Genomic DNA, 48,874 nt, shown 5'->3' with positions numbered 1-48,874 from the left:
CCTGGCTGCCAGTCCGTGGCGCCTCGTTTCGCTTCGATGAACACCTTATAGCTCAGGCTTTCCCTAAGTTGCAGCGCTCAAAACTCAGCGCTCCCATGTGGGAAATGCATAGGCGGTCGCCAGCCGACGGTTCAGCTGCGATGGCCATGAACCATCATGAGAGCTGTGCGTTACATGTCAGATCGTGAGGTAAAGAACATGGCGCGAACTTTTAGAAGCCAAAGCCACCGGGCGAACCTACTCCATCTTGCACTCGCGGTGCTCGCAATGCTGTTCATCGCAGCGATAGTGGCACTGCTTTAGGCTCGTGCAGGACGCCATTTGCCGCCACGGATCGGCGCCACACATTGGCCCGGCATGTGTCGCTGAGGCCGATTACGACAATACCAGTTTAAAACCTATGAAAAATTTTGCATAAGGGGTCATCCGGAAAGGTGATCCCCATGAACGATCAGACAACGCTCGAGTTTCTTGCCAGCCAAATGTCGGGCGACAGCGGCGAGCCGCTCTATCGCCGCCTTGAAGAGGCGATCAAACAGGCCATCAGCGCCTCGACACTCCGCCGCGGTTCGGTCATCCCCAGCGAGCGGGACTTGAGCGAGGGCCTTTCGATTTCGCGCGTGACGGTGCGCAAGGCGATCGAAGGGCTCGTCGCTGATGGCCTGCTTGACCGCCGCCAGGGGGCAAAGACCGTTGTTTCATCACGTGTCGAGAAATCCCTGGCCACGATGACGAGCTTCTCCGAAGATATGCGCTCGCGCGGGCTGGAACCCGGTTGCACCTGGATCTCACGTGAAATCAGCCGCCCGTCACCCGCTGAAATGATGGCGCTTGGCATTCCGGCGGGAGAAAAAATCGTACGCCTTAGACGATTGAGGACGGCCAACGACACGCCGATCGCGATCGAAACGGCATCGCTTCCCGCCCGCTTTGTGCCGGATCCGGACGCCATCGGCGCGTCCTTGTACGAATATCTCGCAGCCCACGGCGCTTTGCCTGTCCGGGCACTGCAGCGCATGCAGGCAAAGCCTGCAAGCGATGAAGAGCGACGCCTGCTCGCAACGCCCGAAGACACGAGCCTGCTCGTCATGGAGCGGCGCTGTTTCCTGGCCGATGGGCAAATTGTCGAATTCACCCAGACCAAGTACCGGGGTGACGTCTACGACTTCGTAATCGAGCTGATGAGGTAATACCAGTATAATTCCTGTTGCAATCTGGTCTTACACTGTTACCGTGAGGCCTCCATTGGGAGAGCCTGCGTGACCTTCGACATCCATAGCCTCAAGCACGGTCTGATCGTTTCTTGCCAACCGGTGAAAGGCGGCGTCATGGACAATGCCGCCATGGTTGTCGGTTTCGCCTTGGCCGCGCTCGACGGCGGCGCAACCGCCCTTCGCATCGAATCTGCAGACTATGTTCGCGCCGTGCGCCAGGCGACCGATCGACCAATTATCGGCCTCGTCAAACGCGACCTGGAGACGTCGCCGATCCGCATCACCCCCTTTGTCGAGGACGTCGATGCTCTGGCGGCAGCCGGCGCCGATATCATCGCCTATGATGCCACTGCTCGCGAACGGCCGGTTGCGACCAGGACGCTGATCGAGCGCATTCACGCCGGCGGCAAGATCGCCATGGCGGATTGCTCTGTTTTCGCCGACGCCGAGCGCGCGCTTGCCGAAGGTGCCGAGATCGTCGGCTCAACCCTTGCTGGCTACACCGGACCGGTCGAGCCGAGCGAGCCGGACTTCGCGCTCATCGCCGCCATGCGTGGCCTCACCCCTCACGTGGTTGCCGAAGGCTGTGTGCGCACGCCCGAACAGGCTGCTCAGGCGCTGCAGGCGGGGGCCTTCACTGTCGTCGTCGGTTCCGCGATCACGCGTCCCGAACATGTGACGGCGTGGTTCCGGCAGGCGCTCGATCAAACGCTTGCCGGAAGCGAGGCTTGATCATGACTGAGCCCCGGACCGTTCTTTCGATCGATGTCGGCGGCACGAAGATGCTGGCTGCCCTTATCCGGGGAACAGAGATCGTCGACACGCACCGGATGCCGACGCCCCGCGAAGGCGACCCGACCCAGTGGCTCGCCGCACTCTTCGGTGCGATCGCGTCCTGGCGCGGTGCGTACGGCTCGGTCGGCGCCGCGGTCACTGGCATTGTCGATAACGGCCAATGGTCAGCGCTCAACCGCAACACACTCGCCATACCTGACCGGTTTCCGCTGACAGCGACGATCGAACGACTTGCTGACGTACCGGTACTGGCCGCAAACGACGCCCATGCGGCCGCCTGGGGTGAATACGCCTTTGGCGCAGGCAACCGCGAAGACATGGTCTTCCTGACGATCTCCACCGGCATCGGCGGCGGCATCGTCCTGAACGGGCGTCTGCTCGAGGGCCTCGCCGGACACTTCGGCCAATCGCGTAGTGCCGAATGGGCTGATGATGTGCTCGAAGATCGCGTGTCCGGCCACTGGATCGCCAGGGAGGCATCCCCCCACCAATCCGGCGCCACCGCGCGCGACGTCTTTGCCGCGGCCCGAAATGCCGATGACTGGGCCAGGCGCATCATTGAAACATCCGCGGGGCGAACCGCGCTGCTCTGCCGCAACATCCAGCTCACGTTGGACCCGAAACGCATCGTCATCGGCGGCAGCATCGGCCTGGCCGAAGGCTATCTCGCCGCCGTCGAACGCGCACTGGAACCGGTGCCGCCACGCCTTCGACCATCGCTACACGCCGCCGCCCTTGGGGAGAATGCAGGGGTGATCGGCGTTGCTGATCTTGCAGAGTGTCAACAAAACTTGAGGGAGAACCAAAAATGACATTTGCGACAACGAAAAGACGTGCGCTGCTCGCCGCAGCGGGTATTGCGAGCCTGCTGGCGGCCACGCCGGCCCTTGCGGAAGTAACGGTGCTCGGCTGGCCGGGCGGCCCGGAAGAAACGGCACTGCGGGCTGCCGCCGACGCCTACAACGCCAAGTCAGACGTTGCCGAGAACGACAAGGTCGAACTTCTGTTCTTCAACCGAGACGGCTTCTGGGACAAGCTGCAGGCCGATCTCGCCGCTGGCTCGAAGGCCTTCGACCTCAACCTGCTCGCTACCTATTCGATCGGCCGTTACGCGCCGTTCATGGAGCCGGTCGAACTTTCGGGCGAAGCCAAGGCGGTCTATGGCGATTCCGTACTGTCGACCATGCAGTACCAGGGCAAGCAATATGGCGTGCCAACCGATCTCTCGCTTCACTTCATGTATTTCCGCAAGGACCTGATCGAGGCCCTGCTGAAAGATGACGCCGGCAAGGCGAAATATGCCGAGATCTCGGAGAAGTATCTCGGCAAGAAGCTGGAGCCCAAGATCCCGGACGAGTGGACCTGGGACGATTACGCCGCCACCGCGCTCTACTTCACTCAGGCGGTCAACCCGGACAGCCCGACCCGCTACGGCACGGTGCTGCAGCTCAAGAACCTTCTCTTCAACATCATGGTCTGGCAGTCGGTACCACGCGCCTATGGTGCGAACTGGATGGACGGCAGCGGCAAGATCACCGTGAACTCCGATGCCTATCGAAAGGGCCTCGAGATCTACAAGCTGCTCTACGACAATGGCGCATCACCGAAGGACTCACTGTCTTACGAATTTGCCGAGGCGAATGCCGCCTTTGCGTCTGGCCAAGTGGCCGCAATGCTGCAATGGAATGCGGCAGCCGGCGACCTGACGAGCAAGGAGAAATCCCCTGCTGTGGCAGAGGTGACCGAAACGGTCGCACCACCTGCAGGTCCTCAAGGGCGCTTCACCCATATCCACGGCCTCGGATTCGGCCTCAACAAGAATGCCGAAAACAAGGAGGGTGCGGCCAAGTTCGTGAAGTGGCTGTCTTCCAAGGAAGCCGCGCTGATCTACGCCAAAAACAACGGCGCACCAGCCCTGACGCCGGAAGTGGTCGTCGAGGTCGCCGATTCCCGGCCTGATCTCGTCAAGCTCGGCGAATTCGCCGGCAAGTACGGTTACGTCATGAACGGTGCTACGTCAGCCAAGGCGCTCTCGGTCTACGAACTGCAGGCCAAGGAGTTCACCGGCTACTGGTCCGGCCAGCAATCGATCGAGGATGCGCTCGCTAGCACCGAAAAGGGCATGGCAGACCTGCTGAAGTAAGTGAAAGGGTTGCGGCGTCCACCAGGAGGCCGCAGCCCTCAACGACAAGCGGGTACCGGGGAATCTTTCTCCACCCCACTTGCCAGTGCTCCACACGGGATCCAGGTGCGCCGCGTCCGCGGTGCCAAAGAGCCATCCAGCTCAAGGATTTGGGCTGGCTAGATCTCCTGTAACAGGCACTGGGAAGTGGACCGAGGAAACACCTTGCGTCCCCTTGCCCGACCGACAACAGACACAGATCGGTGCCATGACGATAGCCAGACCGCAATCCAATGCCCCTGAGTTCCGGCTGCTCGCCACGCCGCTCGTCCTCTTCCTGCTCGTTTTCCTGGGCTTCCCGGCCCTCGTCAACCTGATCTATTCGGTCTCCGAGGTCTCCTTCGAGACGCTACGCCAGCCGACGTTTACCGGGCTCAAGAACTTTGTCTCGGTCTGGAGCGATGCGGCTTTCTGGCAGGCGAGCTGGTTCTCGCTGCGCTTCGGCCTCTTGACCGCTATTCTCGAATGCCTGCTCGGGCTGTCGCTGGCGATCTTCCTGTCGCCGCTCATCGAAAAACGGAGCTGGCTGATGGCGATCCTGATGCTGCCGCTCATGGTCGCGCCGGCACTGGTCGGCCTGATGTACCGCCTTGTCCTGCACGAATTCGTCGGGCCGGTACCTTATTATCTCTGGACCTATTTCGGCGCCAGCATCTCGTTCCTTGGGCCCGGCTCCGCCTTCTGGACCCTGGTCGTCGTTGAGACGTTGCAGTGGACACCATTCACGCTGCTGCTTTTCTACATGGCCTATCAGGCGATCCCTTCCGAGATTGCCGAAGCATCCGCAATGGACGGGGCGCGAAGCCTGCAGCGCCTGTGGTTCATCGAACTGCCGATGATGGGCCCTACGATCGCGGCCGCGTTGCTTATCCGCTTCATCGACGGCTTCCGGGTCTTTGACAACGTCTATGTGTTGACCGGGAGCGGTCCCGGCGGATCGACGGCATCGCTGTCGATCTACATCTATGAGGCCTTCTTCAAGCAGGGCGCCATCGGCAAGGCGGTTGCCGCCTCAGTCGTCCTGTTCGTCGCCTCCTTCGCTGTGCTTTATGGCCTCAATGCTCTCGCCAGCCGGCGGAAAGGAGCCAAGCGATGATGTCAGCACTCCGTTGGTTCGTTTTCGCTGTTGCCGCCATCGGCTTGAACTTTCCGGTGCTGGTGACGCTTTCCACCTCGTTCAAGAGTGCGCGCGAGCTTTCCGGCAACCCCGGTCTCTGGGTCCAGGCCCCGACATTTGAGAACTACCGCGCCGTGTTCGAGGTCTCCGATCGGCTGAACATCTTCCTCTATCTGTTCAACAGCCTTGCTGTGGCGCTGATGGGAACGGTACTTGCCGTGGCGCTGGCGCTCCCCGCAGCCTACGCGATTGCCCGCGGCAAGATTGGCGAACGCACACTCCTGCCCTTTATTGTCAACCTGCGCGCCGTGCCGCTGATCATCTTCGCGATCCCGCTCTACATGATGTTCCAGTGGCTTGCGCTGCTTGATACGCGCCTGGGGCTGGGGCTGATCCTGACGATCGTCAACCTGCCGCTTGCGCTCGTCATCCTCGTCAACGCCATCCGTGACCTGCCCGCGGAACTCGACGAGGCTGCCCTCATGGATGGTGCAAACCGCACGCAGATCCTCATCAAGGTCGTGATGCCGCTCTGCCGGCCGGCGATCGTCACCAGCCTGATCTTCGGCTTCATCACCGCGTGGAACGAATTCCTCTTCGGCCTGATGCTGACGACCTCCAAGGCAGTTCCGGTCACGGTCGGCGCATCCTTCTTTTTTGCCGCAAGCGGCGGCGGTGTGCAGTGGGGCGTAGCATCGGCAGTGATGGTCGTCGGCGCTTTGCCGCCAATGCTGCTCGGCCTCGTGATGTACCGCCAGATCAGTGGATCGATGACCGCCGGCGCGGTCAAGGGTTGATATTCCAGGAGACACGCATGGGAACGATTTCGCTCAGGAAAGCCGGAAAGCGCTACGGCGCAGTTGAGATCATCCGGGAGCTCGACCTTGAGATCGCCGACGGTGAATTCGTCGTCATCGTCGGGCCCTCCGGCTGCGGCAAGTCAACGCTGTTGCGCATGATCGCGGGTCTCGAGGCAACGACCGACGGCCAGATTTTGATCAATGGGCGGGATGCGACGTCCGCTTCGCCGGTCGATCGTCAGCTCGCCATGGTCTTCCAGTCCTATGCGCTCTATCCGCACATGACGGTGCGGCAGAACATGGGCTTCGGCCTGAGGCTCGCCAAGGTGCCGTCGGAGACCGCAAGGGCCAAGATCGAGGCAGCGGCGGAAACGCTGAAGCTCACGCCCCTTCTGGACCGCTATCCGAAGGAGCTCTCGGGCGGCCAGCGCCAGCGAGTCGCAATCGGGCGGGCAATTGTGCGCGAGCCGGTCGGCTTTCTCTTTGACGAGCCGCTTTCAAACCTCGATGCGGCGCTGCGCGTCGATATGCGACTTGAGATCGCCAAGCTGCATCGCACGCTTGGCGCCACCATGATCTATGTGACCCATGACCAGGTGGAGGCGATGACGCTGGCCGACCGGATCGTCGTGATGAAGGACGGGCGGATCATGCAGCAGGGTAGCCCGAGAGACCTCTACGAAAAGCCGGCGAACCTTTTCGTCGCGCAGTTCATCGGCAGCCCAAAGATGAACCTCCTGCCATGCCGGCGCGATCAGGGCGGCCGCCTCGACCTGAGCGGCGAAGGCGATCTAGCGCTTCCCATGCCAGGGACGGTCGAACCCGAGAAACTGGGCGCAAGGCCCGAGCACTTGGCGCTGGTTGCTCCGGAAACTGGGCATTGCCGCGGCATCATCGAGGCGAGCGAGTATCTCGGCGGCAATATGAGCGTCTTCGTTCGCGCCGGCCGGCTCGGCCTGATCAATGTCAGCGCACCGGCCGACACACCTTTCCGCGTTGGCGAAGCCGTCGGGATCCGGATCGACGAGAGCCGGTCCTCGCTGTTCGATGGTACCGGCGCAGCAATTGGTGCCTGACACTGGAGGATCCCTCGAAGGCCTTTGAGCTAGGCAGGCGCTCAAGCGATCGGCAGCGTTCAGATGGCAAAAACGGCTCATTGGCCGATTTCACATCAAACGCTGCGGACCCTGGCAGGCGGCAGAAAAGCCTTCGATTGACCCAACAGCAAGCATGCACATTGGGGAACAGTTGAAATTTGTCGGTCGGACAGCCGACAGTGCGATTTCACATAGATACCCAGCAATCATGAGCGATAATGGTACCGAATGCCGACGAGCAAGGCACGGTCCCACGCCCATTGGCACACCACGTTTCAGGGTCGTCCTGGCCGGGATGGCCCAGCGAAGTGCTCCTCGCTGTAGCGCTGAATGAAAGCCGATGAAATGTCGCGAAAGTATCTAGCACTCCAGGCCGACGGCGCCGTTGGAAAGATGGAGTTGAACCAAGAGATCGCGGCCGCGCTCGAAAGGTTGCCGGATGATCCTTCGCTCTACTTCGATCTTGGAGAAGCACATCTGCTTATTCCGCTCGAGCAGCTTGTTAACGCGCGAATGCGCGAACGAGGCATCATCAGCGCGAACCGCTATATGCTTGCGTCGGCGCGCGGCAAACAGGAGAAGCGAAAACCCCTCACTGTACACGCCCTTGGCAACGGGCTGTGGCTCGTGGTGGACGGGAATTCAACGCTGCTCAATGCTCGTCATTCCAATTGGCGGGCTGTACCTTGCACCACGGTTGACAAACCGACGTGGGATCCGAGCTCAGCCTGACGATCACAAGTGCAGACGTAGATCCGGGTCGCGGGGTTTGCGCCTACGGAGCCAGCGCAGGTGCCTGGTGCGCCACCCCATCCTGAATAGCGCGCTCTTCCGCTGGCAGCGCCAGCAGATGAATGAACATTGGACACTCCAATCCTGTCAGCATGCCGGGCAAAGTGGCCGTGTGGCCGAGGCGAGCGGGGTTTGCATGGCACCCCCGCTTCATTCAAAAACGCCCTCGGCGATCACCCCCTACGACTGTGAGAGAGCCCCGTAACCCGGCCGTTTATAGAGCGTGCTTTCGTTCGCCACGATTTCCGGGTCGTAGACACTCGCATCCCAATCCGCCGGATCCACTTCTAAGATGGAAACGGAAAGCGAAGCGTCGCTTGAGCCTAGGATGGTTTTCGCAGCTTCGACCACTTTCGCGGCGAATTCCTGTTTCTGCTCCTCGGAGCGGCCAGGGAACATCTTTACGACTATGTGCGGCATTTCCATTCCATTCGTTGATACCAAGTGCCATGACGGGAAGACGACAGGGCCCAAGGGCAAGCCGCAAATCCTGCTGACCTCGACGAGCCCACAAGGTGATTGCGGACGATCAATGCCAACTCATTGCCATTGCTTGCGTCTGCACTGACCCTATCATCCCGATACCAGGTGCTTTCGCGAACATCAAAGCTTGATGACGGTCTTCTTTGCAAGCAACCCCTGCGGAGCAAAGAGCAGAACCCCGATGACGAGCAGGATAGTGAAGGCGTCGCGGTAGCTGAGCAGGCTTTCCGGCAGATAGGCTTGCAATAACACTTCGATGAAGCCGAGCAGAAAGCCGCCGGCGACAGCGCCGGAGAGGCTGCCGAGCCCACCGATAATTGCGGCGATAAAGGCTTTGAGCACTGGCAGGAAGCCCATCAACGGATCGACACTGCCGCGCTGGGCCACCCAGAGGATGCCGGCGACGCCGGCAAGCAGGCCGGAGATCGCAAAGGCGGTAGCGACCACCGCATTGGCGCGGATACCCATCAGCCGAACGATAGCGAAATCTTCGGATGCAGCACGCATGGCACGACCGAGCACGGTCGTGCGAAGGAAGAGGTTCAGGCCGACCAGCATGATGATCGTGACGAGGATCGAGGTTCCCTGAATGAGGCCCAGATGCAGGCCGCCGATCTCGATCGTGCCGGAAAAGCTCTCGGGCATCGGCACCGGCTTCGGACGGGCGGAAATGAAATTCTGGAAGATCACGCGCAGGATCGCGCTGACGGCAAAGCTCGTTAGAAGCAGCGTCGTGCCACTGGCGCCGCGCACCGGCCGAAAGGCGATGCGCTCCATCAGCATGGCGAGCACGATGGCGATCAAAAGAGCCGCACAGACAGCGAGCGGAAACGGCAGGCCCAGCAACAGGGCAAAGCAGAGGCCGTAGCCGGCAGCCGTCATCAGTTCGCCATGGGCGAAATTGATGAGCCCCATGATCGAGAAGACGACCGCAAGGCCAAGCGCCAGAAGCGCATAAGTGCCGCCGAGGCTGAGCGCATTGACGAGTTGCTGCAGGAACATGTCCATGAATTGACCCTCCACGCGCTCGGCTCAGGCGCCGAGATAGGCGCCCTGGATTTCGGTTGAATTGCGCAGTTCGGCGGCCGTGCCCGAAAGCACGACCCGGCCATTGGCCATGACGTAGCCCGCGTCAGCAATCTCGAGCGACAGAGAGACGTTCTGCTCGACCAGGAGGATCGTCAGGCCCTTTTGTCTCAGCCCGGCGATCAGGTCGAAGATCAGATCCACCACCTGCGGCGCCAGGCCGAGCGAGGGCTCGTCGAGCAGCAACAAGTCAGGCGACGACATCATCGAGCGGGCGATCGCGAGCATCTGCTGTTCGCCCCCTGAGAGCGAGCCGGCCTTCTGGGTGAGGCGTTCTTTCAGGATCGGGAATCGCGAGAGCATGTCTTCGCGCACCTCTGATATCGCGCCACGCGCCTTGTGCATGGCGCCGCCGAGCAGCAGGTGTTCGTCGACGGTGAGGCTCGGGAAGATGCGCCGTCCCTCGGGCGTCAAGGTCATTCCGAGCCGGACAATCTGTTCCGGCGCGAGGCCGGAAACATCCCGGCCGTTGAAAGACACACGTCCGGCCTTCTTTCCCGCCAGACCGACAAGCGCGTTCAGCGTCGAGCTCTTGCCAGCGCCGTTGGCGCCGAGCAACGTCACGATCTGCCCTTTGCCGACGGCGAGATCAACACCCTTCAGGGCTTCGACCGCACCATAGGCGACCTTAAGGCCGCTCACTTCCAGAAGCGGCTTCAGAACGGGAATTTCACTCATCATCATCATCGGGCAAAGTCCTTGCCGTGGATTGCAAAGCGCCGCCGGCGCAGACAGGCACGATCCCCGGGGAAATCCGGGGACCACCACAGGTGATCGATCAGGGGGCCGGAACGTCGGCGGCCGCCGGAACGCCCTGACTGATCAGCTGGCGATTGCCGCTTTCGATCTGCACCAGCGATACCGAGCGCATCGGCATCCCTTGCGTGCCGGCATAGCTGATCGGGCCGGTCACACCCTGGACGTTTTCGAGCGAGGCGATCGCGTTGCGTATGGCAACCGGATCGATACTGTTTGCCTCCGTCACCGCCGCGTCGATCACCTTGCCAAGGTCGTAGCCGTTGGCGATGTAGACCGTATCCGGCACCTGACCGTATTTTTCCTTGTACTTCACATTGAAGTCAGCAAGCGGGCTGCCTTCGCTGGCAAAGCCTGCGGTTGTAAAGACAACCCCGTCGACGGTGGCACCAAGGCCGAAGGTCGTGGGCGAATCGATGCCGTCGCTGCCGAGGATCGGCGTGGCCACCCCTGCACCGCGCAGCTGACGGATGAAGGCTGGGAAATCCGGCTCGTAGGCCGCCGTCATGATGACGTCGGGCGCCGGGTTCATCGCCTTGATCTTGGTGACCTCGGCGCCGAAGTCCTGCTGGCCCATGCTGTAGGTGCCCTCACCGAGCAGTTCGCCGCCCTTGGCTTTGAACGCAACGGCGAAATACTCCGGCAGCTTCAGAGTATAGGCGCTATCCGGCGACTTCAGGATGTAGGCCTTCTTGTAACCCTTCTCGAACGCGTAGGTCGCAAGAACAGAGGCCTGGACGTTGTCGGCCGGATAATTGCCAAACATGTAGTCGCCCACCGCAAGCGGCATGGTCGGCGTCGTGGCGCAGAAGGAGAAGGCGGGGATCTGGGCTGCCTGCGTCACCTGGCCGGCAGCAATCGACGGATCGGCATCGCAAGGCGTGATCACGATCTTGACGCCTTCGTCAACCAGCTCCTGCGCCACCAGCGCCGTCTGCGCCGCATCCGAGCGCGTATCCTTGGCGACGAGCTTGATCGGGAATTTGCCGGCAGCACCACCGGCCGCATTGATCTCCTCGACCGCCATTTCCAGACCCTTCAGCGACGGCTGGTCATAGGGTGCAAGACCGCCGGTCTGTGCGGTCGCAAGACCGATAACCAGATCGTCTGCAAATGCGGGTAGCGGCGACATCGCGATACCGCCAAGCATGGTTGTGAGGCACAGGGCCGTGACGTTCTTCTTCATCCGAAAAGCTCCCTCTTTTGATTTATGCTGGTTTATGCAGGCCCGGCGCGCCGGACGGCAGAACGGGGGTCCCGACGGGCGCGTTGCGCGCCTGCGCCGCTGAGCGGCGGCGGCCGATGTAGGCCTCGATGACATCAGGGTTAGCCTGGATTTCCGCCGGTGTGCCGATGGCGATCTGCTGGCCCTTGTTGAGCACGACGACAACATCGCAGAGCCGCATGATCAGCTTCAGGTCATGCTCGACGACGAGCAGGCCGAGGCGGTATTTCGTGCGGATGCGGTCGAGCACATGCATCAATTCCTCGGTCTCGGCCGGGTTCATGCCGGCAGCCGGCTCGTCGAGCAGCAGGTAACGCGGTTTCAGCGCCAGCGCGCGGGCGATTTCTAGCCGCCTCTGCGCACCGTAGGAAAGCGTGCCGGCCAGCCGGTCGGCAAATTCCGCGAGGCCCACTTCCGAAAGCACCGTCAAGGCACGGGCAGCGGGATCCTCACCGCCCGCCTTCAAGGCGCTCGCCGCAACCGTGACGTTCTCGATGACCGTTAGGTTCTTGAAGAGACGGATGTTCTGGAAGGTGCGGGCAAGGCCCGCGACGGGAACCGCGTGAACGGCAAGCGACGCCACATCCTGGCCATCGATCAGCACGCGGCCCGTCGACGGCGGCACGACGCCGGACACACTGTTGATCAGCGTCGACTTGCCCGCACCGTTCGGGCCGATAAGGCCAGTGACGATACCGGGCTTGATCTCGAAATTGGCGTTCTCGAGCGCCACGAGGCCGGCAAATTTCTTGCCGAGGTTTTCGACCCGGAGAGAGCCGTGACCGGCTGAAGCGGCCTCGGACGCAGGCACGCTTTTCACCGGCACAACGTCCTTCTCTGTGGAGCGCTTGAACCAGCCGAAGCGCTCGTCAAGTTCGCGCACACCGAAGAGGCCATCCTGCAGGCGGTACATCACGACGAGGATTGCCACGCCGATCCCGATGTCGGTGAGGCCGAAGACGGTCGGCAGCTTGAGGAAGCCGAGATCGACGCCACCCTCGAGCTTGCGCAGGAGTTCGACAATCAGCATGATTACGGCCGCGCCGCCGACGGCACCCGAGACGGTGGTGATACCGCCGAGGATCAGCATCGCCAAAAGCATGAAGGTGAGGTTGAAGTAGAAGTCTTTCGGCGAAAACGCGCCGAGGAAATGGGCCAGCAAGGCGCCAGCAGCGCCTGCAAGCACCGCACCGAGAACCCAGGCGAAGAAGCGCTGCAGTTTGACATTGACGCCGACGGCGCTCGAGGCGATCTCGTCTTCGCGCGACGCCCGAAGCTTCAAGCCAGCACTCGAATCCCGATAGAGACGCGCAACCACCACGGCAGCGATAGCAAAGGGCACCGCCACCCAGAGATTGACCGCGCGGGGAATACCAAAAAAGGTCTGGCTGCCGCGGGTGAAATCGGTCGAGGCGACGAGCACAACATGCACGATGACGAGGAAACCAAGGGTCGCGATCGAAGCCGATGAGCCGCCAAGGCGCGCCACGGGAATGCCGATCAGCACCGCGACGAGCGCAACCACGACAAGCGCAATCGCAAGTGCCGGAAGGAAGGGCATGCCCATCCCGGCCAGCCATTCCGGCAGATGTGGCAACGCTGTCTTTTGGATGATCGGATTTAGCGTCAACAGACCCGACGCATAGGCACCGATCGCCATGAAGCCGACATGGCCGAAGGAAACGATACCGGAATTGCCGGCATAGATGCCGATGCCGAGCACGGCGATGACGTTGATCATGTAAAGCGTCACCAGGCGCTCGCCGCTGCCCGGAAAGAACAACGAGGCGATGGCGGCAGCGGCCAAAAGCGGCAGCGACGCTACAAGGATACCAACGACGGTTTCTCGCCTGACGCGCACCATCCGCATTCCCCCAGATTTTGGCCCGGCCGCGTATTTTTTGGCTCGGGCCCGTTCCCGACATGAACGTTATCGCAGATCGACCAAATGTCAATCTTGTTTCAAAAAACATTATCTGCTAGCAATTATGTAACAAAAATTAGAAATCGGAATTCACGCCATCGTTTTTGGGAGGCAGAAATCGTGGCAATCCGGGACCGACTGACAGACGGCGCAATTACCTTCACGCGCTCGGAACTGAAGATCGTCAGGCAGCTTCTGTCGAATTATCCGGCAGCAGGGCTGAACACGGTCGCGCATCTCGCGGCCGCTGCCGGCGTCAGCAATCCGACCGTCGTGCGCTTTGCCAACACACTGGGCTTTGAGGGTTATCCGGAGTTCCAGAAGGCGCTGCTCAGTGAAGTCCAAGAGCGCATGAGCTCGCCGCTCTCCATGCTCGACGCGCGCCGCCCGTCGCTGGAACAAGAGAACTTCTACCAGTACTTCCTTCGCGCCAGCATCCATGCGCTGGAGTCTTCGATGCAAATGCTGCCTTCGGAAGACTTCGAGGCAGCCGTGGATGCGGCGGCCGACATGAGCGCTCGCATCCATTGCCTCGGCGGCCGCTTCAGCGGCTTTCTCGCGGGCCTCCTCTGGTCGCACATGAAGCAGCTCAGGGGCGACACGCGCTGGATCAACGGCAGTCAGGCCGACCAGGTCGATCAGCTTGTCGACCTCGGCAAGCGCGACGTGCTTTTCGTCTATGACTATCGCCGCTACCAGAACGACACGATCCGCTTTGCTCGTCAGGCGGCCGAGCAAGGATCGCGCATCGTGCTCTTTACTGACCGCTGGCTCTCGCCGATCGCCGATTTCGCGACAGTGACGCTGACGGCACCCGTCGACACGGTCTCGCCCTACGACACGATGGTGCCGGCGATTGCCCAGACGGAGGCGGTGATTGCGGCACTTACCGCCCGCCTTGCCACGCAGTCACGTAGTCGCATCGAGCGCATGGAGGACCTGCGCCGCGGATACGCCATCACGGAGGACGCCTTCAATCCAGCCGTTGAAGACGACCGCTGACCCTTTCCGCCGTCCCGGCGAACCAAAATAAACCGAGGAGAATTCGAATGAGTGCAGTCACTGTCAAGGTTGGCGACGATCGCTTGAGGCGCGACAGCGCCTATGAGGCTGGCCGCACCTCGCTGCTGTTCGTCGACATGCAGCGCATCTGGTGCGAGCCGAACCTCGACCCGACCCACCCGCAGGACGCCGAGAGCTATTATCACAGGCGCCTGCGCCAGACCGTCATCCCAAACCAGGTACGCATTCTGGAGGCGGCGCGAAAGGCCGGTTGCGATGTGCTGCACACGATCATCGAAAGCCTGACGCTCGACGGCCGCGACCGCTCGCTCGACCACAAGCTCTCCGACATGCACGTGCCGAAAGGTTCTCCGGAGGGGCAGGTCATTCCGGAACTTTCGCCCATCGACAACGAGATCGTGCTGCCGAAGACGTCGTCGGGCGTCTTCAACTCGACCAACATCGACTACGTCCTGCGCAACCTCAACACCCGCTACCTGATCATCGCCGGCGTCATCACCGACCAGTGCGTCGACATGGCGGTGCGCGACGCCGCCGACCGCGGTTACCTTGTCACCGTCGTCAACGACGCCTGCGCCACCTATAGCGAGCAGCGCCATGACGCGGCCCTTCGTGCCTACTCCGGCTATTGCTGGACGACCGACACTGAGACGGTGGTCAGCCGCCTCGGCACTTTGCGCCAAGCCTGAGTCGCCGCCTAAAAAATGAACGAATAGAGGGGAACCCCATGACGGAAACCAACAACGGCAAGGCGGCCGCCGCACTGACGGAACTTGCCACCTTCGTCACGACCGACATCGCCGGCATCACGCGCGGCCGCAGTTTTGCGGCTTCCGAGATCGACAGCTACCTGCGCAAGGGTGTCGGCTGGGTGCCGGCCAACCTGGCGCTCACGCCCTTCGACCTGATTGCCGAGAACAATCCCTGGGGCTCGGCCGGCGACCTCCGGCTGATGGCCGACCCCGACAGCAAGGCGCGCGTCACCTGCCTGCCAGACGAGACGCCGCTGCATTTCTATCACGCCGACATCACCGACCTCCAAGGCAATGCCTGGGACTGCTGCGTACGCAGCTTCCTGAAACAGACGCTGAAGGAATACGAACAAGTCGGCCTCAAAGTCATTTCAGCCGTCGAGCAGGAGTTCCAGTTGCTCGGCGTCGACTGGCCGGATGCGCCGTCCTTCGGCCTGCGCGCCCAGCGCCGTGCCGAACCCTTCGGGTCTCTGCTGATGACCGCTTTGCAGGAAGCCGGCGCCGAGCCGGAAATGTTCCTGCCGGAATACGGAAAGGACCAGTTCGAAATCACCTGCCGTCCCGCCGACGCGCTGACCGCCGCCGATCGCGGCGCTACCATCCGTGCAATCACCAAGGAAGTCGCCGCCCTCTTCGGCTGGAACGCGAGTTTTGCCCCGAAGACGGTCTCGAATGGCGTCGGCAACGGCGTGCACCTGCATGTGAGCTTCACCGATCTCGACGGCAATCCGGTGACCTTTGACGCCTCGCGCCCCGGCAGGCTCTCCAAGATCGCCGGCGCCTTTGCCGCCGGCGTCATCAAGCATCTGCCGGCGCTGACCGCCTTCACAGCTCCGTCGGTGCTTTCCTACATGCGGCTCGTGCCGCACCATTGGAGCGCCGCTTACACCTGCCTTGGCGAAAAGAACCGCGAAGCGACGCTCAGGATCTGCCCGACACTGGACCTTCCCGGCAGCAATCCGGCCAGGCAGTTCAACATGGAATACCGCGCCGCCGACGCATGCGCCAGCCCGCATCTGTCGCTGGCCGTCTTGTTGAAGGCCGGCCTCGAAGGCATCAAGGCCGGGCTCGAACAGCCGCCCTTGATCAATTCCGACCCCTCCGATTTCTCGGCGGCAGAGCAGGAGAAGCTCGGTATTCGTCGCCTGCCCGCGAGCCTGCCGGAAGCTCTGGATACGCTCGCCGCCGATCCGGTCGTCACGGGCTGGTTCTCTCGAGATTTCCTTGACTGCTACATGGCGATGAAGCGCAAGGAGATCGAGATCGTCGATGGGCTCTCGCCGGACGAACTTTGTGCCCGCTATGCGGCGGTCTACTGATTGACGGATGGGCAGCCCATGACCTCGACAACGGCCATCAAGAGCCTAGAACCCGGCGCGCGACACGACCCGAGCGGGCCGCTGCTTTCGATCGACGAACTGCCGCCCTATGCGGTCTTCAACCCGGACGGCGCCTCCCCGATCCTGCTCCTATGCGAGCACGCTTCCAACCGGATGCCACGCGCGCTCGGCGATATGGGGCTTCCGCTGCACGAGCGCCAGCGCCACATCGCCTGGGATATCGGCGCCATGGCACTGGCTCAGCACCTAAGCCTCAGCCTCGATGCACCACTGTTCTTCACCAACTATTCAAGGTTGGTGATCGACTGCAACCGGCCGCTTCCCGCCCCCTCGATGATCCCCGAGATCAGCGAGACGACGGAGATCCCCGCCAACCGAAACCTGAGCGACGAAGAGCGGCAGCAGCGGATCGATACGCTGTTCACGCCCTTCGCTGAAGCGGTCAGCCGCCGTCTCGACCGGCTCGAAGGCGAAGGCAAGCGGCCATTTGTCGTCGGCATCCACAGCTTCACGCCGGTCTATTTCGGCAAGCCGCGCCCCTGGCAGGCCGGCATCCTCTATCGCGACGCCGTCGATTTTGCCGGTTCGCTGATCCGAGAACTGGCCAGCGAAAGCCAGCTGACGATCGGCGACAACGAGCCCTACAACATCCATCCCGATGAGGATTACACCGTGCCGGTTCATGCCGACGCGCGTGGGCTTCCGGGCGTTCTGGTCGAGGTGCGCCACGATCTGATCGATACGGATGCGGGCGTCACTGCCTGGGGCGAGCGTCTCACCCGGTGTCTTAAAGCTAGCGTAGGGGAAGCCCCGTGACCGCACTCTACGAGAGAGACCAAGCGGCAATCGCCAACCTGCAGAAGCTGCGCTTCTTCCCGCTTGCAGTGACCGGTGGCCGCGGCGCGAGGCTGACGGAGGAAAACGGCCGCGAACTGATCGACCTCTCCGGGGCATGGGGGGCGGCGAGCCTTGGCTATGGCCACCCGGCGCTGGTTGAGGCAATCTCCGGTGCTGCGGCAAATCCCGCCGGCGCCAGTGTTCTTTCTGCCGCCAATGGACCGGCGGCGGCCCTTGCCGAAAAACTCCTCACGGCCTTTCCCGGATCGGGCGACAACAAGGTCTGGTTCGGTCATTCCGGATCCGATGCCAACGAGGCGGTCTTCCGCGCTGTCACCAAGGCGACGGGACGGTCGGGCGTCATCGCCTTCGTCGGCGCCTACCACGGCTGTACCGTGGGCTCGATGGCTTTTTCCGGCCACAGCGTCCAGGCAGGCGCGACCAAGGCAGACGGACTGCTCCTGCTACCGTACCCCGATCCCTACCGGCCCTACCACGACGACCCGACAGGTGGTGCGATACTCGCAGAATTACGGGAGCGACTTGAGGCGGCGCCGGAGCGTTTCGCGGTCGCCTTCATCGAGCCGATCCAGTCCGACGGCGGCCTGATCGTTCCGCCAACCGGTTTTTTTAAAGCCTTTTCCGCGATCTGCCGGGAATTCAATGTGCTCGTCGTCTGCGACGAAGTGAAGGTCGGGCTTGGCCGCAGCGGCCGCCTGCATTGCTTCGAACATGAGGATTTCGTCCCTGACATCCTGACCATCGGCAAGGGTCTTGGCGGCGGACTGCCGCTTTCTGCCGCGATCGGCCCGGCACGCATCCTCGATTGTGCCAGCGCCTTTGCCATGCAGACGCTCCACGGCAATCCGATCTCTACTGCCGCCGGCCTCGCCGTTCTTGAAACCATTGAGCGCGAAGAGCTTGCGCAGGAAGCGGAGCGCAAAGGCAAACTGCTGCGCGACGGCCTGGCAAGGCTTGCCGAACGATATCAACTGATCGGCGATATCCGCGGTCGAGGTCTTGCCTGCGGCGTCGACCTCGTTCTCGATCGGCAGGCACGGGCTCCAGCGCGAGCGGAAGCAGCAAAACTTATCTATCGGGCCTATGAACTCGGCCTCGTCGTCTACTGTGTCGGGATGAACGCAAATGTTCTGGAGATGACTCCGCCGCTGACCGTCCCGGACACCGACATCGATCAGGCATTAAACGTTCTGGATCGAGCTTTCGCCGAAGTCTCCGACGTTCCGGATACAGTTGTTTCGCAGTTCGCGGGCTGGTAAAGGCAGTCTCAAGACCTAAGCTCGCGCCCGCCACGGTTGGGATTTTTAGGTCCCACCTGTCGTGACGCGCGCACTGATGATGGCGGCGTATTTCCTTTGGCTGGAACCAGCGTCTTTGCCGTACGTTGAGAACCCGCCACAGTGCTCTAAGTCATTAAGGGTTTGAGCGTCTTAAAAAATGCCCCGCAATCCTCACGTCTCTACACGAAGTGGCACTGGGTCGGGCGACCATCAAAAGGCGGAAATGCTCGCCCAGAGAGCCCCCGCGGGAACAAAAGAGGCGGATCACAGCGCAGACGCTGACCCGTTGATACGAGCTGGAACGAGCGAACATCTGCCTCTGCCGTTTGAGCAGACCCGACAGGCAGCGCACGCTCTGCTTCGTGCGCTTCACTACGATTTGCGGGCTATCTCAACAGCGGTCAAGGTCAAGGCCCGGGCGGCTGCTTCGTCCGTAAAGACCAAGGTCCAGGCTACGGATAAGCAAACTCTTTCATTTCTGCTGAAAAATCTCGGCGGGGCACTTGCGAACGCTCCCAAAAAGGCAGGACGAGCGCTTCGCCGGTCTAGCCAGCCTGTCTTGCAAAGGAAAGCCAGGTGGAAATCGGCGGTGCGGCTGACCGCCGTTTTCTGTATTCTGGTTGGTGTAACGGGCTTGGTGTGGGCGCTAAAAGATGTCCCTTGGGCCGAGATCCGGGACGGTACACTAAAGCCTATCGTGGTGTTGGAAACCGCGGACGGTCAGCCGCTGGTCAGACAAGGACCTTATCAAGGACCTTACGCACAGTTCGACCAATTCACGCCACAACTGATCGATGCGGTACTGTCTGTTGAAGACCGGCGGTTCATGGACCACTTCGGCATCGATATCAGAGGCATCGGACGAGCGCTTCTTCGAAACCTCAAGGCAGGGTCGGTTGTGGAGGGTGGTAGCACCATCACCCAGCAGCTCATCAAGTTGCAGTATCTCGACAGCGATCGTACGGTAAAACGAAAGATACAGGAGTTCGTGATTGCCCTGTGGCTGGAGTGGAAACTCGGAAAGCAGGAAATCCTGACGCGTTACCTCAACAGCGCCTATCTTGGCGCTGGCGCAACGGGCATGCCGGCCGCCGCACGCATTTATTTCAACAAGGATATCGGAGCGCTAAACCTTTCGGAATCGGCGCTTCTGGCGGGATTGTTGCGGGCTCCTAGCCTATGGAACCCGATCGACAATCTTGAAGGTTCCCGAAAGCGCACATCGGTCGTCCTCGACGCGATGGTTGCGAACGGCAAGGTTGACGCGTCAAAGGCTGCGCAGATCAAGGCGAGCTTTGCTACCCTCCACCCGACAACGCCAACGCCCCGATCCGGCAGTTGGTTTGCGGACTGGGTCTCACCGCAGGCGAGCGAAATCGCCGGGACTTCGCCGGGCTCGACCACAGTTCGAACGACGCTTGTTCCCCGGCTTCAGGGGATTGCCGAAAGGGTCATCAAGAGGGCCTTGGATACTGAGGGAAGAACTGTTGGTGCATCTCAGGCCGCATTGGTGGCAATGACCCCGGATGGAGCGGTTGTGGCCATGGTCGGCGGCCGCGATTACAAAGAGAGCCAGTTCAACCGTGCCGTCACGGCAAAACGGCAGCCGGGCTCCACCTTCAAGTTGTTCGTTTACTATGCCGCTCTGAAGGCCGGACTTTCCTTATCCGACCGGGTACTGGACGCACCGATCGAAATCAACGGCTGGTCACCAGAGAATTCCGGCGGCCGCTATCGCGGCTGGGTCACGATCGCTGAGGCCTTCGCCCGGTCTCTCAACGCGCCAACAGTGGCGCTCGCCCAACATGTCGGCCTTGACAAGGTGATCAGTGCCGCGCGTGAACTCGGGATCGACGCGCCACTTGTCGATACGCCTTCGCTGGCGTTAGGCACGTCCGAGGTCAGCTTGCTTGACCTGACAAGTGCCTATGCGTCCGTGCAATTCGGCAAGGCCCCCGTTGAACCCAGGGGAATTATCGAATTTCAGGCTTCGAACCAAGCAACGGCTTTTCGAGTCGGGGCAAAAGATACGCCAAGCGTGGATCTGGCCCCGTATCGGCGCGATCTCCTTTCCCTTCTACAGCTTGTCGTGGAACGCGGTACCGGGCGCGCAGCCGACCCCGGCGCGTTTGCTGCTGGCAAGACCGGCACCAGCCAGAACAATCGTGACGCTTGGTTTGTCGGGTTCACCGAGCCACTTGTCGCAGGGGTCTGGGTCGGCAACGACGATGACACGCCGATGAAAGGCGTAACGGGCGGGGATATGCCAGCGCAGATTTGGCGGGATTTCATGCGGGAAGCGTTGGCGACCCCCGCAGCGGGCGTTCTGGTTGACGACAGCGCTCCGCCTCAGAGCTGCAACATCACCGCTTGCTCTCGCAGCTATCGCTCCTTCCGGCCATCGGACTGCAGCTACCAACCCTATTTCGGGGAGCGAAGGCTCTGCGAAAAATGACGAATACGTCGGATCAAATGCGAACCGCCCACAAAGGCGGCAAGCCTCGATGCCTTCCCCTCTCGGAACCGGCCAAGGCGGCCCAGCAAGCGGGAACCTTTTCCGTACATTCGTGTTTTTGCTTTGCTGATGATCTCGGATCCCTCCGGATCAAGGTAGGAGCCCCATCATCGCTCCGGCGAAGGTGGGGCTTTTTCACAACGCCGTCAACGCTTCGTGACAACACCGCGTAGCCGAGGGCCGCCGCCAGGCCGTGCGCAGGTCGTGCAACTGGAAGAGCTCGATCCGCTGGAACAGCTCGATCCGCGGACCATGGTCATAGCGATGACGGCAGACGTGCAATGGCCATGAGACAATTCTGCCCGAAGAGCGTTATGTAGTTGGTATGAGCAGATTCACGGAAACCGAAATCGCATTGATCGAGCGCCTACGCGCATTGAAGGCTATGCCGGACATGTCCATCAACGTGTTTGAAGTCGGCGATCCTTTGACCTCGGCAGGATTCTCGCAGGATGAAATCCTGGAGGTGCTCTACGCTCTTGAACAGGACAAAATCATCGCTCTGTTGCCTGGAAACCGACTGACAATGCTCAAAGAACTGCCGAATGGCTAGTGTGGCGCTGCGGGTTTGGCCGTAAATTGCCTCACCAAGTGCAACACCGTCGAGCTTGCCCTCGACCAAATCTCGACCTCTTTGCCCTCGGTCATAAGTATCCCCGTCTCCTGGCCCTGATGGCCATAGGCGCTGGCTCGTATGCCTATGGGTAGCGAGCACCCCGAGCCACAGCATGCTGGATCCGTCATGCCTCTCCTCTCCAGTGAGACGCATAGGTCCGAGCAGCCTTCACGACCGCAAGCGGCCTTCGAAGAATGGTAGGCGGGTGATGAACGCGTTCTCCACCGGGAATAGAACACAAACTCGCACTACCGCGCGCACTGGCGTGCGCGACGCGTGAGAAAATCGCGTGCTGCAGGGCGTGTGCGCTACTCGCTTTGGCGGAAATTGCGGATGCGATCGAAAAGGACTGCAAGGATTATCGCGCCGCCGATGAATGTCCCCTGCCAGAACGCATTGATGCCGAGAAGTCCGAGGCTATTGCGGATCACCTCGATGAGTGCCGCACCGACAAGTGCGCCGAAGGCAGTACCTGCGCCGCCAGCGAGATTAGCGCCCCCAATCACTGCCGCAGCGATGACCTGCAACTCCATGCCCGCTCCAATATTGGTCGTCACAGCACCCAGCCAGCCGGTCTGAATGATGCCGGCGATGCCAGCCGACAGCGCCGAGATCATATAGACGCAGACCTTGATGGGTCGTACGGGAAGGCCCGTGGCAACGGCCGCCTTTTCGTTGCCACCAATGGCGTAAATGTAGCGGCCGATCCGCGTCCACCGCAGCACGAAGCCGGTCAGGAGCGCCAGCACGATCATGTAGATCACTGGATTGGCGATACCGAAGACCGCCCCACCGCCCAGCGCCAGCAGCTTGGCATGATCGGGGCCAAATTCGAAGACGACAGTATTGTTGGACGCGACCATGGCCAGGCTCCGGGCAACCGAGAGCATGCCGAGCGTTACGACAAAGGGCGGAAAGCCGAGATAGGCAATCAAGATGCCATTGAACGCGCCGATCACTAATGCCGTGGCGACCGAGACGGCAATGCCCGTCCCTATGCCGTATCCCGCATGCATCGTGACTGCAAGTACCATACTGCACAGGCAGAGCACCGACCCTACCGATAAATCAATCCCACCGGTGATGATGACAAGCGTCATCCCGAGCGCGATGATTGCGATGAAAGTGACGTTGCGGGTGATGTTGTAGAGGTTCTTTGCCGTTGCGAAACTGTCGGTGGCGAATGACAGGAAGATGCAGGCGAGAATGACGGCGACCAGTACCCAGAAGGTCTGGCTGCCCAGGACTGTTGCTGCGAGCGTGCGCTGCCTATGGGCTATCGTCTCGTGCAGCGTCGTTGCCATGTTAACCTCGCGTTCCTCCGGCGCAAAAGACCCAGATCGTTTTCCTCTATCCACCCTCAATGGCGCCAGTAATAAGGCCTGTCACCTCTTCCGGAGAGGTCTCGATGATTGGCTTGTCCGCCACCTTTCGGCCTCGGCGCATGACAACGACGCGATCGGCGACATCGAATACGTCGGGCATGCGATGGCTGATAAGCACAACCAGAATGCCACGATCGCGCAGTTGTCGGATGAGATGGAGCACTTCAGCGACCTGGCGCACGGAAATGGCCGCGGTCGGCTCGTCCATCAGAACGATTTTCGCCTCCGAAATCATCGTACGCGCAATCGCCACCGCCTGGCGTTGACCGCCCGACATCTGTTTCACGAGGTCGCGTGCTCTGGTCTCGGAACGGAGCTCCTTAAAGATCTCCGCGGCCCTCCGGTACATTGCCTTGTAGTCGAGCACGCCCAATGGGCCGATGCCCCGCCTCAGTTCGCGTCCGAGAAAAACGTTCGCCGCCGCGGTGAGATTGTCACAAAGGGCAAGATCCTGGTGCACGATCTCAATTCCGAAGTGCCGCGCCTCGACCGGGCGATGCAGCACGATTTCGCTGCCATTGAGGCGCATCGTGCCTTCGCTCGGTCGAAAGTTTCCCGCAATCATTTTGACGAGAGTCGACTTGCCGGCGCCGTTGTCGCCCATCAATCCGACAACCTGGCCCGCCTCTAACGACAGCGAAATGTCATTGACGGCCTGTATGGCCCCGAAGTGCTTGGAAATATTGCTGAGTTCTAGCAGCACGACCAGCCTTCCAAACTCCCAAGACGCGCGGCCTTCACCAAGGCGCGTCACAATATGCCCGCCCCTTGAGTGAGAGATTGCTTATTTACGCAAATCATCACAACCGCGTCAATGATCTCTCGTCTGATAAACCTTATTTGTATGACAATTAGACATTGACGAAAGTCGCAATCATATATTAGCTACTACTGGGAGATAAGCATGCTTATCCTTGTCACCGGGGCAACGGGCAAGGTCGGGCAGCACCTCATATCCACGCTGCTTGACCGACCACGTTTTTCGAAAGCACGCATTCGCGCGCTCTGCCACAACCGCGTGCTCAATCCAAGCGAGCGCCTCGAGATTATCCGCGGCTCCATCGCCGATCGCGCGGTCGCTGACGCCGCGATTGCCGGCGCGACCCATATCGTGCATCTGGCGACCTGCAAGGAAACGCCCGCCGACGTCATGGATGTGACCGTCAAAGGTCTCTTTTGGCTGCTCGAAGCGTTCAGAATGAGCCCAACAGCCCGGCAGTTCATTCTGATCGGCGGCGACGCCGCGGTCGGCCATTTCTTTTACCGCCATGAAGGACCGATAACCGAGGTGACACCGCATCGCGCCTATCCCGGCAGCTACGCGCTCTCCAAAGTCCTCGAGGAGGTGATGGTCGAGCAGTACTCAGTCCAATATGGGATGAACGTCTGCTGCCTGCGTGCGCCGTGGATCATGGAAAAGGACGACTTCAGGCACTCGCTTTCCTTCGGCGACGACGTTTTCGGTGGACCGGACTGGAAGACGTATTTTCCGCCCCATGAAGCCAGGCGCCACGCAAAGGCCGGAACCGTACCATTACTGCGCGATGCCGACGGAAGACCGCTCAAGCGCAACTTCGTCCACGTCAGCGACCTTGTGTCAGCGATCCTCAGCACGATCGACAATCCGCACGCAGAGCGTCAACGTTTCAACATCGCCATGGATCGTCCGGTCGATTACGGCGAGGTCGCAAGCTATCTCGAACGCACGCGCGGCCTGCCGTCGGTCGATGTTCCAAGCCATTTCCACTCAAACTGGTTGGACAACAGCAAGGCAAAATTCCTGCTGGACTGGCAACCGGAATACGATCTCGAAAAGCTTATCGACCAGGCCTTTCAATACGAGCGTCCACCAAGTGACCCTCGTATCGTCTGGTATCCGGGTTGATTTGTGCCGCGGACAGAGGGTGTCCGCTTGTTTCAACGGGAGGATAAAATGAGGAAAGCATTGGTGCTCGCAGTCGCAGCGCTGGCGCTGGCCGCCGGCCCCGCCGGCGCCCAGACGAAAAAGCAGCTCGTCATCGTCGTCAAGGGTCTCGACAATCCCTTCTTCGAGGCGATCAATCAGGGTTGCCAGAAGTGGAACAAGGAAAACACAAGCTCGGAATATGAATGCTTCTATACCGGCCCGGCGTCGACTTCCGACGAAGCAGGAGAAGCGCAGATCGTCCAGGACATGCTCGGCAAGCCCAGCACGGCTGCGATCGCCATTTCGCCTTCCAACGCCAAGCTGATCGCCCAGACGTTGAAGTCGGCAAACCCGACAGTCCCGGTCATGACGCTTGACGCCGACCTTGCCAAGGAAGATGCAGGCCTGCGAAAGACCTATCTTGGTACCGACAACTATACGATGGGCGCGCGGATCGCGGACTACATCAAGAAGGCAAAACCGAACGGCGGCAAGATCTGCACGATCGAAGGGAACCCTGGCGCTGATAACATCCTGCGCCGTGCTCAAGGGATGCGTGACGTGCTGACCGGCAAGGACGGGCTGGCCGAGCTAAAGGGTGAAGGTGGCTGGACCGAGGTTGCTGGCTGCCCGGTCTTTACCAATGACGACGGCGCCAAAGGCGTGCAGGCGATGACGGACATTCTTGCGGCCAATCCCGATCTCGACGCCTTCGGCATCATGGGTGGTTGGCCACTGTTCGGTGCGCCGCAACCCTATCGCGATCTGTTCAAGCCGATGGCAGACAAGATTGCGAAGAATGAATTCGTCATCGGCGCGGCCGATACGATCGGAGAGGAAGTGGCGATCGCCAAGGAGGGTCTCGTGACCGCACTTGTCGGCCAACGACCCTTCGAAATGGGCTACAAGGCGCCATCGGTCATGCTCGACCTCATCGCCGGCAAGCCGGTAGACGATCCGGTATTTACCGGTCTCGATGAATGCACCAAGGATACGGCCGATACCTGCATCCAGAAATAGGAACGGTGGCCGGAGCGCCCTTTGACGGCCTCCGGCGCCTCCGCCCCATGAGCAGCGAGCGCGGTCAGCACGCTTGACGGCCGGCCGCGACTCCTTGCAACGACCCCGCTTGGAAGTTCCCTTCGGCGAACTATCATCGACAAGACCATTCCCCAATTTTGCAAAGCACGGAGAGCGCAATGACCAAGCGGATCATCTTCACCGGAGGTAGCGGCAAGGCTGGCCGCCATGTCGTGCAATACCTCCTCGAGCAGGGCCATCAGGTGCTCAACCTCGACACGAAGCCCCTCGATAACCCGAAAGTACGCACGCTGATCACCGACATTGCCGACAGCGGCCAAGTGTTCAATGCACTGTCGAGCTACACCGGCCTGCACGAATTCGACCCGTCGCTTGCGCCGCAACCGATCGATGCCGTTGTTCATTTCGCGGCGATCCCGCGCATCCTGATCGCGCCTGACAATGAACTCTTTCGCATCAATGTGATGGGCACCTACAATGTCATTGAGGCCGCGACGAAACTTGGCATCCGCAAGATCGTCATCGCATCCAGCGAAACGACCTACGGTCTCGTCTTCGCCAATGAGCCACGAAACCCGACCTATTTTCCGCTCGATGAGGACTATGACGTCGATCCGATGGACAGCTACGCGCTCTCCAAGGTGGTGAACGAAAGGACCGCGCGCGCCTTTGCGCTCAGAAGCGGAGCCGACATCTATGCATTGCGCATTGGAAATGTGATCGAGCCCAACGAATACCACCTTTTCCCAGGCTGGTTTGCCGATCCTGGATTTCGAAAGCGCATCGCCTGGAGCTACATCGACGCGCGGGACCTCGGCCAGATTACCCTCAGGGCCATCGACACGGATGGTCTCGGGTTCCAGATCTTCAATGCAGCGAACGACGAGACGTCTTCAGACCTTCCGACGCAAGAGCTGATCGACCGGTTCTATCGGGGCGTACCGGTCAAAGGACAGCTTGGCGAATACGAGACACTTCTGTCGAACCGGAAGGCGCGCGCGATGCTCGGTTTTCAGCCGCAACACAGCTGGCGGACCTATGTTGGCGGCAGGTGACGCAATGCGTGGCTAGAGGGTTCGAGATACGAGAAAAGATGAATGGCTGAACAGCGACCAGAAAAACTCTCCGCAGGCTCGGGTACCGCGGAGGCGGCGCGTGCGACCCGACGGCTCGACGCGCCGCGCATGTCAGGGCCGAGCGTTCATATGTCGCTTGCCGAAGATATCGGGCTCAGGATCGTTCGTGGCGACTATCCTCCGGGAACGATCCTGCCGAACGAGGCCCAGTGGACGGAAATCTTCAATGTAAGCCGAACCGCTGTCAGGGAGGCGATCAAGATATTGATGGCCAAGGGGCTACTCGCATCGCGTCCAAAAATCGGCAGTTGGGTGGAGCCGAAGGAGCGTTGGAACCTGCTCGACCGCGACGTCCTGAGTTGGTACGCACACTCGCCGGATCGGATCCAGTTCCTCAAGACCGTACAGGAATTTCGTCACATCATCGAACCGGAAGCCACCGCCCTTGCAGCGATCCGCCGCAGCGAAGAACAGATGGCCGAAATCACCGAGGCACTGAGAGACATGGGGCAAGCGACAACGCTGCAGGCTCGCACCCAAGCTGACACGCGCTTCCACCTCGCGATCCTGCGCGCTTCCGGAAATGACCTCCTCATTCCGCTCGGGACGTTGATCGAATCCGCACTCAACCACCTTTTCCTGCTGGTAACCCGGAACGACAACACCCTCGTCCATGCCCTTAGGCTCCATGAGAACATCGAGAAAAGCATTCGGCTTCAACGCCCGAACGCGGCCCGTAACGCCGTAAGGCGACTTTTAGCGAACACCGATGCACTCATTGCGCATTCAGAGCGCAACGTGTGAGCTCAGGGCGCGCCGCACGTCGTCGTGAACAAACTGCTGCTGAGAGCTACCCATGCGGTGGACCGGCTAAGGCCCCCCGCGCAGCGTCAGGCCGAGGATCGCGATCGTGACAGCCTTTTACGGCTCGTGGCGTTCACGCAAATTCCGCGTATCGCGCGACATTGTGCTGCAACAACGCGAGCATCGTGTCGCGCAACGGATCTCGCACCGCTTTCATCCAGGCGGCTGAGAGGGGTAGTCGATGCATCGGCGATCCCGATGGATGAGCGAGCGGGATGTAGCTGACACCTGACACAGCAAGTTTCGAGGTCCAGCGTGGAACGATGGCGGACCCGATTCCGGCGGCAACCAGATTGATTATCGTCTGCTTTTCATCAGCTATTTGTGCGACGCGGGGACGCATGTCAAAGTCCGCGAACAATCCCATTGTGAGGTCATGACTGTGCGGTCGCGAGCGGCGTTCTGGCACGATCAATGGCTCTTCCGCCAGATCCTGGACGGTAATTTCGGACCGTCCAGCAAGAGCACTCCCCATTGGTACCGCAACAACTGCCGTTTCATGAAACAGCAACTGCACATTCAGGGTGCGGCTGATCCCATCGCGAGGACGGATCAGAACAAGGTCGAGGCGCCCGGCCAGCAGTTTCGGAATAAGCCGGACAGACTTGTCTTCAATGATCTGGGTGATGACATCAGGCGCCGCCTCCCGAAAATCCTGCAAGAGCAACGGTAAGAGACCGGCGGCAGCACTATCGATCGCGCCGATGCGCAGTATGGCGGACGGCCTGTGTCGGGCTGCACGAAATTTTTCGGCGACTTCGTCAAGCCGCCCCAGGAGCGGCCGCACTTCTTGCAAAAGCGACACGCCGTCATCGGTCAGGCTCACGCTTCGGGTTGTTCTACTCAACAACTGCGTTCGCAATGATTCTTCCAGTAACCGGATGTGCCGGCCGAGCGAAGCAGGCAGCATGCCCGTCTTCTGGGCAGCTCTTCCAAAGTGCAGTTCTTCGGCGACCGCGACAAAACACCTGAGCTGTTCGAGTTCCAACCCCACGCCCTCCATTATATCAATAAATTATATAATTGCATGAACCTTCATGCGCAGGAAAGGAGAAACTAACCTTCTCGACAAGCGCGAGAGGACGCGCCGGGTTCGAACATTGGGAGGAGCTTGTTTTGACGAGCGACCGGGAGACGCGCGTATTGCGCAAAATCACATGGCGCATCGTGCCATTCATCATGGTTCTCTACCTGATCGCGTTCATCGATCGCGTGAACATCGGCTTCGCGTCTTTGACGATGAACCAGGACCTTGGATTTTCATCGACCGTCTTCGGCGTGGGCGCGGGCATCTTTTTTCTCGGCTACTTTCTTTTCGAGGTGCCGTCGAACCTCATTCTCCACAAAGTCGGCGCCCGCATCTGGATTGCCCGGGTGATGATTACTTGGGGCCTGGTATCGGGCGCGATGGCGCTGGTCCAAGGCACGACGAGCTTCTACACCCTGCGCTTCTTGCTGGGCGTGGCCGAAGCTGGGTTCTTCCCAGGCATCATTCTTTATCTGAGCTATTGGTTTCCTGCGCGTCGCCGAGCGGCTGTCACCGCGATGTTTATGGCAGCTGCTCCGCTTGCAACAGCCATCGGGTCGCCGATTTCTGGCGCCCTTCTCGAGATGCACGGCATCTGGGGCCTGGCCGGCTGGCAGTGGATGTTCATCATCGAAGCTGTTCCGGCGGTAATCTTCGGTGTCGTCGTATTGTTTTTCCTGACGGACCGACCGGAAAAGGCAAAGTGGCTTACCGACGACGAGCGTGCTTGGCTTGTGAAGACCATGGAGCAGGAACAGGCCGGCAAGGTGAAGGCAAGCCACGGCATCTGGGCAGGGCTCGCTGATGTAAGGGTCCTTGCACTTTCGCTCATCTACTTTGGCACGTCAGCAGGTCTCTACACGCTCGGAATCTGGGCACCACAGATCATCAAGAGCTTTGGCCTTTCGTCTTTCCACGTTGGTTTGATCAATTCCATTCCAGCTGTCTTTGCTGTGATCGGCATGATTGTCTGGGCACGCCATTCCGACAGGACCGGCGAACGCACTTGGCACGTTGTCGGTGCCTGTCTGCTGGCTGCCGCGGGCCTTGTCTTTGCAACCGGTGCGACGACTGTGTTTGCCGTGATGATCGCCCTGACGCTTGTGAACATCGGGATCAGCGCCTCCAAGCCGCCGCTGTGGAGCATGCCGACGATGTTCCTCTCAGGCCCGGCCGCAGCCGCTGGTATCGCCACCATCAATTCATTGGGCAACCTCGGCGGCTTCGTCGGCCCCTCGATGATCGGCTGGATCAAGGACACGACAGGGAGTTTTGCCGGTGGTCTCTACTTCGTCGCGGCACTGCTCGTGATTTCGGCAGTGGTCACTCTGATCCTTGCTCGCGGGGCCTCCCGCGAGGCCACTCGGACGGCTTCCATTCAACATTGAAATCCAGATTGGAGAACAACAATGCGCGAATACAAAATTGCAGCGATACCGGCCGACGGAATTGGCCCGGAAGTGATCGCAGCGGGTCTTCAGGTCCTTGAGGCGCTGGAGAAGCGTAGCGGCGACTTCAAGATCCACTCCGAAACCTTTGACTGGGGCTCGGATTACTACAAAAAACATGGCGTCATGATGCCGGCCGATGGTTTGGAGACACTCAAGAAGTTCGACGCAATCTACTTTGGTGCGGTTGGTGCGCCGGATGTCCCCGATCACATCACGCTCTGGGGCCTGCGTCTTCCAATCTGCCAGGGCTTTGACCAGTACGCCAACGTCCGACCGACCAAGATACTCCCAGGAATTACTCCGCCGCTGCGCAACTGCGGGCCAGGCGACCTGGACTGGGTCATCGTTCGAGAAAATTCCGAAGGCGAATACTCGGGCCACGGCGGTCGCGCCCACAAGGGGCTGCCGGAGGAAGTTGGCACCGAGGTTGCCATCTTCACACGCGTCGGCGTTACCCGCATTATGCGCTACGCCTTCAAACTCGCCCAGTCGCGGCCGCGCAAGCTCTTGACCGTCGTCACCAAGTCGAACGCGCAGCGGCATGGCATGGTCATGTGGGACGAGATCGCTGCCGAAGTTTCGAAGGAATTCCCGGATGTGACCTGGGACAAGATGCTAGTCGACGCGATGACGGTGCGCATGACGCTGAGGCCGGAAAGTCTTGACACCATTGTAGCGACCAACCTGCATGCCGACATCCTGTCGGATCTCGCCGGCGCCATTGCTGGTTCCCTCGGCGTCGCACCGACTGCCAACATCGACCCGGAGCGTCGCTTCCCATCAATGTTCGAGCCGATTCACGGCTCAGCTTTCGACATCACCGGCAAGGGCATCGCCAACCCCATCGCCACCTTCTGGACGGCCGCCCAGATGCTCGAACATCTTGGAGAAAAAGACGCTGCGACAAGACTGATGACGGCTGTCGAACGCGTCACCGAGGCAGGCATCCTCACCCCTGATGTCGGCGGCACCGCCACCACACAGCAGGTGACCGATGCCGTTTGCGAGGCGATCGCCGGCTCAAACATCCTCGTTGCTGCCGAATGACCTTTAGCGATACATCCGCCCGCGATGCGCTGCGTCAAATGTTCGACGCAGCGGTCACCAGCGCGGATCCGGTTAGAGTGGTGTCAAACCACCTGCCCGATCCGCCCAAGGGCCGCTGCATCGTGATCGGAGCCGGAAAGGCTTCGGCTGCGATGGCGGCGGCACTCGACGCCGCATGGAGCGACGTTGAACTTTCCGGACTAGTCGTGACGAGGTATGGCCATGCAGTTCCTGCCGGGCGCATCGAAATCGTCGAAGCGGCCCATCCGGTCCCCGACGCGATGAGCGTTGAGGCGGCGACACGTATCCTTGAGAAGGTCCGCGACCTTGGGCCGGACGATCTGGTCATTGCCCTGATTTCAGGCGGCGGTTCCGCTTTGCTGGTTGCTCCAGCCGGCAACATGACGTTGGCCGACAAGAAGGAGGTCAACCGGATGCTGCTTGCCAGCGGTGCGACGATCTCGGAGATGAACGCCGTTCGAAAGCAGCTTTCAAACATAAAAGGCGGACGGCTCGCGCAGGCAGCATATCCTGCAAGGGTCGTCACGCTCGTGATCTCCGACGTGCCGGGCGACAACTCTTCCGAAATTGCCTCGGGACCCACTGTCTCCAACGAGACGGGCGTTGTCGAGGCTCGCGAAATCGTCGCGCGCTACAAACTCGCGCTTCCTCCGGAAGCGATCGCCGTTCTCGACGGTGGCGGCTCCGCGGCGGTGAGCGCCCCGATTAACGCTGAAACGCGGCTGATAGCCTCACCGTCCACAGCCCTGCATGCGGCGGCACAAGTTGCGCAATCTCACGGGATCCGCCCCTTGATCCTTGGCGATGCGCTTGAGGGAGAAGCGAGAGAAGTCGGTACAGTCTTTGCCGGCATCGCGCTCTCCGCGCGCGACAAGGGCTTACCGGTTGCGGGACCAGCCGTGCTCCTGTCGGGCGGAGAAACGTCCGTGTCCTTGCCGAAAGGCTCGACCGGACGTGGCGGCCGCAACACCGAATTCCTGCTGAGCCTTGCGATTGGCTTGAGTGGTGCAAATTCGATCTGGGCAATTGCCGGAGACACAGACGGTATCGACGGTGTCGAGGACGCTGCGGGTGCTTTCGTCACTCCTGACACCCTTACCCGTCTGAAGCAGGTCGGCATTGCTCCGCGCACCGCGCTTTCACAACATGACAGCTACACCGCATTCAAGGCGATTGGCGACCTTGTCGTCACCGGGCCAACACTCACAAACGTCAATGACATACGCGCAATCCTGATCGGATAGAAATCATGCTCCCACGCAGCAACCGCAAGGCCAAGATCGTTGCGACGGTCGGGCCGGCTTCAAATTCGCCCGAAACGCTCAAATCGTTGTTCCTCACCGGCGTCGGACGGACCTTCAAACTGTCATCGTCAGCGGATTCCCGTTCGCGACTGAAGGCAGCACGAATAATCTCCGTGTCGCTCAGATCGGGAAAGCATGATCCTCGAAGCGGGTCGAGCCACCGCTGAGAACCGACGAGTTGGCCGGGAACGCGCAGCCGAGGCGTCGGCAGGCTCCTTTTTTGGCGGTGCGCGCCTGGATAGTTTGGGCTTCAATCGGCAAGGCGGCGCTGGGTATCGGCATCGAAAAGATGCATGCTGCCGGGAGCAAAGCTCAGTCCGACCCGGTCGCCTGCTCTTGCGACCGATCGGCCATTGAAGACCACCGACAGCTCGGGCGTGGTTGCCATTGTCAGAAAGCACGTCGCACCGGTCGATTCGATCATTGCCACTGATGCTGAGAGAATGCCCTCATCGGCTGCCGCAAGTTCGATATGCTCCGGACGCAAGCCGACGCTCAAGGCCTGTCCTGGCTGCACCGTCCGGTTAAGGGCGATCGTTTGTTTGGCACCGACATCGAGGATGATCGAGCGTCCGTCCGGACCGCCGACCGCGGGCAGGAAATTCATGGCAGGAGATCCAATGAAGCCGGCCACGAACTTGTTAGCCGGCCGGTCATAAAGCTCAAGCGGACTGCCCTGTTGTTCGATGACGCCGTCACGCATGATGACGACATGGTCCGCCATTGTCATCGCTTCCACCTGATCGTGCGTGACATAGACCGACGTGGCGCCCAGCCGATCGTGCAGCGCGCGGATTTCTTTGCGCATATGAACGCGAAGTGCGGCATCAAGATTGGAGAGCGGCTCGTCGAACAGGAACGCCTTTGGGTGCCGGATAATCGCCCGGCTCATCGCTACGCGTTGCCGCTGACCGCCGGAAAGCTCGCGCGGATAACGCGCCAGGAGATGCGTGAGCCCGGTGACGGCGGCAACTTCATGTGCCGCCTTCTTGCGTTCGGCCTTGGCAACGCCCCTGATGCGTAGGCTATAAGTCAGGTTTTCCTCAACCGTCATGTGCGGATAGAGCGCGTAGGACTGGAACACCATCGCCACATCGCGCTTGCGCGGCGGCACTGCATTCATCACCTCGCCAGCGATCTTGAGCGTACCGGACGATATGCTCTCCAGGCCCGCCAGAGACCGCAACAACGTCGACTTCCCGCAACCTGACGGACCGACGAGAGCTGTAAAGCTGCCTTTGCGGATCGAAAGCTCGATGTCCTTCAGCGCATGGTAGGCACCATAATACTTGTTGACGTTCCTTAGTTCGATCTGGGCATTCATTTGAGCGCTCCCGAGGTAAGACCAGAGACGATGCGGCGTTGCAGGAGGACGAAAATGGCGAGGATCGGCGTCACGTAGATCGCCGCGTAGGCCATGATATTGTTCCATTCATTGGTGTTTGGCCCCATGAAGGAGTTCAACCCCACGCTTGCCGGTTGCAGCTCGACGGCCTGGATCATCGATTTCGAATAGACGAACTCGCCAAAGGCCTGCATGAAAATCAGGATCGCACTGACGAGGATGCCGTTGCGTGCGAGCGGCAGGACGATATTGAAGAATGCGCCGACCCTGGAGTTGCCGTCGACAAGGGCTGCTTCCTCCAGTTCCTGTGGCACGCTCATGAAGGTCGCGCGCACCAGGACGACGAAGAACGGCATGCTCTTGGCCGCAATCGCCAGGATGACGGCAAGCCGCGGATAGTTGAGCAACCCAACTTGCGAAAAGCCCACGAAAATCGGCGTCACCATCAGCGACGCCGGAAGGACCTGCAACATGAGGATGAGGAAGAGCCCGATATCGATCCAGATGTTGCGATAGCGCGCCAGCACGTAGGCGCAGCCAACACCAAGCACGGTGATGACGCTGACCGATCCGCAGGCGATGACCAAGGAGTTCCAGATGTACCGGCCCATGTTCCGGCTCTGCCACACGTTGCCGAAGATTTGCCACTGGGGATCGCTCGGCCAGAAGGTCGGCGGAGTGGCAAACATCTCCGACCCCGATTTGATCGTGGTGATGTACATCCAGTAGAGTGGGAACAGATAAAGGCCGGCGAGAATGATCGCGATTGCGAGAAGCAGGCGATCCCGGGATACATTGCTCATCCGCGCACCTCATGTCGTGTCGAACGCACGTAGACGACAGAAGCGATCATCACAAAGACGATCATGATCACCGAGATCGTCGCGCCCTTGGCGAAATCGTACTGCCGGAAAGACAGATCCCAGGCCCAGTATTGCGTGACGTTGGAGGCATTGTTCGGCCCTCCGGAGGTGATCGAGGCGAAAAGATCGAACTGCTGCAGCGTGAAAATGAGCCCGAGCGCGATGATGGCCCCTACGGACGAGCGCATCATCGGCAGCGTGATCGTCCAGAAGCGTTGCCAGACATTGGCACCATCCAATTCGGACGCCTCATAAAGGTCCCGCGGAATGGCCGACAGACCGACGGACATCAGGATCATGTTGAAGGAGGTACCGAGCCAGATATTCGCGATGATGACGGCCCAGAGCGAGTAACCGGGATCCGAGCGCCAGAAAATATTGCTGTCGATGAGGCCTGTTTCCCGCAGCATGAAGTTGAGCACGCCAAAATCGCCCGACAGGATCCAATTCCAGATCGCGCCAACCACGAGGCCAGGCATCACCCAGGAAACCAGAAACAGACCCCGCACCCACGAGGCGCCTGGAAAATTTGTCCAAAAGAACAGCGCCAGTCCAAAGCCGACGAGGAACTGACCGGCGATCGAGGCGACGACGAAAGTCGCGGTATTGGCCAGGATCGGCCAGGTTTCCGGCTGGGCGAAGAGATCGCGGTAGTTCTTGAGACCGACGAACGGGCGCCAGAAGCTGCCGAGGCTGAACATGTCCACCTCCTGGAAGCTCATGGCGATGTTGTAGAGCAGTGGCAGGCCGGACAGGGTTAGCAGGAAGGCGAGCGGCAGGCTCACGAGGCCGATATCGAAGCCGCGGCCGTCGATGATGCTGGATAGAAGGCGTTTCATGAGCTCCTCCGCCGCCAAGGCCTCAGCGCATTTGGGCTGACGCAGCTTGGCCTGCAAACTAGACAACCAGAACCACGCCGGCATAGCCGGCATGGTTTTTGCGGGTTTCCGTCCCAGCGCCTCAATGCGATCGAGCGCTTGCGGAAGGCGGCCCGGCTCTCCGGTTCAGGCGGGATGCCTCTAGGCCGCCTTGGCCAAGACTTTAGCCCAGGACTGCCTTTATCTTTTCAGCAGCCTGGTCGAGTGCTTCCTTCGAGCTCATCTGTCCCGTCAACGCTGCCTGGATTGCATCCTGGATTGCCTTTGAGATCTTCGGCCATTCCGGGTGCGGGCCGCGCGGCTTTGCGTATTTCAACTGCTCATTGAAGACCTTAAGGGCCGCGTCCTTGAGCGGCACGCCAGTCTCCGGAATAGCGATGTCGGAACGGGCGGGAAGCTGGCCGAAGTCCTTGAACATGCGATCGTCCTGCGAGACGAAGTACTCGAGCACCTTGAACGCTTCGGCAGGGTGTTGCGTGTTGGAGAATATCGCCCAGTTGAAATCGCCCATGGCCGACGAACGCTCCGCACCGAGCTCAGGCACGGGCAACAGAGCGACACCCCAGTCGAACTTCGCCTCCTTGACCATCCGGTCGAGCTCCCACGGGCCGGAGATGACCATGGCGGCGTTGCCGGAGTTGAAGGTACCGGTCGAATCCCACTGTCCGCGGGTGAGCGTGTCCGGCGACGCCAGCTTCTCCGTAATGATGGTCTTCCAGATGTCGAGCGCCTTGACGGCGCCATCCGAATTGATGTGCTCGTAGCCACCACCGGCCATTTGGGCCCAGGGGAGAAACTGGAAGGTCCCCTCCTCGTTCGCCTTAGCTGAAAACGCGATCCCATAAACGTTGGCCGCAGGGTCCGTCAGCTTGCGAGCCGCATCGACGAGTTCGTCCCAGGTTTGCGGCGGCTTGGAAGGATCGAGGCCCTTCGTCTTGAACATGTCCTTGTTGTAGTAGAGCGCAATCGTGTTCGTGGCCTTGGGAAGACCGTAATTCTTGCCATCCCACATGGTGGAGGCGAGCGGGCCAGGGAAATAGGTCGACGTCTTGACCACCGTCGACTTGGCGATCATATCGGTGAGATCGAGGAACGCGCCGCGCGACGAAAAAAGCGCATGCTCAGGATTGTCGATAGCGATGATGTCGGGTGCCTGCCCGGTCGAATAGGCGCGCATCGCCTCGCTGACGACGTCGTCAAACTGTATCTGGCGGTACTCGACCTTGATGCCAGTGTTCAGCTTGTTGAAGTCCGAAATCAAGTTCGGTGCGGGTTGAATATCGCGATCGAGCGACCAGACGCTGATCGTGACATCCTCCGCCTTGGCGGTGAGGCCGAATAGAGAGACACCTGCAAGGGCGAGCGCGCCCAGGATTGCGGATCCGCGGATAGCCATTTTCTCCTCCTTTGATTTTCCCCGAGCCGGCATCCTCCATGCCGGCCAACATGCACGTCTCAGACCGGATCGATGACGAAGTCGCCGCCCCGGCACGTTTTAAGGTAATTCAGGCCGTGAACCTGGCCGGTCATCTCCAGATCATCGCGATAGACCGGGTCATGCCAGCCTTCGATATCGATCGAGCCGGACCAACCAGCCAGCCGAAGTTCGGAGATCACGTCGGTCCAGTTCGTGTCGCCAAAGCCGGGCGTACGCATGAAGACGAATTTCTCTTTGCCGAAGATCCCGTGTTCACGGATGACGTCCCAGCGGATGGTCGCGTCCTTGCCGTGCACGTGGAAGATCTTGCTTGCCCATTTGCGGATCTGCGGCAGCGGATCGATCAGATAGACCATTTGATGGCATGGCTCCCATTCGAGCCCGATGTGGTCGTCTGGCGTCTCGTTGAAGATCAGTTCCCAGGCATCCGGATTATGCGCGATGTTCCAATCGCCGGTATGCCAGTTGCCGTCCATGGCACAGTTCTCGAATGCAATCCTCACGCCCTTGTCGGCGGCACGTTTCGACAACTCGGACCAGATTTTCCTGTAACGCGGCAGGCTGTCGGTCAAAGGCTTGCCGCGAAGGCGGCCGGTGAACCCGGCAACGCAGGTCGCGCCGAAGTGGTGGGCATTGTCGATGCAGTCTCGCCAGCCCTGCAAGGTCTCTTCGTCGATCGCGGTCGTCTCCAACGGATTGCCGAACATGCCGATCGTGGAGATGGTGATGTCACGATCGCCGACCGCCGCCACGCAACGCTTGCCGAGGTCGGCGAGGTCCTGGCCATTCGTCGTTTGCCAGAAGAAGGGCTCGAAACTCTCGAAGCCCATGCCCGCGATCTGGGCGATACGCCTGTCGGCACCGCCCTTCGTGGCAGAGATCATCGTGCCAATACGGATGGATTTGCTTGGGTTGATCAAAATAGGCTCCCTAGGCTGCAATGGTGACGCGTTTGCCATCCCGCGCGCTGTCGATCGCGCCGAAGACCATGGCAAGGCTCTTGATGTTGTCGCTGCCGTCGGTTTCCGGCACAGCTCCCGCGTCGATCGCGCGGATGAAATTCTCGATCACGCTGGCATGCCCGTTCGTATCGGCGAGATCTTCGGTATCGGGCACCGCAACCGGTTCAACGGTGCGCATGAAGCCCTCCTGACCCGTAACGACTTTGGCGTCAAAGCGATCGCCGCCATCCCAAAGCAAGGTGCCCTTCGAACCGGTGATGCGCCACGCGCTCTCCCAACTGGTGTTGGCACCCTCAGCGCACCAGGAACCGCGATAGGTGAAGGCGACATTGTCGGAGAACTCGAAGATCGCATTGGCCGCCGCGCCATGGCGATACCAGGAGCCCTTGGGATTGTATTCGTGGCAATAGACCGCGAGCGGGTCCTTGCCCGACATGAAGCGCGCTGCATCGAAGGTGTGGATGGCCATGTCGAGCAGCAAGACATTGTCCATCTGCTCGCGAAATCCTCCGAAATGCGGGCCGAGGAAGAAGTCGCAATGCAACGCCGTCAGCTCACCGAGAACGAGCGACTCGATGAGGCGGCGTATGCGCCGAACACCGCTGATGAAGCGACGGTTTTGAACGATCGCATGGATCCGCGAGGCCGCTGCAGCAAGTCGACGCAATTCGCGTGCCTCGCCGAGCGAGGCGGCCATGGGCTTCTCACTCAAAACGTGGCAACCATGCGCAAGTCCGGCGGCCACCACCGCACGACGTGCGGCCGGAACGACGATGTCGAACAAAAGATCTGCGCGGCTCTCGCGAAGCACGGTCGGCAGGTCCGTTCCGATAACGATGCCGCCAAGGTTAAATTCGGTAGCGAGCGCCTCAGCAGTCGCCTGGTCGAGATCGACGAGGCCAACGATCTCGACTTTCACGCGAAGAAGTTCGCTCTCCGTCAGCGCCCTCAGCCAGCCTTTGGCCATAGCTCCGCACCCGCACAAAACGGCCCTGTATCGCACGTGATTTCCTCCAAGAAACGGAAGCAGCAACTCCTCAATTGGCTTCCGTAAACGTTTACGATACTATGCGGCAAAGGGTTTTTATGTCAAGAGGTGTGAAAATGACCAGTCGCGGGTCTGGGGAGGAACGCGGAAAAATGAAGGGGATTCGCGAGCTTGCCGAACACCTCGATATCTCGATCGGGACAGTATCCCGGGCGCTGAACGGTAAGCCCGACGTCAACGAAGAGACCAGAAAAAGGGTGCTCGAAGCAGCCGAGTCCCTTGGTTATGTCGCCAACCAATCGGGCCGTGCGCTCCGCAAGGGCGCGACCGGCGTCATCGGCTTCATGATGCAGACCGGCTCCGAAATCACCGGCCAGGGGGACACATTCTTCATGAGCGTCTTCGACGGTGTCCAGACCGTCTTTGCTCGTCACAAGCTCGACCTCGTCGCCCTGCTCTGCTCCTCTGAGGAGGATCCGAACGACTACTTGAAGCGCGTTGTCGCGCGCGGTTTTGCCGACGGCATCATCCTTTCGGCAACAAGGCGACACGATGCCCGCTTCGAGCTGTTGTCCAAACGCAAGATCCCGTTCATCACGCTCGGACGTAGCCTGACAGATGTCGGTCAACCCTGGCTTGATCTGGATTTCGAGGGCATGGCTGAGGCATCGATCGATCGGCTGGTTGCGCACGGCCACAAGCAAATAGCGATCACGCGGCCGCATGACGACATGAACCTGGGCTATGTGTTTGAAGATCAGTGCCGCGCGACCCTGGCCCGACATGGGCTTCACCTCGACGAGCGTCATGTGTTCCGCTCAACCCCGAACGAAGCGGGAGGGTATCAAATCGCCCGGGAACTGAGTGCGCTTGAGACCCGTCCGACGGCGATTGTGCTCATCAACGAAGCAATCACTGTCGGCCTTTATCGCGGACTGGTGGAAGCCAGCATAAAGCCCGGACGGGACATGGCGATCATCGGTCGTCAAAGTCCGCATTCGCAATTCCTGTCGCCCCGATTGACGGCTTTCAGCCTGTCCCTACGCGATCTTGGCATAGCACTTGCCGAATCCCTGCTTGGTACGATGCCGGCTTTTGCCGACATTTACCCGGTGAGATCTGCGCGGTTCCTCTGGCCCATGACGCTCGTCCCGGGTGAGAGCGACTGATCGACACGTTTGCTGACACTTTCGGCGAAGGCCATCATCAGCGGACCGACGCCCTTGGGATCGTCGCTCACCAGCCGTTCTGCGAGGTAGTAGCCGGGCGTACCGTCCCTGTACGTGCCTTCGAAGCCTCCGAGACCTGCAACGCAGACGATCGTCGTCAGCCTGGTTATGCCCTGGGCGTCGGCAATGAGCCGCATAGAGAGCAGAGCGTCGAGTGCGCGGCGGCCGGCCGCGATTGTCTCTGACGCTCGATCAGGTTCGACGAGCCCAAGGCGTGCGGCGCGGATCAGCGCATAGGCAAACATGGCGGAGGCCGAGCTTTCCTCGTAGTTGCCTTCGAGGTTCGGTGCGTCAAGCACCTGCATCCAGAGGCCAGACGATGTCTGCCGCGCCATGAGTTCCACCAAAAGCTGGCGTGCCCTCAGCCGATGAGGACCGGAGATTTCGTCATCAGGTAGAAGCGCCAGCGCATCCACGAGCGCCATCGCCAGCCAGCCAACAGCGCGTGCCCACACGGCAGGCGATTTGCCTGTCTCCGGATCGGACCACAGCTGTTTTCGGCTGTCGTCGTAACCATGAACATAGAGGCCGGCCGGGGTCGCCGTTAGCGAAAGCGCCGTCGAAAATTGCCGAAGGGCGTCAGTAACAAGCGCCGGCCTATCCGTGGCCAGCGCATATTCGATTTGAAACGGCAGGCCCATATAGAGCCCATCGAGCCAGACCTGGTGTGGGTAGCGCTTCTTGTGCCAGTAGTTGCCCTGGGGGATGCGCGGATGGCTTTCGAGTTGACCAGCCAGATGTTCTGCCGCCGCGAGATAGCGGGCGTCGCCGGTATCCCTGGCCAAGGCAAAGAGCGATCGTCCGGCGAGAATGTGGTCGATATTGTATTCTGTGGGATCGTAGCCGAGGAGTGAGCCATCGGGCCCGATTTGCCGATCGGCCAGCCGGTGAAGATGGTCCATCCAACGTTTCTCGCCCGTCGCCTGAAACAGCAGCTGAAGGCCTCGGTAGAGGCAGCCGTCTTCGTAACACCAGCTCCCGCCCTTGTAGGGACTGTAGCGATGCGCGAACTGGTCGAAATAGTCGGTCGGGTTCATGGGATCTCTCACTCGAAGTGCGTTGATATCGCGGCGGTGCTCAGGAGCGCCGGCTCGTCGCAATCGACGTCCGCTTGTTCCGAGACGATCGTTTCATGCCGCATCGGTCGGATCCCGTCGGCCATGACAGGAGGAGCGGCTGTGGCTTCGTAGTTGAAGGAGACGATCTTGAGTCGACGAATTTTGATGTTGCGGATTGGGGCCTCCGGCAGGCCAAGGAAGGTACCGGCGACATGGGCCAACTTCCGGATCTCGACATCCTCGATCGTGACGCCGTCGATGACAGGCGTGCCCACATCGACTGGAGCCGGCTGGCGGGATTGCACCCAGGCGTCGTGGCCGTCGGCATCGCAATGGTAGTGTGCGTTGGCAGAAAGCGCGGTCTCGACGCCGTCCATAAGAACGCTGCGCATAGCGATATCGGTGATCGCTCCACCACGCCCGCGCCGCGTCTTAAGGCGCAGGCCGCGATCTGTACCGACCATGGCGCAATTCTCGATCGAAACGTCGTGCACGCCACCAGACATTTCCGAACCAATGACGAGCCCCCCGTGGCCACGCTCCATCAAGCAGTGGCTCACCCGCACGCCACGCGTTTCGCTCAGATGGTCATCCTCACCATTTGGGCCGCGTTTGCCGGCCTTCACGGCGATGCAATCATCCCCGACGGAAAAGCGCACGCCGGTGATTGTCACGTCGCGACAACTTTCAGGATTGAAGCCATCGGTATTTGGGCTGTCGAACGGAGCGTAAATGAATAGTCCTGCCGCCGTCAATTGCCTGCAGCCCTGCGGGTGGATCGTCCAGGAGGGCGCATTGCGGATGGCAAAGCCAAGGAGCTGCACATTTGAGCAGGAAACGAGATGAAGGCCGCGCGGGCGGCGTGCACCGTCACGCGTTTCTTTCGGCCAGGTCCACCAGTCGCCCCTATCGCCGGAACCGTCGAGCGTGCCCTGCCCCTCGATTGTCAACTCTTTCACGCCAACGGCATGGAGCGGAGCTGCGAAACAGTCGGCCGGAAGGCCTTCCCAGCTCCCCAACATCCGGCCGGACGCGTCACGGGCGGGCAGGATGGGCCATCCGCGCCGCACCGACGGCGCTCGCAAGACCGCCCCTTGGGAAAGGTGGAAAGTCATGTGGCTCTTGAGTTTGACCGGAAATGCCGTCCAGACCCCAGCCGGCACCCTCAACGTACCGCCCACCGGAACCGCAGCAACGGCCTCTCTCAAAGCAGCCGCATTCCGGCGGGCACCGTCGAAATCCTCGGGAAGAACATCAAGGACAAGACCAAACTCGGCAGCGTCGACGAGCCCCGCGCAGGACGGGGTGTCAAACTCGACCGCTTCAAACCCTTCCGCTTCGAAGCGGTAACGTGTGCGAGGTTGAAGCTCGTGCAGCAGAGGCACAGCAAGGGAGGTCTCTCCCTGCCGCATCTGATTGTCCCCGTCGGACGAGGAAAGGCGCCACTTCGCTGTCGCCGGCAGGTGGTATAGCGCTCCGCGTGCCGGCAGGCAAAGCGCCGCCGTTCGCGCCGACAGCGCGATGATGGATGGTCGGGTCATAATCTCTCTCGTGTAGGCTTCCCGCAGGGCGCAGCGACGCCCGCCGCGACAAGCAACGGCGGGCAGTCTTAGCGATCAGTCAAACTTGGCGAGAACGTCGTTCACCGTATCGATGATTTGTTCTGCCGCGTCCTTGGCATCGAGCTGCCCGTAGGCGTATTCCTCGAGCGTATCGATGAAGGCGGCGCGGATCTCTGGGTGTTCATTGAACGGCGAAACCGTCGGCCCGCCGGCGGCCAGCACGATGGCATTGGCGGCGCGCACCTCGGGCTCGCCCTTTTCGCCAAGGCGAGTGGCAGCGGCCTTCGACGCCGGCAGGCCGCGAGAGGTACCGAGTGCATCGATCCCCTCCGGCTCGTTCAACAGGCAGTTGACGATTTGCGCCGCAGCCGCTGGGTCCTTCGAATTCTTCGAGATCGAGAACACCATGGAGGGCTTGCGATAGACGCCGTCCGTTACCGCATCAGCAAGCTTGAGCATCGGCACGGGCGTCAACACCTGACCGTCCTTCAACGGATCGGCATACTTGGAATAGGTCGAATCCCATTCATAGGAACCGGCGACCTTCCCCTCGGCCCAGGAGGGTTTCTCGAACAGATTGACGTTGCCGTCGGCGGCCTCTTCCTTCTGGGAGCGAATGGCGCCGGTCTCGACCAGCTTGCCGAGGAAGGAAATGCCTTCAGCCAGCTCCTCAGGTGTCCAGGCGACACGGTTGGTCTCAGGATCGACAAGATCCTTTCCGGTCTTCTGGACGACGGCCAATGTCGTTAGAAGTTGCGCGGTCTCCTTGACCGCGTTGAAGGTGTAATAGTCCTTGCCAAGCTTCTCCTTAATCGTTGCCGTCGTAGCGAAGAACTCTTCCCAGGTTTTCGGGATAGGCACCCCGGCCTTCTCGAAGGTCGTGGCGTTGAAGAAGAAGACGCGGCCGGTGGTCGAGACGGAAAGCCCCTGCAAGACGCCGTTCATTGAGCCCGCCGCGAGATCGGCTTCGCTCCAGTTGGAAAGATCGATCGCCTGGAGCGTCCGCAGGTCCGCAAAACCGTCACCATTTTTCGAAAACAGCGGTAGCCACGGCCAATTGACCTGCACGATATCGGCCTCGGTCTTGCCGGCCATTTGGGTCGTTAACTTTTCGAGGTAGCCGTCAAAACCAGTGAACTCGCCTTTGACGGTATGGCCATATTTTTCACCGCAAGCTGCGATCGCCTTCTGGGTGGCAACGTGGCGGCTCTCGCCGCCCCACCACGCCATGCGTAGCTCAGCGGCGTGCGCTGCCGTGGCGAGCGCGAGAGCGCCATATGCAACGCTGGCGAGCGCAGCGATCTTTACTGTCATTCTCATTGGTTTCTCCTCCTTGAAATTGAACGACGCATCGCCTCCTCAAAGCGACACGTTGCGGCCATCGGTCTTGTCGAAAACATGAAGCTTTCTGGGGTCCGGGCGCAGCCGGATCAGATCGGAGCGGCCAAGAGCCTCGAATTCGGCGGCGCCCACTACACTCACCAGCTTTCGACCCTCGAGATCGGCGTGAAGGTAGACTTCATGGCCCATGAACTCGGCATTCGTGAGTTTCGCTGTGAACGCAGGGCCGTCGGTGGCGAGTGAGAGGTGCTGCGGGCGCATGCCGAGCACCGCCTCTGCCGGCCTCGCCGAGAGCCTTGCTTGAAGGTTGGAGCCGAGCGGCAGGCGCTGGGTCCCGATAGAAAGATGCCCGTCGACAAGTTCGGCATCGACAAGGTTCATCTCGGGGCTGCCGATGAAGCCAGCGACAAAAAGGTTCGCCGGGCGATTGTAGAGCTCCTTCGGCGCGGCGACCTGCATGATGTGGCCCGCCTGCATGACGCAGATGCGGTCGCCCATCGTCATCGCCTCGGTCTGGTCATGTGTCACGTAAATGACCGTTGAGGATAAGCCTTCGGCCTTGAGCTGGCGGTGCAGGTCGGTGATGCGGACACGCATCGAGGCACGCAGCTTGGCGTCGAGGTTGGACAGCGGCTCGTCGAACAGGAAGACGCCGGGCTTCTTGATCAATGCACGCCCAAGCGCCACGCGCTGGGCCTGGCCGCCGGAGAGCTGCTTCGGCAACCGATCGAGCAACGGCTCGATTTCAAGGATCTTGGCTACGTGAGCGATAGCCGCGTCGATCTCCGCCTTCGGCTTGCCGGCAATCTTCAACCCGAAGGCCAGATTGCCGCGCACTTTCATGTGCGGGTACAGTGCATAGTTCTGGAACACCATTGCGATGGAGCGTTTGCCGGGCGGCAGGTCGTTAACCCGCTGGTCGCCGATCACGACCTCGCCTCCCGAAATCTCCTCGAGCCCCGCGACCATGCGCAATGTGGTGGACTTGGCGCAGCCAGAGGGACCGACGAAGACCATGAACTCGCCATCCTCGATATCGAGATTGATCCCGTGCACGGCCTTGAATGCGTTGCCATAGACCTTTTCGAGGTTCTTCAATTGGACCTTAGCCATGTTCAGCCTTTGACTCCCCCAGAGGAGATCCCTTCAATGAAGTACCGTTGCGCAGCGAAGAAGACGACCAAGGCAGGCGTGATCGTCAGCACCGACATTGCGAGAATGCGGTTCCATTCGAAGGCTTCGGTGGTGTCGATGGAAAGTTTGAGCGCGAGGCTCACGGGATATTTGTCGACCGATGACAGGTAAATCAGCGGTCCCAGGAAGTCGTTCATGGTCCACATGAACTGAAACAGGCAGACAGAGATCAGCGCCGGCGCGAGCATCGGCACGACGATGTAGACCAGCGTCTGAAGACTGTTTGCGCCGTCAACACGAGCGGCCTCTTCCATATCCGCCGGAAGCGAGCGCAGGAACTGCACCAGCATGAAGACGAAGAAGGCATCGCCCGCAAAGGCGGAAGGTACCCAGAGTGGCAGGAACGTGTCGAGCCAGCCGAGATCGCGAAAGAGAATATACTGCGGAATACGGGTTACAACATTTGGCAGAAGCAGGATGGCAATGACCGAACCGAAGAGGATCTTCTTCAGCGGAAAGTCGAACCTTGCGAAGGCATAAGCCGCCATCGTGCATGAGATCGCCGTACCGATGACCTTCGGCAGAATGATCAGGAAGGAATTCCAGAAGAACCGGCCGAACGTATAGGGCGTCGACGTCTGCCAGCCCTTTACATAGCCGTCAGCCGTCGGATTTGCCGGCATGAAACCAGCACCAGAAAAGATCTCCGAATTCGTCTTGAAACTCGCGCCTACCAGCCAGATCAGCGGGTAGAGCATGACGAACCCAACGGAAAACAGGAGCACATAGCGAACCGCCGTGGAGATCAGGCGGACCCTTGCCCTGCGTGCAGCCACGCGATCGTTGAGAGATTGAAACTCGGTCATCTCGTCAGCTCCTCTTGTCGCCGGCGTAATAGACCCACTTCTTGGAGGACCAGAAGGCAACAAGGGTCAGCACAGTGATGATGGCGAAGAGCACCCAGGCGATAGACGAGGCGTAGCCCATGTTGAACTTCTTGAAAGCCTCGTCATAAATGTAGAGCGGCAGTAGATAAGTCGCCTTGAGTGGACCGCCCTGGGTGATGATGTAAGGGCCGTTAAACTCCTGGAACGCCTGAACCATCTGCATGATCAAGTTGAAGAAAATAACCGGCGTTAGCAGCGGTAGGGTGATCCAGAAGAAGGTGCGCACTTTGCCGGCGCCGTCGATGGCGGCCGCTTCATAAAGTGACTTGTCGATCGATTGAAGAGCGGCAAGAAAGATCACCATGGCCGAGCCGAACTGCCAGCAGCGCAGCAGCGTGATGGTGAAAAGCGCATTCACGGGATCGCCGAACCAATCGACGGGCGCGATACCAAGGGTCGAAAGCGCCATGTTCGCAAGGCCCTGCGAAGCGAAGACATAACGCCACAAAACGGCAATCGCGATCGACCCCCCAAGGATTGAAGGCACATAGAACGCCGTTCGAAAAAGACCGATGAATTTCAACCTGTGGTTTAGAATTGCAGCGATGAAGAGCGCAAAGGCGAGCTTCAAAGGCACGGTAATGAACACGTAAAGCAGCGTTACGTTCAGCGACTTGATGAAAGTCCGGTCGCGGGTAAACAGCCGCTCGTAGTTGGCGACACCTGTCCAGCGCGGCTCGCTCATCAAGTCGTAACTCGTGAAGCTGAGATAGAATGAGCCGATGAACGGAATGGCCGTGAAGATCAAGAGGCCGATAATGTAGGGCGCCAGATAGCCAAGCCCTAAAAGACGATGCCCTTTCATGCCGGCCCTCCCGGACGGCACTGCAGAGCGGCCACTTTAGATACGGTTTCGTACAAATTACGCTCCCGGAACGGCGCAGACAGGCGCAGGCTGTAGCCTCCTCCCCGTCCGCTGACCGATCTCCTCCCAGTTCGATGCGGTGCGTGCATGCATTTCTGCGATGACATTCACGTATTTTTGTCGCAGAATGAATTCACAAAGGCGAGGAAAAAGATGGACGAAATTGAAGGTGGAATTCTCTCAGCTATTCCACCGGCGGCGCTGACGCTTAATCTGACCCGCGCTGCTATCCGGATGGAGCATTCGCAGACTTGGCGCATCGACAAGTCGAACCCGGTCGACGACCTCGTCATCTGCCTTGAAGGGCGCGGCCACTATCTGGTCGACGGCGAGCCACGCGTGATGGAGCCGGGTGATGCCATGCTGATTTCGCGCGGCCAGCGCTTCATCGGATGGAGCGAGGGACCGGAGACGTATCTTGGCCTCGCCCAGCATTTCACTCTTGATATTTACGGCCGCCACAACCTGGTCGAGCAGATGGATTTGGTGCCGAAGTTGAGACTGGCGCGGTGGGGGTTGCTTGAGCCGTTGGCGCGCCACTATCGTCAAAGCGCGCCGCCCTCTTCCGTGACGCTTGGCCAGCACCACCTGTTCATGGTTCTGTTGATCGCTTTCATCGAGGATGCGTTCATCGGGTGGCGAGACCATGCCACCTACCAGCCCGAGGGGGCAGACGCGATCGATCTCGCTGTCATGAAGGCCGCAACGATGATCTCCGCCAATCCGCTCGACCCGGATATTGCGACGAAAGCGGTTGAGGCATCACCCTACAATCGCGATTATTTCCTGCGGGAATTCCAAAAGCGCGTGGCGCGCACGCCGCGCAAGTACCAGGAACTGAAACGCATGGAGCGGGCGATGCACTTTCTCGAAGCAGGGCTTTCGGTTTCCTCTGCGGCCGCGGAAGTCGGCTATCCCGACCCCTACTACTTCTCACGCATGTTCAAGCGAACTCTGGGTCTCAGTCCACGCGATCACATGAAAAGGGTTCGCCAAAACCGAGATGGCGGCCTCATGCACCTCGACGAGCGCGAACAGGCCCTGGTACTTGCCGACGGGCTTGCGGGCGACTAGCTCGAAGTGTGTTGGCGCTAAGCCGGACACACAAGCACCCATGTATCTCGCCGCGATGATGTGGGAGAACATACCCGGCAATTTCGGACATGGCCCTGGTCGGCACGCGTGTCAACAACACTCTCATGTCTCGGGCATCTTGAACCTGGCGAGCGCGTCACGATCGATCTCGATGCCAAGGCCGGGCGCATCGGGGATGGCAACGACACCGTC

44 protein-coding genes are annotated in these 48,874 nt (G+C 60.3%); 24 read left to right on the top strand and 20 right to left on the bottom strand.

The window, feature by feature from the left end; translation table 11 throughout:
* Positions 1 to 443: 443 nt before the first annotated feature.
* The 8 genes from ASE71_RS34095 (at position 444) to ASE71_RS34060 (ending at position 7,937) form a co-directional block, all read left to right on the top strand.
* The gene (locus ASE71_RS34095) at positions 444 to 1,190 is read left to right on the top strand and encodes a GntR family transcriptional regulator (protein ID WP_034798725.1); all 747 of its coding nucleotides are present in this window, start codon (positions 444 to 446) and stop codon (positions 1,188 to 1,190) included.
* Positions 1,191 to 1,259: 69 nt separating this feature from the next.
* Positions 1,260 to 1,946, top strand: coding sequence for an N-acetylmannosamine-6-phosphate 2-epimerase (locus ASE71_RS37715; protein ID WP_060516723.1), 687 nt, complete (start codon positions 1,260 to 1,262; stop codon positions 1,944 to 1,946).
* Positions 1,947 to 1,948: 2 nt separating this feature from the next.
* Positions 1,949 to 2,821: an ROK family protein gene (locus ASE71_RS37710; RefSeq protein ID WP_060517367.1), complete on the top strand. Its 873-nt coding sequence runs from the start codon at positions 1,949 to 1,951 to the stop codon at positions 2,819 to 2,821.
* A complete protein-coding gene (locus tag ASE71_RS34080; RefSeq protein ID WP_060516725.1) occupies positions 2,818 to 4,152 on the top strand; it encodes an extracellular solute-binding protein in 1,335 nt (444 codons plus the stop codon). Before ASE71_RS37710 ends, ASE71_RS34080 begins: the two co-directional genes overlap by 4 nt.
* Before the next feature lie 247 nt (positions 4,153 to 4,399).
* Positions 4,400 to 5,287 (top strand): carbohydrate ABC transporter permease, encoded by an 888-nt coding sequence (locus ASE71_RS34075; RefSeq protein WP_060516727.1) that lies wholly within the window; start codon positions 4,400 to 4,402, stop codon positions 5,285 to 5,287.
* A complete protein-coding gene (locus ASE71_RS34070; RefSeq protein ID WP_060516729.1) occupies positions 5,284 to 6,105 on the top strand; it encodes a carbohydrate ABC transporter permease in 822 nt (273 codons plus the stop codon). Before ASE71_RS34075 ends, ASE71_RS34070 begins: the two co-directional genes overlap by 4 nt.
* Before the next feature lie 17 nt (positions 6,106 to 6,122).
* Positions 6,123 to 7,184: an ABC transporter ATP-binding protein gene (locus tag ASE71_RS34065; RefSeq protein ID WP_060516731.1), complete on the top strand. Its 1,062-nt coding sequence runs from the start codon at positions 6,123 to 6,125 to the stop codon at positions 7,182 to 7,184.
* Positions 7,185 to 7,535: 351 nt separating this feature from the next.
* Entirely contained in the window at positions 7,536 to 7,937 is a 402-nt protein-coding gene (locus ASE71_RS34060) for a hypothetical protein (RefSeq protein ID WP_060516733.1), read from the top strand.
* A 240-nt stretch (positions 7,938 to 8,177) separates the two neighbouring features.
* Here ASE71_RS34060 and ASE71_RS34055 read toward each other — a convergent pair whose 3' ends face one another.
* The 5 genes from ASE71_RS34055 to ASE71_RS34035 all read right to left on the bottom strand — a co-directional run bounded on the left by ASE71_RS34055 (position 8,178) and on the right by ASE71_RS34035 (position 13,411).
* A complete protein-coding gene (locus ASE71_RS34055) occupies positions 8,178 to 8,441 on the bottom strand; it encodes a tautomerase family protein (RefSeq protein WP_413814663.1) in 264 nt (87 codons plus the stop codon).
* Positions 8,442 to 8,600: 159 nt separating this feature from the next.
* Positions 8,601 to 9,488, bottom strand: coding sequence for a branched-chain amino acid ABC transporter permease (locus ASE71_RS34050; protein ID WP_320410651.1), 888 nt, complete (start codon positions 9,486 to 9,488; stop codon positions 8,601 to 8,603).
* A gap of 24 nt (positions 9,489 to 9,512) precedes the next feature.
* Complete coding sequence (locus ASE71_RS34045; RefSeq protein WP_412523732.1) at positions 9,513 to 10,253, bottom strand: ABC transporter ATP-binding protein; 741 nt, start codon at positions 10,251 to 10,253, stop codon at positions 9,513 to 9,515.
* Between the two features lie 91 nt (positions 10,254 to 10,344).
* Positions 10,345 to 11,508, bottom strand: coding sequence for an ABC transporter substrate-binding protein (locus ASE71_RS34040; protein ID WP_060516736.1), 1,164 nt, complete (start codon positions 11,506 to 11,508; stop codon positions 10,345 to 10,347).
* A 22-nt stretch (positions 11,509 to 11,530) separates the two neighbouring features.
* Positions 11,531 to 13,411: an ABC transporter permease subunit gene (locus ASE71_RS34035; RefSeq protein ID WP_082566429.1), complete on the bottom strand. Its 1,881-nt coding sequence runs from the start codon at positions 13,409 to 13,411 to the stop codon at positions 11,531 to 11,533.
* A 180-nt stretch (positions 13,412 to 13,591) separates the two neighbouring features.
* On the opposite strand from ASE71_RS34035, the gene ASE71_RS34030 reads away from it, so the two are divergent.
* From ASE71_RS34030 to ASE71_RS34000, 7 genes are all read left to right on the top strand, one after another.
* Entirely contained in the window at positions 13,592 to 14,473 is an 882-nt protein-coding gene (locus ASE71_RS34030) for a MurR/RpiR family transcriptional regulator (protein WP_060516737.1), read from the top strand.
* A gap of 47 nt (positions 14,474 to 14,520) precedes the next feature.
* Positions 14,521 to 15,183: an isochorismatase family cysteine hydrolase gene (locus ASE71_RS34025; RefSeq protein WP_082566430.1), complete on the top strand. Its 663-nt coding sequence runs from the start codon at positions 14,521 to 14,523 to the stop codon at positions 15,181 to 15,183.
* Positions 15,184 to 15,221: 38 nt separating this feature from the next.
* Positions 15,222 to 16,565, top strand: a complete 1,344-nt coding sequence (locus ASE71_RS34020) for a glutamine synthetase family protein (RefSeq protein ID WP_060516739.1) — start codon at positions 15,222 to 15,224, stop codon at positions 16,563 to 16,565.
* An 18-nt stretch (positions 16,566 to 16,583) separates the two neighbouring features.
* Positions 16,584 to 17,402 carry an N-formylglutamate amidohydrolase gene (locus ASE71_RS34015; RefSeq protein WP_060516741.1) on the top strand — a complete coding sequence of 273 codons (819 nt, stop codon included), beginning with the start codon at positions 16,584 to 16,586 and terminating at the stop codon, positions 17,400 to 17,402.
* Positions 17,399 to 18,703: an aspartate aminotransferase family protein gene (locus ASE71_RS34010; RefSeq protein ID WP_060516743.1), complete on the top strand. Its 1,305-nt coding sequence runs from the start codon at positions 17,399 to 17,401 to the stop codon at positions 18,701 to 18,703. Before ASE71_RS34015 ends, ASE71_RS34010 begins: the two co-directional genes overlap by 4 nt.
* A 178-nt stretch (positions 18,704 to 18,881) precedes the next feature.
* Positions 18,882 to 21,179: a PBP1A family penicillin-binding protein gene (locus tag ASE71_RS34005; RefSeq protein ID WP_060516745.1), complete on the top strand. Its 2,298-nt coding sequence runs from the start codon at positions 18,882 to 18,884 to the stop codon at positions 21,177 to 21,179.
* A 385-nt stretch (positions 21,180 to 21,564) separates the two neighbouring features.
* On the top strand, positions 21,565 to 21,792 hold the full coding sequence (locus tag ASE71_RS34000) for a hypothetical protein (protein WP_060516749.1): 228 nt from the start codon (positions 21,565 to 21,567) through the stop codon (positions 21,790 to 21,792).
* A 371-nt stretch (positions 21,793 to 22,163) separates the two neighbouring features.
* Here the strand turns inward: ASE71_RS34000 and ASE71_RS33990 are convergent, their stop codons facing one another.
* Both ASE71_RS33990 and ASE71_RS33985 read right to left on the bottom strand, forming a co-directional pair.
* Positions 22,164 to 23,159, bottom strand: a complete 996-nt coding sequence (locus tag ASE71_RS33990) for an ABC transporter permease (protein ID WP_060516753.1) — start codon at positions 23,157 to 23,159, stop codon at positions 22,164 to 22,166.
* A 46-nt stretch (positions 23,160 to 23,205) separates the two neighbouring features.
* On the bottom strand, positions 23,206 to 23,994 hold the full coding sequence (locus tag ASE71_RS33985; protein WP_234798880.1) for an ATP-binding cassette domain-containing protein: 789 nt from the start codon (positions 23,992 to 23,994) through the stop codon (positions 23,206 to 23,208).
* A 150-nt stretch (positions 23,995 to 24,144) separates the two neighbouring features.
* Here ASE71_RS33985 and ASE71_RS33980 point away from each other — a divergent pair, with 150 nt between their 5' ends.
* From ASE71_RS33980 to ASE71_RS33965, 4 genes are all read left to right on the top strand, one after another.
* The gene (locus ASE71_RS33980; protein WP_060516755.1) at positions 24,145 to 25,125 is read left to right on the top strand and encodes an NAD-dependent epimerase/dehydratase family protein; all 981 of its coding nucleotides are present in this window, start codon (positions 24,145 to 24,147) and stop codon (positions 25,123 to 25,125) included.
* 48 nt (positions 25,126 to 25,173) lie between these two features.
* On the top strand, positions 25,174 to 26,166 hold the full coding sequence (locus ASE71_RS33975; RefSeq protein ID WP_060516756.1) for a sugar-binding protein: 993 nt from the start codon (positions 25,174 to 25,176) through the stop codon (positions 26,164 to 26,166).
* A 179-nt stretch (positions 26,167 to 26,345) separates the two neighbouring features.
* The gene (locus ASE71_RS33970) at positions 26,346 to 27,242 is read left to right on the top strand and encodes an NAD-dependent epimerase/dehydratase family protein (RefSeq protein ID WP_060516759.1); all 897 of its coding nucleotides are present in this window, start codon (positions 26,346 to 26,348) and stop codon (positions 27,240 to 27,242) included.
* A gap of 42 nt (positions 27,243 to 27,284) precedes the next feature.
* The gene (locus tag ASE71_RS33965; RefSeq protein WP_060516760.1) at positions 27,285 to 28,067 is read left to right on the top strand and encodes a FadR/GntR family transcriptional regulator; all 783 of its coding nucleotides are present in this window, start codon (positions 27,285 to 27,287) and stop codon (positions 28,065 to 28,067) included.
* Between the two features lie 133 nt (positions 28,068 to 28,200).
* Here the strand turns inward: ASE71_RS33965 and ASE71_RS33960 are convergent, their stop codons facing one another.
* Positions 28,201 to 29,115, bottom strand: a complete 915-nt coding sequence (locus ASE71_RS33960) for a LysR family transcriptional regulator (protein ID WP_034798776.1) — start codon at positions 29,113 to 29,115, stop codon at positions 28,201 to 28,203.
* Between the two features lie 128 nt (positions 29,116 to 29,243).
* On the opposite strand from ASE71_RS33960, the gene ASE71_RS33955 reads away from it, so the two are divergent.
* The 3 genes from ASE71_RS33955 to ASE71_RS33945 are packed head-to-tail and all read left to right on the top strand — an operon-like array spanning position 29,244 to position 32,917.
* Positions 29,244 to 30,542: an MFS transporter gene (locus tag ASE71_RS33955; protein WP_034798689.1), complete on the top strand. Its 1,299-nt coding sequence runs from the start codon at positions 29,244 to 29,246 to the stop codon at positions 30,540 to 30,542.
* Between the two features lie 21 nt (positions 30,543 to 30,563).
* Positions 30,564 to 31,652 carry a tartrate dehydrogenase gene (locus tag ASE71_RS33950; RefSeq protein ID WP_060516762.1) on the top strand — a complete coding sequence of 363 codons (1,089 nt, stop codon included), beginning with the start codon at positions 30,564 to 30,566 and terminating at the stop codon, positions 31,650 to 31,652.
* Complete coding sequence (locus ASE71_RS33945; protein ID WP_060516764.1) at positions 31,649 to 32,917, top strand: glycerate kinase; 1,269 nt, start codon at positions 31,649 to 31,651, stop codon at positions 32,915 to 32,917. The genes ASE71_RS33950 and ASE71_RS33945 overlap by 4 nt, the downstream gene beginning before the upstream one ends.
* Before the next feature lie 310 nt (positions 32,918 to 33,227).
* Here the strand turns inward: ASE71_RS33945 and ASE71_RS33940 are convergent, their stop codons facing one another.
* From ASE71_RS33940 to ASE71_RS33915, 6 genes are all read right to left on the bottom strand, one after another.
* Positions 33,228 to 34,301, bottom strand: coding sequence for an ABC transporter ATP-binding protein (locus tag ASE71_RS33940; RefSeq protein ID WP_060516766.1), 1,074 nt, complete (start codon positions 34,299 to 34,301; stop codon positions 33,228 to 33,230).
* Positions 34,298 to 35,125 (bottom strand): carbohydrate ABC transporter permease, encoded by an 828-nt coding sequence (locus tag ASE71_RS33935; protein ID WP_060516769.1) that lies wholly within the window; start codon positions 35,123 to 35,125, stop codon positions 34,298 to 34,300. Before ASE71_RS33935 ends, ASE71_RS33940 begins: the two co-directional genes overlap by 4 nt.
* Positions 35,122 to 36,024 carry a carbohydrate ABC transporter permease gene (locus tag ASE71_RS33930; RefSeq protein WP_034798678.1) on the bottom strand — a complete coding sequence of 301 codons (903 nt, stop codon included), beginning with the start codon at positions 36,022 to 36,024 and terminating at the stop codon, positions 35,122 to 35,124. The genes ASE71_RS33935 and ASE71_RS33930 overlap by 4 nt, the downstream gene beginning before the upstream one ends.
* A 202-nt stretch (positions 36,025 to 36,226) precedes the next feature.
* Positions 36,227 to 37,459: an ABC transporter substrate-binding protein gene (locus tag ASE71_RS33925; protein WP_034798675.1), complete on the bottom strand. Its 1,233-nt coding sequence runs from the start codon at positions 37,457 to 37,459 to the stop codon at positions 36,227 to 36,229.
* A 59-nt stretch (positions 37,460 to 37,518) separates the two neighbouring features.
* Positions 37,519 to 38,421, bottom strand: coding sequence for a sugar phosphate isomerase/epimerase family protein (locus ASE71_RS33920; protein ID WP_034798673.1), 903 nt, complete (start codon positions 38,419 to 38,421; stop codon positions 37,519 to 37,521).
* Positions 38,422 to 38,431: 10 nt separating this feature from the next.
* A complete protein-coding gene (locus ASE71_RS33915) occupies positions 38,432 to 39,466 on the bottom strand; it encodes a Gfo/Idh/MocA family protein (protein WP_082566432.1) in 1,035 nt (344 codons plus the stop codon).
* A 137-nt stretch (positions 39,467 to 39,603) separates the two neighbouring features.
* Here ASE71_RS33915 and ASE71_RS33910 point away from each other — a divergent pair, with 137 nt between their 5' ends.
* A complete protein-coding gene (locus ASE71_RS33910) occupies positions 39,604 to 40,620 on the top strand; it encodes a LacI family DNA-binding transcriptional regulator (RefSeq protein ID WP_060516773.1) in 1,017 nt (338 codons plus the stop codon).
* On the opposite strand, the gene ASE71_RS33905 is transcribed toward ASE71_RS33910, so the two are convergent.
* The 6 genes from ASE71_RS33905 to ASE71_RS33880 form a co-directional block, all read right to left on the bottom strand.
* Entirely contained in the window at positions 40,557 to 41,717 is a 1,161-nt protein-coding gene (locus ASE71_RS33905; protein ID WP_060516775.1) for a glycoside hydrolase family 105 protein, read from the bottom strand. The two genes, ASE71_RS33910 and ASE71_RS33905, sit on opposite strands and share 64 nt — an antisense overlap.
* A gap of 8 nt (positions 41,718 to 41,725) precedes the next feature.
* The gene (locus ASE71_RS33900) at positions 41,726 to 43,279 is read right to left on the bottom strand and encodes a glycoside hydrolase family 28 protein (protein ID WP_060516777.1); all 1,554 of its coding nucleotides are present in this window, start codon (positions 43,277 to 43,279) and stop codon (positions 41,726 to 41,728) included.
* Positions 43,280 to 43,354: 75 nt separating this feature from the next.
* On the bottom strand, positions 43,355 to 44,620 hold the full coding sequence (locus ASE71_RS33895; RefSeq protein WP_060516779.1) for an ABC transporter substrate-binding protein: 1,266 nt from the start codon (positions 44,618 to 44,620) through the stop codon (positions 43,355 to 43,357).
* Between the two features lie 39 nt (positions 44,621 to 44,659).
* Positions 44,660 to 45,754: an ABC transporter ATP-binding protein gene (locus ASE71_RS33890; RefSeq protein WP_034798661.1), complete on the bottom strand. Its 1,095-nt coding sequence runs from the start codon at positions 45,752 to 45,754 to the stop codon at positions 44,660 to 44,662.
* A gap of 2 nt (positions 45,755 to 45,756) precedes the next feature.
* Complete coding sequence (locus tag ASE71_RS33885; protein ID WP_060516781.1) at positions 45,757 to 46,641, bottom strand: carbohydrate ABC transporter permease; 885 nt, start codon at positions 46,639 to 46,641, stop codon at positions 45,757 to 45,759.
* 4 nt (positions 46,642 to 46,645) lie between these two features.
* Positions 46,646 to 47,527: a carbohydrate ABC transporter permease gene (locus ASE71_RS33880; protein ID WP_034798656.1), complete on the bottom strand. Its 882-nt coding sequence runs from the start codon at positions 47,525 to 47,527 to the stop codon at positions 46,646 to 46,648.
* A gap of 213 nt (positions 47,528 to 47,740) precedes the next feature.
* Here ASE71_RS33880 and ASE71_RS33875 point away from each other — a divergent pair, with 213 nt between their 5' ends.
* Positions 47,741 to 48,661: a helix-turn-helix domain-containing protein gene (locus ASE71_RS33875; RefSeq protein WP_060516783.1), complete on the top strand. Its 921-nt coding sequence runs from the start codon at positions 47,741 to 47,743 to the stop codon at positions 48,659 to 48,661.
* The last annotated feature ends 213 nt before the right edge of the window (positions 48,662 to 48,874 follow it).

It is taken from the genome of Ensifer sp. Root954 (genome assembly GCF_001429005.1).
Lineage (GTDB): Bacteria > Pseudomonadota > Alphaproteobacteria > Rhizobiales > Rhizobiaceae > Ensifer > Ensifer adhaerens.
Note: the sequence above shows the minus strand (reverse complement) of the source record. Positions and strands in the feature narration are given on the sequence as shown.

Excerpts from the sequence above, each read along its gene's own strand:
- ASE71_RS34095 (WP_034798725.1), top strand. The coding sequence starts at position 444 with ATGAACGATCAGACAACGCTCGAGTTTCTTGCCAGCCAAATGTCGGGC.
- ASE71_RS37710 (WP_060517367.1), top strand. The coding sequence starts at position 1,949 with ATGACTGAGCCCCGGACCGTTCTTTCGATCGATGTCGGCGGCACGAAG.
- ASE71_RS34080 (WP_060516725.1), top strand. The coding sequence starts at position 2,818 with ATGACATTTGCGACAACGAAAAGACGTGCGCTGCTCGCCGCAGCGGGT.
- ASE71_RS34075 (WP_060516727.1), top strand. The coding sequence starts at position 4,400 with ATGACGATAGCCAGACCGCAATCCAATGCCCCTGAGTTCCGGCTGCTC.
- ASE71_RS34070 (WP_060516729.1), top strand. The coding sequence starts at position 5,284 with ATGATGTCAGCACTCCGTTGGTTCGTTTTCGCTGTTGCCGCCATCGGC.
- ASE71_RS34065 (WP_060516731.1), top strand. The coding sequence starts at position 6,123 with ATGGGAACGATTTCGCTCAGGAAAGCCGGAAAGCGCTACGGCGCAGTT.
- ASE71_RS34060 (WP_060516733.1), top strand. The coding sequence starts at position 7,536 with ATGAAAGCCGATGAAATGTCGCGAAAGTATCTAGCACTCCAGGCCGAC.
- ASE71_RS34050 (WP_320410651.1), bottom strand. The coding sequence starts at position 9,488 with ATGGACATGTTCCTGCAGCAACTCGTCAATGCGCTCAGCCTCGGCGGC.
- ASE71_RS34045 (WP_412523732.1), bottom strand. The coding sequence starts at position 10,253 with ATGATGATGATGAGTGAAATTCCCGTTCTGAAGCCGCTTCTGGAAGTG.
- ASE71_RS34040 (WP_060516736.1), bottom strand. The coding sequence starts at position 11,508 with ATGAAGAAGAACGTCACGGCCCTGTGCCTCACAACCATGCTTGGCGGT.
- ASE71_RS34035 (WP_082566429.1), bottom strand. The coding sequence starts at position 13,411 with ATGGTGCGCGTCAGGCGAGAAACCGTCGTTGGTATCCTTGTAGCGTCG.
- ASE71_RS34025 (WP_082566430.1), top strand. The coding sequence starts at position 14,521 with ATGAGTGCAGTCACTGTCAAGGTTGGCGACGATCGCTTGAGGCGCGAC.
- ASE71_RS34020 (WP_060516739.1), top strand. The coding sequence starts at position 15,222 with ATGACGGAAACCAACAACGGCAAGGCGGCCGCCGCACTGACGGAACTT.
- ASE71_RS34015 (WP_060516741.1), top strand. The coding sequence starts at position 16,584 with ATGACCTCGACAACGGCCATCAAGAGCCTAGAACCCGGCGCGCGACAC.
- ASE71_RS34005 (WP_060516745.1), top strand. The coding sequence starts at position 18,882 with ATGCCCCGCAATCCTCACGTCTCTACACGAAGTGGCACTGGGTCGGGC.
- ASE71_RS34000 (WP_060516749.1), top strand. The coding sequence starts at position 21,565 with ATGAGCAGATTCACGGAAACCGAAATCGCATTGATCGAGCGCCTACGC.
- ASE71_RS33990 (WP_060516753.1), bottom strand. The coding sequence starts at position 23,159 with ATGGCAACGACGCTGCACGAGACGATAGCCCATAGGCAGCGCACGCTC.
- ASE71_RS33980 (WP_060516755.1), top strand. The coding sequence starts at position 24,145 with ATGCTTATCCTTGTCACCGGGGCAACGGGCAAGGTCGGGCAGCACCTC.
- ASE71_RS33975 (WP_060516756.1), top strand. The coding sequence starts at position 25,174 with ATGAGGAAAGCATTGGTGCTCGCAGTCGCAGCGCTGGCGCTGGCCGCC.
- ASE71_RS33970 (WP_060516759.1), top strand. The coding sequence starts at position 26,346 with ATGACCAAGCGGATCATCTTCACCGGAGGTAGCGGCAAGGCTGGCCGC.
- ASE71_RS33965 (WP_060516760.1), top strand. The coding sequence starts at position 27,285 with ATGGCTGAACAGCGACCAGAAAAACTCTCCGCAGGCTCGGGTACCGCG.
- ASE71_RS33950 (WP_060516762.1), top strand. The coding sequence starts at position 30,564 with ATGCGCGAATACAAAATTGCAGCGATACCGGCCGACGGAATTGGCCCG.
- ASE71_RS33945 (WP_060516764.1), top strand. The coding sequence starts at position 31,649 with ATGACCTTTAGCGATACATCCGCCCGCGATGCGCTGCGTCAAATGTTC.
- ASE71_RS33940 (WP_060516766.1), bottom strand. The coding sequence starts at position 34,301 with ATGAATGCCCAGATCGAACTAAGGAACGTCAACAAGTATTATGGTGCC.
- ASE71_RS33935 (WP_060516769.1), bottom strand. The coding sequence starts at position 35,125 with ATGAGCAATGTATCCCGGGATCGCCTGCTTCTCGCAATCGCGATCATT.
- ASE71_RS33930 (WP_034798678.1), bottom strand. The coding sequence starts at position 36,024 with ATGAAACGCCTTCTATCCAGCATCATCGACGGCCGCGGCTTCGATATC.
- ASE71_RS33925 (WP_034798675.1), bottom strand. The coding sequence starts at position 37,459 with ATGGCTATCCGCGGATCCGCAATCCTGGGCGCGCTCGCCCTTGCAGGT.
- ASE71_RS33910 (WP_060516773.1), top strand. The coding sequence starts at position 39,604 with ATGAAGGGGATTCGCGAGCTTGCCGAACACCTCGATATCTCGATCGGG.
- ASE71_RS33905 (WP_060516775.1), bottom strand. The coding sequence starts at position 41,717 with ATGAACCCGACCGACTATTTCGACCAGTTCGCGCATCGCTACAGTCCC.
- ASE71_RS33900 (WP_060516777.1), bottom strand. The coding sequence starts at position 43,279 with ATGACCCGACCATCCATCATCGCGCTGTCGGCGCGAACGGCGGCGCTT.
- ASE71_RS33895 (WP_060516779.1), bottom strand. The coding sequence starts at position 44,620 with ATGAGAATGACAGTAAAGATCGCTGCGCTCGCCAGCGTTGCATATGGC.
- ASE71_RS33890 (WP_034798661.1), bottom strand. The coding sequence starts at position 45,754 with ATGGCTAAGGTCCAATTGAAGAACCTCGAAAAGGTCTATGGCAACGCA.
- ASE71_RS33885 (WP_060516781.1), bottom strand. The coding sequence starts at position 46,641 with ATGACCGAGTTTCAATCTCTCAACGATCGCGTGGCTGCACGCAGGGCA.
- ASE71_RS33880 (WP_034798656.1), bottom strand. The coding sequence starts at position 47,527 with ATGAAAGGGCATCGTCTTTTAGGGCTTGGCTATCTGGCGCCCTACATT.
- ASE71_RS33875 (WP_060516783.1), top strand. The coding sequence starts at position 47,741 with ATGGACGAAATTGAAGGTGGAATTCTCTCAGCTATTCCACCGGCGGCG.